A 44,697-nucleotide genomic window follows, 5' to 3' on the forward strand; every position below is an offset into this window, starting at 1 on the left:
ATCTTCACCGGCACCACCCAGAACGCCATCCAGCGATCCGACAACGCCGCCAATCGTGCCGCCAAGCGAACCACCCAGGCCGCCGTCTTCACCGGTACCGCCCAGAACGCCGTCCAAACCACCGACAACGCCACCGATCGTGCCGCCGAGCGAACCGCCCAGGCCACCGTCTTCTCCGGTGCCGCCCAGAACGCCATCCAACGATCCGACAACGCCACCGATCGTGCCGCCAAGCGAGCCGCCGATACCTCCGATGCCACCTGCGCCGCCGCCCAGTGCGCCACCGAGTGCACCGTCAAGGCCGCCAACAACACCACCGACAGCACCGCCAAGTGAGCCGCCGATACCTCCGACGCCACCTGCGCCGCCGCCCAGTGCACCACCGAGCGCACCATCAAGGCCGCCAACAACACCACCGACTGCACCGCCAAGCGAGCCGCCGATACCTCCGACGCCACCTGCGCCGCCGCCCAGTGCACCACCGAGCGCACCGTCAAGACCGCCAGCAACACCACCGACAGCACCGCCAAGTGAGCCGCCGATACCTCCGATGCCACCTGCGCCGCCGCCCAGTGCACCACCGAGTGCACCGTCAAGGCCGCCGACAACACCGCCAATTGCCGAACCGACGGAGCGACCCACGCCACCTGCAGATTTCCCGGCCGACTTGCCTGCTCCACCAGCCGATTTCCCAGCTGATTTACCAGCTGATTTACCAACGCCACCAATCGCCGAACCGACGGAGCGACCCACACCACCTACAGATTTGCCCGTCGACTTGCCTGTTCCACCAGCCGATTTCCCGGCTGACTTACCAACGCCGCCAATTGCCGAACCGACGGAGCGACCCACGCCACCTGCAGATTTCCCGGCCGACTTGCCTGCTCCACCAGCCGATTTCCCGGCTGACTTACCAACGCCACCAATCGCCGAACCGACGGAGCGACCCACGCCACCTGTAGATTTCCCCGCCGACTTGCCTGCTCCACCCGTCGATTTACCACCAGATCTGCCCGCACCGCCAAGGGATCCACCGAAGCCACCACCCAACGATGAGCCGGCCGATCTGCCGACACCACCTTCAGATTTGCCGCCTGATCTCCCCGATTTACCCCCGCCATTACTTGCACCTCCGGCTGCCGCTCCACCGGATTTCCCCGCACCACCCGCCGATTTACCTCCGCCATTACCTGCACCTCCGGCTGCAGCTCCACCGGATTTCCCTGCGCCGCCAACAGATGAACCTGCACTGCCTCCCCCCCCGAGGGACCCACCGAACCCACCGCCCAGCGATGAGCCAGCAGACCTACCGACACCACCTTCAGATTTACCGCCAGATCTCCCGGCACCCCCGAGATTTCCACCAAACCCACCGCCCAGCGATGAACCAGCAGACCTACCGACACCACCTTCAGATCTACCTGCCGAAGTTCCGGCACCGCCGAGCGAGCCCCCGAAACCTCCTAAACCTCCGCCTGTACGGCCTTCGCCCTGGGCCATTACTGTAGCCAGCAAAGCTATCGTCGCGGTAGAAAGAAATAGATAAGAATGCTTTCTCCTGAACATGACTATACTCCTACTGGTTTTGTTGAAATGCCACCGGCCACTTTTGACTACCAGCCAAGGCGAGGATTCGAGCATCGCCAGGTTTGAACCCGGGATTTCCCGACTATTGCTCCAACGATGCCGGCAGTTCGCAAAGCATCGTAACCGCCAATCGGAGGAGCTTGTCTCTATCCTCGATCAGCTTCGATATCTGCGGTAAATCTGAGGAGGTTTTATTTATTCAAAAAGCAAAATATCAAATTGTTTTTATAACCATTCAATATCTTACCTATGTAGATAACAAGATCCACGTATATCTGGCTACTTCCCGATCTATCCAGAAATATCAACTATTTCTCATAGCCAAAACCTCCTCAATCAGATCAGATTCATGGCGAACTGATCCAATTTCCCGTTGTTTAAACTTTGCCACAACATAATGGCGCCGTCTTTGTCTATTACATCGAAAGTATTGACCGAAACCGTCACTGAAGGTCGGTGATGCCGCGTAGCCCGTCAGCGGATTAACCGTTAACGACAAGCGTCGAAAAGTGCCTCATCTGATTTCCGCCAATCAATCGGGGCGTGACATGTCAGCCATTCGCTTGCCCTGCCCTCGCGCAATTTCATGCCATCGCCAGCATGAGCAACAAACAGGGCGTCCTGCGTAGGGCAGATGTTGTAGTGTGGTTGCGTGATGCGCGCCTGGTCCGCTGTCAGAGCCAGGTTGTACAGCCGGTGTACCGCCGACCAAGGAGGTAAAGGGGCGCGCCCGAAAACAAGAGAGAAATTCCGACCGGACGCTATGGCACGCCGGAGAAATGCGCGAGGTCATGACTTTCCTTGCCAGCGAGGCGGCGAGCTATGTCAATGGTTTCGCATTGCCAATTGATGGTGGCCTAAGCCGCTCGGTGGTCTGCTTCAATTGAACATTGTTCAACACACGGGTCGGTTGAACGTCCAGTCAAGATTTTCGGCGGCGACCGCTTCCCGACAACAATATAGCCCCTCGCCTTGAAAGGATATGAACCATCTGCCCCTGTCACAGGGCGATGCGCTGATTGCCAGTCAAGAAACCATGCTATTTGAGTCCCAACGTCCGAATTGCAGCCCGAAGCAGTTAATCCGGTTTCGAAGGTACAGAAGAAATAACTGCCATGGTGGTGGTAAATTTTCTGATGGCCACTGCTGATGTTCATCACTACTGGCGGTTCTGTCGCGAAATTTTCACTTCTGCTGCGCTACTGTCCCTTCGGAGCGAATAATTGAGTGAGGTGACAGGGTATGGCAATCGATTTCAAAGGGGCTCATTTTCCTAAAAGTGTCATCCTTTACGCCGTTTTCTTTTACGTGCGCTATCCCGGTTCCTATCGTGACCTGCAGGAAATTATGGCCGAACGTGGTGTGAACGTTGACCATGCAACATTGAACCGTTGGGTTGTCCGTTACGCGCCACAGATCGCAGATCAGGCACAGAAGCGTAGACGTCGAACGCTTGCGTCTTGGCGTGTTGACGAGACCTATTTAAAGGTCAAAGGACAATGGACGTATCTGTACCGGGCCGTTGACCGTGACGGACAAACGCTTGATTTCAGGCTCGCCGAACGCCGAAATCTCGGTGCTGCACGGCGTTTCTTCAAGAAAGCCATCGCAGCCAACGGTGTTCCAGACAAAATTGTCATTGATAAAAGCGGAGCCAATCTGGCCGGAGCACAAGCTGTAAACACAATCCTGAAAATCACCGGTCACAGCAAGATGATTGAAATCCTGCAGGTTAAATATCTCAACAACATCCTTGAGCAGGATCACCGGTTTATCAAGCGAATTACCAAACACATGTTGAGCTTCAAGGCATTTCATTCGGCCTCAGCGACAATCGCGGGCATCGAAGTAGCACATATGATCCGCAAGAAGCAGTTCGCAAATGACAACCGCTCGCCATTCGAGGTCTTTGCGGAGCTTGCAGCATAATTACGTCTGAAGATCAGGCCGCTTTTAACCTGATGAAAAATTTGCGACATAACCTGATGCAATTGGGATAACTTCTCCACAAAGTTAACGTTACAGTGCCGCCGTCTGCGCGCTCATCCCACGAGTGCTGGACACAGCGTTCAGCCAATGGACATCATCGCGCGCAGTCTTTCGCCTTCACGATCAAAGACGAAGACGCGTTGCGGATCGAAGGCGATGGCCGTAGACCCTTGCGCGTCAGTGTGACGCTTGCCATGAGTGAGCACCGTAACTTTGGCTGCATTCGGTAGTGAACCATACAAGCAGGTGCTATCGCCCAGCTCCTCTACGAAATCAATGACAAGCGGAAGCGCTCCGGCATCTGCCGCATCGCACAGCTTCACATGATCGGGACGAATCCCCAGCCAGATTTCCGACCCCGCGCCTTCGGGAACATTCTTTATAGGCAGTCGCAGTCGTCCGCCCGCACTTTCCGCAAGATATTCCGCCGTCGTGCCGCTGGCATCGGTTTCAATCACTTGCGCCTTTATGAAATTCATCCGCGGCGTGCCTACGAAGCCGGCGACGAACATGTTGTCGGGATCGTCGTAGAGTTCCAGAGGATGACCGACCTGCTGAACCCTGCCACCATTGAGGACGACCATCTTGTCGGCAAGCGTCATCGCCTCCACTTGGTCATGCGTGACGTAGATCATGGTATTGCCGAGGCGGCGGTGCAGTTGGGCCAGCTCTGCCCGCATCTGGACGCGGAGTTCCGCATCAAGATTAGAGAGTGGCTCGTCGAACAGAAACACTTTCGGCTCACGCACGATCGCCCGACCAATGGCCACGCGCTGCTTCTGGCCGCCGGAAAGCTGCGCCGGCTTGCGGTCCAGAAGCTTTTCGAGCTGCAATATGCGTGCCGCGTTGCGGACACGCTCCTGTGTCTGCGTTTTTGGCGCCTTGGTCAGGCGCATGCTGAAGCCCATATTTTCCGCGACCGTCATATGTGGATAGAGCGCATAGGACTGGAACACCATGGCCACGCCACGCTTTGCAGCATCGACGTCGTTGATACGTTTGCCATCGAGCCGGATTTCGCCGCCGGTGATTTCCTCCAAACCAGCAATGGTTCGCAGCAATGTCGATTTCCCGCACCCGGACGGCCCGACGAAGACGACGAATTCACCGGACGATACATCGAGGTTGATGTCTTTGAGGACTTCGATGGCCCCGTAATTCTTGGTGGCGTTGAGAATCTGTAGCGACGACATGATATGTTCCATTCAAGAGACGGCGAGACGGGCTATGGCTCAGCCCTTGGTTCCCGATGATGCGATGCCTTCCACGATCTGACGCTGGAAAATCAGGAAAAAGACGAGCGGTGGGATAGCGGCTAAGAGATTGGCGGTCATGACGACATCAACTGTCGTATGGGAAAGGGGCGCGTTGAACAGGCTGACCACCTGGCTCACCGTGAACATTTCCGGCCTCTGGCTGATGACGAGCGGCCAGATGAAGTTACCCCACGTCTTCATGAAGGTAAGGATAGCCAGCGTCACGAGCGCGGTTTTCGAAAGCGGCAACGCTATAAACCAGTAGAGCTGGAAATGCGTCGCACCGTCCAGCCGGGCCGCTTCCAGCATTTCCCGTGGAATGCTCTTCATGAACTGGGTCAGCATGAAGAGACCGAAGGCGGAAGCGAGGCCGGGTACGACCAGGCCCTGCATGGTGTTGAGCCAGCCGAGCTTCGCCACGAAAAGATAGGTCGGGATCAGGGTCGCCGCCGTGGGCACCATCAGGGAGAGCATGACGAGTGCAAAGAAGATGCGTTTGCCCGGAAAATCGAACAGGGCAAATTCGAACGCAGCCATTGAGCCGACCAGCAGAACGCCTGCGATTGTCAGCACGGTATAAGCGACGGAAATATAATAAGCGCGCATATAGCCCGTCTCACTGAGAACCCGACTTATGTTTTCGATGCCAGCGCTGAGAGAGGTGGGATAAAGACGCGGATTGAGGGATACGGGGATGCCTGGATCGGCGAAAACCACGTTGAACATCCACCAAATTGGAAATACCATGACGATAGCGATGCACAGGGCTGCCACCCATTTCGCTGCGGCCCATGGCGTGATGCGGGAAAGGCTGTGCGTCATGTCTGTGCATCCTTTTTCTGCAAGGCGAAGATCGCGGCAGTGATCACGACGATCACGAAGGTTAAGATGAATCCGTAGGCGGAAGCGAGACCGAAGCTCAGGCTGCCGAAGCCGCGTCCCATCATGTCCATCACGGGGAACAAAAGCGCCTTCTGGCGTCCGCCGTAGTCGAGGAAGGAGGAGCCGGTCAGAAGCCACGGCAGATCGAAGACCTGAAGTGCCGAGATGAAGCTATAGGTGATCACGAAGATCATTACCGGCTTGATCATCGGCAATGTCACGAACACGATCTCCTGCAATTTGGTCGCGCCGTCGAGACGTGCAGCCTCGTAATAATGACGTGGGATATTCTTCAGGCCGGCGAGCAAAATGACCATATTGAACCCCGCCGACACCCAGACATCGACCGCGATCATGGAGTAGAGCATCACATCGGGATCGTTGAGAAAGCGGATATTGCCCGCGCCCACCCAACCGGCCACCAGATTGAGCATTCCAAAATTGGGCGCGTAGAGCCAGCGCCAAATCGTAGCTGCAAGAAAGAGCGGCATAACAACCGGGACGAAATAGACGCTGCGGAAAAACCGGCCCCAGAAGCCCGAGAAATGATCGACGAGCAGTGCAAGGCCGAATGCCACCGTGATGCCCAACGGCACGGTAATGGCCACATAGGTTGCAAGATTTCCCGCCGCGATCCTGGAATTGCGCGAACCCAGCACGGATTCATAGTTTTTCAGGCCGACGAAGACCGGTTCTCGCACAGCATCCCAGTTGTAGAAACTATAGCTGAAGCCGCTCAATATCGGATAGAAGAAGAAGGCGCCGAACAGGATCATGAAGGGCGCCAGCATCAGATAATTCCAGAATGATTTCTGCATCACGTCAACAAGGCTCGCATTGGGGCCAGCCCGCCTGGTCAGGGCGCGCCGGCCAGTTTATAGTGTGCTATTCGGCCTCGATGAGTTCGTTGAGTTCACCGACAATCCGTTTGGCGCCGTCCTCAGGCGTTTCGTCGCCCTCGACGATGTCGGCCACGCCGTCCAGGAGCACCGACCAGTAGTCGGTCGGATAGGGTTTCACGAAGAAGGGCGGCCGGTTGAAGATCGCATGCTTGGAGGCCTCATTGGTGATGGCAAGAAGCGGATGGCCCGCGACCTGAGGATCGGCCAATGCCGCCTCGTTGCTGTTGAAGCGGCCGAGTGCTGATGCCCAGCGTATCATCTGCTTCTTTTCCGCGACATAGGCTGCGAACTCCCAGGCGAGCTTGGCGTTGGCCTTCGGGGCGATCGCGATGAATTCGAAACCCTTCACGCCGCCATACTGACCTTCCTTGGCGCCGGGCACCAGAACGCGGTCATATTTCAGACCCCTTTCCTTGGCGGCCTGCTCAAAAATCGGGTTGACCCAAGGACCGCTCACCACAAAAGCGAGCTGGTTGGTGCTGAACAGATCCTTCGTAACCTGGTCGTCTTCGGATGTGCCGGACGTGTAAGGCTTGATATCGAGCAGCATCTGCGCGGTTTCAGCTAGCTTGTCAGGGTTGATACGCGTCTTCTTGTTATCGAAATCGATGCCCCATTCCTCCGGCTGGGCCGTGCCAGAGTAGATATTGGCGAGCGACAGCCAGGTCTGCGACATGTCCGGAATGGCCTTTTTCCCCGTGGCGGCGACGTTCTCCATCTGGGCCTTCCAGTCGCTCCAGTCCTTGATCGGCTGCTTTGGATTTATGCCCGCCTCTTCCAGGAGCGTGAGGTTGCGATACATAAACGAGCCGTAGCCAGTATAAGGAAGACAATACATGACGCCCGGCTGAGGGGTGCACATCTTGATCAGGTCGGGACTGAACTGGGCCCGGAATTCCTCCGGCATGGCCATCCAGTCCTCGTAGATGTTCTTCAGGGCGCCTGCCTTCGCAAGAATTGCGCCGAGCGACGTCGAGTTCATAAAGACATCCGGTCCGGTGCCGCTTGATGCGCCCGCGATCTGGCCGGTGAGAAGGTCATCATCGCCGCGGCCCGAAATCGTGATTTTTACGCCAGGATGCTTGGCCGTGAACTCATCGATGAAAGTCTGCTGCAATTTCAGCGCTTCGCCCTGGGCGAAGTCGGAATATACCCAATAATCCAATTGCTGAGCCTGCACCGCACCTGAGGCCAGCGCCCCAGTCAGCGCCAGTGCGGCGACCGATCCAAAACCAATCCAACCCATGCATTCCTCCTTTTGAACGGCATGTTAAGACTTGCCCCTTCGGCGACCTCCAACGGCCGTCTTCGTTAGTTAGGCATATTAACAAATGAATTTTCTTTTTCCAATCATTTTTTATAGGCTAACAAAATTACCGAATTATTGGACAAAAATTGCTTGATTTTTTGTGTAATTCATTTGTAAGTCGAATTAACTATTGAAGAAAGATGCTTTTCATGAATGTTATCGCAGTCGGCATCGATATCGGCGGCACCAAGACGCATCTGCGTTCGTTCGCAGGCGGAAGAATGATGGGTGACGAGGTCGTTCCGACCGTGTCATGGCGCAGGCACGAGTGGGTGGCCGACGCGCAGACATTGACCGAAATGGCCCGTTCGCTGGTGGACGGCGCTCCCATCGGCGCGCTCGCCGTCGGCGCACATGGTTGTGACGACCAGCATGAATGTGATGCTTTCCAGAATGCGTTCGAAAGCTACACCCGGTTTCCGGTGCGCGTGGTCAACGATGCTGAACTAATTCCCGCGGCGATGGGCGTTTTCGACGGCATAGGAGTCGTCTCCGGCACAGGTTCGATTGCCGTAGCCCGGAATCCGGATGAAGAAATGTTCGTTGCTGGCGGATGGGGCTGGGTGATTGGGGACGAAGGCAGTGCAAGCGGGCTTGTCCGCGAGGCGGGCCGCATAGCGAGCCTTTATCTCGATTGCGGTGGGTCCACCGACGAGCCTCTCGTGCACCTGCTTTGCCAGAGCCTTGGCATCACCTCGCCGGTACGAATCGGGAGCAGCATTTCGGCAAGCGGCACCGGTGCACGTCTGGGACGACATGCGCCATCGGTGTTCAAGGCCGCCGAATTGGGTTCGGAACTGGCGAAGCGCACCCTGGACGAAGGCGCGGCGGCGCTGACTACGCTAGTTGCCCGTCTGATGGACCGTGGTGTGCAAGCCCGCGAGGTGGTTGCGGGGGGCGGCGTCATCACTGCTCAGCCGGATTTCGCGCAGGCATTTCTGCGTCATGTCGCATGCAGGTTCGAGGGCCGCGTTCAGGCACGTATCCTGGACAAGCCCCCCGTTATGGGCGCCTGCGCGCTGGCCAGACGCATGCTACGGGCACCCTCTACTGATTTATCAACGAAGGAGTAGAAAATGAGCTATCGTTCAACGATTGCACGGCAGCCGCAGCAGCTTGCGAGCAGTCTGTCCGTCATTGAAACCGAGCTGAAACAGCTCGATCTCGCGCTCTTGCGCAAAGGTGCACTCGCCGTCACCGGGATTGGTGCCAGCTATGAGGCGGCGGTGGTCACTGCAGGGGAATTGCAGCGACGCGGACGCCGCGCCATGGCGTGGCACGCCGTCGATCTCATGCAACCAGGTGACCCCGCCGATGCGATCATCGCACTTTCCGCGGGAGGCCGCAGCATTGAACCTGTGACCGCATTGCGCAATCATGCGGATGTCTTCTCTCTCGCAGTTACGAGCGAATCCGCCAATCCTCTGGCAGAAACCGCGCGCGGTGCGCTCTCGTTCAAGTCGGGCGCGGACGCCACACCGTCCAGCACGGGATATACCGCGACGTTGCTGGCCGCCGGCATGCTGTCTGACGCACTCCACGGCAACAGCGCCGACTGGGCGCGGATACCGCTACTGGCCGAGCAGATTCTAAACGAGACCGCAACCAAGATGCAGCGCGTCGGATCCATCTTCAAAGAACGGCGCGCCATCGACTGCGTCGGCGCGGTGTCGTCGCTCGGAACGGCGGGCGAGGCAGGCCTGCTTATCCGCGAGGCAGCGCGTATTCCCGCCAGCGCAACCGATACGCTCCATTATCTCCACGGCCCGATGGAACCAATGGACGCCATGACCGGCGTGGTGATTTTTGGAGACGGGCGTGAATTGAAGTTGGCACAGGATATGGCCGACCTCGGCTGCGCGGTGTTGCTGGTTACGGGCAATGCCGACATCACCGACGAAGGCAATCTCACGGTCGTCCGCGTGCCGGCCTTCGAAAATTACATCGCGCGGGCGATTCTTGATATTCTGCCGGCGCAGCTGCTCGCCGCCGAGCTTTCGGACGCCGCCGGACTGACCGATACGAAATTCCGCTATCGCCAGTCCGATACGAAGATCGACAAAGCCTAGTACTCCCGGCAAACGCAGAGTGGAGCGATCTACTCTGCGTTTTCCCCAATCAGTCGCTCTTCGGCACATCGGAGCGTCAGGCGCTGTATGCCCTTCAATGTAGCTTCCACCCCCAGCCCCGTGACCTCGATCTGGGTCGGTCCGGACAGATGATTCACCACATCGCGGACTTTCGGCAGGATCTGCGCATTGTGCCCGATACCGCCGCCGAGTATCACCAGACCCGGATCGAGAACCGAAACGCAGGCCGCTACCAGCCTCCCCACGTCGTCGGCATGCCGATCGACATGCGAGCGCGCAATGCCATGGCCATTCTGGGCCAGCGCGAACAGGGCAGGAGCATCCTTCGGAGGCGCTTCTCCGGCGGGCCATTCGTTCAAAACGCGCTGCATGAGACTTTCCGAGCCAAGATAGTCTTCCAGCGCTTCCTTGTTCGGAGCAATATCTGGCGACCAGGGGAAAGGAAGCGAGCTGATTTCACCCGCGCCCCCATTCCTGCCGCGAACCAGCTCGCCGCACAACACGATCCCCATCCCGATTTTGACGCCGACCTGAATGTAGACGAAGTCGGAAGCATGCGTCGCGTTGCCGAACGCGCCCTCCGCGATTGCTGCGCAATTGACGTTATTTTCAAGAATGACAGGAATGTTCAACGCCTCAATCGATCGGGATATGTGGGGGTAGAGCGCAGAAATTTCTTCCGAGGAAGCAATCTGATGCTCGACTTTTGTCGGCAATGCGATGCCGATCGATCGCAACGGCCCCCAACTATCCTGCGTTGCCTGGCGGACATCTCTCAGCCCCTGGGCTACGGCCTGCTCGAGTTCCGGCGTAAAGCGGCGCTGGTCGGCGCCGAGATGATAGCCGCCGCTGTACAGGATGCGGTTATCGAATGTCGATACGGTGAGGCGCACATTGGTGGAGCCAGCATCCACCGCAATAATATGGCCGACCTCTGGTCCAAGCCTGTACATAACGGCCTTACGGCCTGTACCGCGCTGGCGCACGCCTGTCATCTCGACATAACCTAGGCGCTCCAGATCCTCCATCGCGATGGACATGGTGGGCCGGGACAATCCCAGGCGTTCCGCCAATTCAGGTCGGGTGGCCGATCCGTTCCGGGCCAAGGTGCGAAACACAGCCCGGGCGCTTGCCGTCAGCTTGGGAACCTCGATCAGAGAAACATCTGCAAACTGCGCCAATGAAAAACCTGTTCAACAGTATATTGCCATAGAATTCCGCCCGTAGCGAACGGTGTGAATTCGCTTCCTGCTTTCATCGACGCAATATGTAAGAATGTCAAATGGAGTATGAATGAGGGCACTGTATCGCCGAAGCAGTGTGGTTGTATTTCCGGTTTCCGCTAAGCTTTCGCATGGTCGAAGACATGCTGGGTTACAGAGGGATCATCGTCACTCACAAGACGGTGCGCGAGTGGGCTGAAAAGTTTGGACGAGACTATGCCAATACAATCCGTCGCCGCACACCGTGCCTTGGTGATAAATGGCACCTCGATGAGGCTGTCGTGACAATCAATGGTGAGCGACATTTTCTGTGGCGCGCTGTTGATCAGGATGGCTTTGTGCTTGAAGTGCTGGTCCAGAAACGTCGCGATACCAGAGCTGCGAGGCGCTTCATTCGGAAGTTGCTGTCATGTCAGGGCACAGCTCCCCGCGTCATGGTCACGGATAAACTGGGATCTTATGGTGCTGCCAATCGGGAGATCAGCCTTACGGTCTGTGATCATCGCCAACATAAAGGTTTGAACAATCGGGCCGAGAATTCTCATCAACCCATAAGACGGAAAGAGCGGTGCATGAAGCGCTTCAAATCAGCACGACACTTGCAGCGTTTCGCATCCATTCACGACCCGATCTACAACCTTCACCATTTCCCCCGCGACCGCTTCACCTCTGCCATTCACCGCGAACTGCGCCAAGCCGCTAACACCATCTGGCGCGATATCGCTGGCCTGTAATCCGCTTACAAACAATGCATAAAGTCCGAGATATGTCCGTAGGCAGGTTAACGTAACGATGCCTTTCTGGCACCGTAAGCTCATCCGTTACTCTGAGTTGCGCCAACGGATCGTGGTCTGTCTGAAGGCTGGCTGGCGCCCGGAACAGATTGCCGGACGGATGTGGTTCGAGGGTGCGACGCCACGCGCGAGCCAGGAGACGATCTACCAGTTCGTCTATTCCGAGGAGGGTCGCGCGGCGGAGCTTTGGCGGCACCTCGCCTCAGGCCGTCGCAAACGTCATGGCTATCGCCACCGCAAGCGACCACCGCCGAAATTTGCGCCTGAACTCAGCATTCTGTTCCGGCCCGATGTCGTCGCAGGGCGCAGAGAGTTCGGCCACTGATGGTGTGGATACCCCTTCCCCCATCATGTCACAGATTGCCGCGGCACTGCGCCCCCTGCCCGCAACCGCGCGCCGATCGGTCACCTTCGATCGCGGCTCGGAGTTCATCGACTGGCCCCACCTGCAGGCCGAGCTAGGCGCTCGCACGTGGTTCTGCGATCCACAATCCCCATGGCAGAAAGGCAGCATCGAAAATGCGAACAAACGGCTCAGGCGCTTTATATGCCGCGACACCGATCCCGAAACCTTTACGCAAGACGACCTGCGTGTCCTCTGCGCAGGTCTTAACGCGACCTCAAGAAAATGCCTCGGCCTCGGCTATCGAACGCCTGCCGAGGTCTTCCGCGCCAATGTTATCGGACACGGATACAGAACCGAGAATCTGTCACGCCGACCAAAGTCGCATTTGACCTAGCGCGTCCACAACTCAGGCGACCTGAAAAATCAGCCTGCTTCACAGCCCTGGCCAAAGCCCACCGTCGAGCCTCAGGTTTGAGCCAGTGATATAACCTGCGCGTGGACTGGCAAGAAAAGCAACCTTGCGAAATGCTGCTTCCAGGCTGGTGCTGTGGATGGTGCCCGGAGATACGGTATTCGCAGTAATCCCGTCTGCCGCGACATCTTTTGCCAGTGATGCTGTCATCGCTAGCATCGCCGCTTTCGCTGCCCCGTAGTCGGGCCGGCCTGCTGGAGGCATCATACCTGCAAGGCTGGAAATATTGATCACACGCCCCCACCTCGCGACGCGCATCGCCGGCAGCACACGCGACGTCACCCTCACCGCGGCAACAACGTTCCGCTCATACCCGTCTATCCATGTGCGAGACTGCGTCGTCGCCCAGTCCTCTTGCTCCCCCGAGCCTCCGGCGTTGTTAACGAGGATATCGACAGGCCTGATAAAGGCCTGCGCTTTTTCAACCAGACGCTGGACGTCGTCTTCACAGGTCAAGTCACCGATGACGACGTGCGAGCGCCCGCCCTCGAGGCAGATCGCGTTCGCGACCTCTTCTGCTTTTGCTTTATCGCGACCGTGGACGATGACGATTACACCTTCGCGCGCTAACCCGCGAGCTATCCCCTCGCCGATCCCCTTGCTACTGCCCGTAACCAGTGCGATCTTTCCGTCGAGTTTCAAATTCATTATGATCACTCCGATACTCAATCAGGAACCGACAAAAAAGGAAGTTGATGACTGAGGCAATTACGCACTTAAAAGTGCCCGTAAGCGAACATTCCGCGTGTCTCGGGCCAGATGGCTCCGTCGCCCATGTCAGTCGCATTCTGGCAATGCTGAGCGGAAGATGGAAGCTGCAGATTCTGTTTCGCCTGTTCGCTAGCCCATCGATGCGTAGTTCCCAGTTTCTGCGGGAAATGTACGGCATCTCGCAGAAGGTACTCACACAGCACCTGCGGGATCTTGAAGCCGACGGTCTCGTCGAGCGACGAGACTTCCATGAGCAGCCTCCACATGTTGAATACCGGCTGACCCGTGCGGGCCATGAGCTCATGCCGGTCCTGCTGGCGATGAGGGAGTATTCGCGAGATCATCCGGCTGTCGGCCAGGGGTGACTTTCGCCCTTCTGCGTCTATGGGCCCCCACGATCGGCCTTAATCTCATTCCGTGCATTTACGTTCCGCTAAGGGGTCATGATGATCCGGCCAAGTGGCTTCGCTTTCTCGGCAAAATCGTGCGCATCTCGCGCCTGCGAAAGGGGAAATGTCTTTTCAATCATGACCCGAATCTCACCCCTTCCGAGAGCGGTCAACAGGTCGTCAATTGTTGAACTGACCTGATATCGTTCGAGAAGCGGCCCCATGAACACGCCGTGTAAGGTCTGGTTCGATTGCATGGCGGGCCAGAGATCCAAGGAGAGACCGCCGCCGCCCGCGTTGCCGACAAAGACGAGACGGCCTTCGTGGGCCATGGTCGCAAGCGATATGGCCAAGGTGGCACCGACAGGATCAATCACCAGGTCAACGCCTTTTCCTTCCGTAATCTGCTGTACCGCATCAACCACATCGCCGGAGGAACGATCAATGACGTAGTCCGCACCGAGAGATGAAATTTTCTCCAGCCGTCGCTCGCCGCTGGAAACGGCGATCACCCTTGCTCCGGTTCGAGCAGCGAGTTGCACAGCTGCGAGCCCGACACCTCCGGCCGCTCCCTGTATGAGAACTGTCTCCCTGGAACGAAGGCTGCCTTTGGCAAAAAGGCAATGGTGAGCGGTACCAAACGAGATAGGCACGACTGCAGCAGAAGCTGCATCCACGTTTGCTGGCACGATCCATGAGTGGTTTGCAGGTACCCCCCAAAGTTCGGCGTGCGACCCCTGCATGTTGAAGGCCGTGACCTCGTCCCCGACTTTGCGGTTGCGGACGTTGGCACCGACCTCCACGACCCGTCCCGAGGCCGCGTATCCGACAATCCACGACGAGTAAGCAGGAGGATTCGAGCGGCGATTGATCAAGTCACCGCCTTCGATCGAAATTGCAGTCGTAGCAATCAGAACATCGCCTGGACCAATTTTGGGGTCGGCAACATCCCGGTATTGCAATACGTCAGGAGTCCCCGCCTCGTCGTAAACAGCTGCCTTCACGGTCTTTATCCCTCAACGAAACTTAGTTGTCTCACGATGAAGCTGGCTTTGCCCTGCTTCACCACCAGACGTTCAAGGGGAGGATAGACGCCCAGCCGGATATCGATAAACTGCCATTTTTCGAAAGAACCTAGAGATGAGATCGATAAATGGACCGGATGATCCTTCGCGATTTGGCTGTTTTCGAAGTGGTGGCACGCTGTCGAAGCTTCACACAGGCCGCCTCCGAACTCGGAATAAAACAATCTACCCTTAGCTATACGATCAGCCAGTTAGAGAAGAAGATAGGGGTTCCGCTGCTCGCGAGAACAACTCGAAGCGTCGCCCCGACCGACCCTGGGCGGCGTTTGCTGGAAATCCTTGGCCCAGCGATGCGTGATCTGGCAGAGGAATTGAAGACCTTACAAGAGGAAAGGACGACTGTGACAGGCGGTATTCGCGTGACAACGATCCCCGTCGCGTTTGAGAGCATTATCCGTCCGGCGCTGTCGAGCTTCTGTCAGCGCTACCCTCATGTCGTTATTGATATCTCCACCAATGAAGGACTGGATGATGTGGTGGCGCAGGGGTTCGATGGCGGAATCCGCTTTGGCACCCTTATCGACAAGGACATGGTGGCGCTTCCTTTGACCGCAACAACCCCTGTCGTGATCGCCGGCGCGCCGTCCTACTTCGAGAAATACCCCGTGCCGATTAGTCCGGAAGATCTAATCGATCACCGCACCGTATCATATCGATATGTCAGCTCATCGCAACTCCTGCGCTGGCCGTTGGCAAAAGAGCATCAGAAGCTGGACTACAAAGTTGTTCCCTCTCTCATCTTTGACGACGGCGAGGCGATCAGAAAGGCCGTTATAGACGGGCTGGGTCTTGGCGTTCTGCTCCGCTCCCAAGTGGCCGCCGATCTCGAAACCGGCGAGTTGGTGCAAGTCCTTGACGACTGGGTCGACGATTTGCCCGGCTTCAGCCTGTTTTACCCGAGCCGACGAAGAATCTCGCCCGCGTTCCGCGCATTCATCGACCATTTGAAGGAGACCGGCAAAGCGAGAAATTCGGCAGTGGATCGTTGAAATTATCAAGCCTTGCTGAACCAACGCGAAACGGCTTCAACAAAGCCTTGGTCGTCATCTGCCGCGACCCACGCCACACAGCCATCTGGTCGCACAAGAACGGACGAAACACCAAGTGTCTTCCAGAAAGGCAGCATAAAAGTTCCGTAAAGAACTTATGCGATTCAAAATACACAACGAGCCGGAAGTTATCGCGCGTCGGGAGAAGGCGTCGGCGCGTATGGAAGCGGCAGAATAATCGTCCCCTTTGGGCCCCATTGCGGATATCCATGCCAGGTTGGTCGCAATGAAGTGCCTGCGCATATACGCCTCGACGGACGGGGAATCTCATTTCGATGAGATTGATTTGCCGACTACCATGCGGTCAGTGCATCCGGAAGCGGTTCCCTTTGATGTGACCGCCAGCTACCCAGCCTCTCGCGTGCGCATCACTCACATCCCAGCGGGATGCGAGAAGTGGCGTGGCATAAATAAGGTGCCGGAACCAGTTCTGACTGTTAGACTTGATGGCTCAGTTAAATACGAAACGAGTGACGGCTAAATACGACATGTCTCGGCTGGCAGCTTTGTGTTAGTCACTGATACACATGGTAAAGGATCGTCACGGCACTCTACGGAAGTGCAAACGGTAATCTGGATTTCATTACCCGACGGCCTTGAATTACCTCCCTCGCAATGATCCGCATTAGCGTAATGTCGACGTGCCGCACAGTCGCCTGTTAGTGAGGAATTTAAAGCCGAAGAGGTGCGTACTCACCCGCTCCCGATCTGGCCTTGCAACTCCAACCAGTCGGCCAGATCGGGAGCTGGACCACCGTGCCTATCATCGACCACCTGTCACATTTCTATTTTGCTGGAGACGTCGCAACTTTAACTTGCTAAAACACGGCATGTAGCCTGGTGGGTTCTGGCTAGCTTGAAGTGCGACTTCCAAGCGATAACAATGGTTCCGTTGCAAAAATTCGTTCATCACGGAGCATGCCCTGGCTGCAGACGCAATTATGCTGCGAGGGCTGTGAACTGTTGTTTGAGTGAAAGCGGTGTCGCTGCGGCGAAGAAGCCCTGCTGCTTTCTCATCATGTGAATGAGTTCGATACCAGCCAAAGTGGTGTTGGCTGAGGTTGTGCATTTGAACCCTAGCATGGATCTTATCCGGCGCTTGATACGCCGGTGATCCTGTTCAATGTGGTTATTCATGTACTTGGAGGATTGAATAGCAATCGGGTTTCCATCTCGCTTTAGTCGATCTTCGGCGTCACACTGGATGATTGCTGTTCGGTTTGTCTGACTGCCATCAATCGTGATGCGGTTCGGGCTACCATCGCGTGCTAAAGCCTTGCGCATAAAGCGTTTGGCAGCCCTTAAGTCACGCTCTTCACTAAACCAGAACTCAACCGTATCACCATTACTATCAATGGCACGGTAGAAATACATCCATTGGCCTTTGACGCGAACATAGGTTTCATCGACGTTCCATTTTCGAGTGACTTGGCGTTTCTTGCGGTTGAAGCGCTCAAGCAATATCGGACTGAAATACTGCGTCCAACGGTGGACTGTTGAATGGTCGAGATCGATACCGCGTTCAGCCATAATTTCCTTCAAATTGCGCAAGCTCAGATTGTAGGAAAGGTACCATCGCACACAAAGTAAGATTACTGACTTATCGAAATGACGGCCCTTGAACATCACATAATCCCGGCTCGCTTGAAAACCAGATCATACACCCGATCATTGACGGAAAGTTTGCAACAGTTCCAGTATTTTTTCCCCTTGATTGTCACCACCATCTCATCGAGTTGCCACTTGTCGGCAAACTAACCTCGTGAGCGGCGCCGGAGCTGACGAGCGAACTTCAAGCCGAATTTAGCTGCCCATTCCGCGACGGTCTGAAACGAGACGGCGATACCGCGCTCGGCTAACAGATCTTCGACATCGCGCAAGCTGAACGGAAATCGATAGTAGAGCCACACGGCGTGAGCAATGATCTCAGCGGGAAAGCGATGGCGTTTGAAATGGGAGTGCGGGGCTTCGGTCATGGCAACCCCAATATCAAGCCCATCCCAACCAGACAGCTAAGGCGACGCCACCGCCCCGAAAGTACCGTGCGGCGGCATGTAGATCTGAGTGGCTGACAGTGAATAGCGTGTCATGTCGATCTAAGTTTCTGTAATTAAGAGCAAAGCAGTCAGACTGCAGCTCTGATTGCCAGTCAAGAACCCTTGCTCCATCAATTCTGACGTCTGGAATAACGTCCGAGGCGGCCATTCGGCTTTTTTGCTGTGAATTGGAACAACTGCCGTCAGGATGTAACGCCGCCAGCCCCAAATTCATAAAATCTCGCCTGGGTTTTCAGGCGGGGTTGTGATTTGCGACTGGAGGGGTAATGGTCGGCTCCCGCCCTCTAGCCTGTTTGGCCTGTGACGGCCCTGGTACAGGCGAGCACCATATCTTGCGCCCGTTCCTAGGCTTTTATTCGCGGTTAACTTGTTATAAGGTTTTGGCAGAAACTTATAACGTTGCTAACGGTAAGATTGGTTATAAGGTTTTTGGCGGGAACTTATAACGACATAGTTCAACTCGCCGCCGGTACGACCAACTCATTCGAAAAGGCCAAGGATGAAAGAGATCGACATCAGCTATAGAACGATGTTCGCGGAGTTGGCGCAGCGGACAATGGATGCACAATTCGTAGCAGACTTCCCTTTAGAAGGATGGTTTGTGACCGTAACCGTCAAAGATCGCAATTATTGGTATTTCGATCTCCCCACCCCCGAGGGCAAAGACAAACGAAGCTACGTCGGCCCCGCGAGTGACGAAGCCATCACTAAGCGGGTAAGAGCCCACAAAGAGATCAAGGACAACATCCGAGAGCGTAGACGCATGGTTAGCACGCTGCGACGCGCCGGCCTTCCCGGTCCTGATCCCTTCGCTGGGGACGTCACGAAAGCCTTAGCCGACGCTGGGTTGTTCCGGCTGCGCGCCATCTTGATTGGGTCGGTGGCATTCAGCACCTATGCTGGAATGCTCGGTGTCCGGCTGCCCTCTGCCGCGCTGCAGACAGGCGACGCAGACTTCGCTCAGGACTTCGCAATATCGGCGAGTGTCCAAGATAGTCTCCCGCCAATCCTCGAAATCCTCCAGTCAGTAGACCCTGAATTCCGAGCGATTCCGCACCAGGCCGATAAGGCTAAGGTGGTCGCCTTCGTGAACGCCAAAGGCTATCGGGTGGAGTTCTTAACCGGAAATCGAGGATCAGAAGAATACACTGGCAAGCCGTCGCCCATGCCCGCCCTCGGCGGCGCGTCGGCGGAGAATCTGCGGTTCCTTGATTACCTGATCTACGAGCCTATCCGCACAGTGCTTCTTTTCCGCGAAGGCATAAACGTTCTCGTTCCTGCTCCCGAGAGGTATGCCGTACACAAGCTGATTGTGTCGTCGCGAAGACTCACTGACACGTTGGGGCGTTTGAAGGCTGACAAAGATCTAACGCAAGCCGCTTTGCTCTTCGAAGCTCTCGTGGAAACGCGCCACGGCAATGAGTTAGGCGATGCTTGGGAGGAAGCATGGGAGCGCGGTGATGCGTGGAAAGAGAGCATCGTCAGTGGCTTATCCAGACTACCCAAAAACGGAGTGAAAGCGTTAAGAGAGGCACTCGGTTCCGATGTTGTGGAAGGCTTACTGAAAAGGTGATTGACAGATTTCGCAAGAAACGAAAGACGACGACACGCCAGTCTATGATTGCCAGACAACAACATCGATAAGATGGATATCAAAGCCCGTGACGGCAAAAGTGAGGCCCGGAGAGGGACGTGCCGGGCCCCGTTTCGGAAAGGTGTGTGGGGTGATTGCCTTTCCGAACTTGCCGGAGAAGCCTGAATGGCTATCCGGGATGGCACCTACTCTGCCGCAAGTGCTGATGGCGCAATGCTGCATTGGCGACCACTCTGGCTGAACGAGGCCGCACTAAGGGAACAGCGGACCGCATTGCGATACCTGTGTCCGGTTATGAGCCAGTTGCAAAGGCTATTATCATGAAGCCCGTCGAAGAAACCGGTTTCGATGTAGTCAACGCCGGGCTTTTATCAGATTCCTGGAGACAACAGCCCGGAACACCCGCTATTGTACGGAGCTTGCGGAAGGCGAATTGATAGAAGCACTGGAATCGGCTGACAGACACAAATCACCAGTTAATCGGGATCGTCTGATCCAAGAGTTCATGCAGTCTCAAAGCGTCGTCACAGCCCGTAGTTTGATTTTCACACTGCCAGCTAAGAATGTGTGCCAACCGTGCGCATTAAATGTAATTCTGAATGAGTATTATCTGTTATTATCCACGCTAAATTCTTAAGAGCGACCCGGACTATATTTCGTTGTATTTAAGATATTAGCGCTGGTTCGCGCTGAATTCGTTGTGAAAATCCTTGGTGACCAAATAGTGATCACCGGGCAATCACTATGCTTTTTTTATGTCGGCCCGTTTGAGAAGCTGTTACCAGTTGCGGGTTGAACTCGAAACTGGATAGCTGAATGACCCTCGAACGACTTCGGATCGTTCTCTTTTTTAATGGAGTTTTCGTCCTTGCTGTGTCGATTGCCATGCTGGTTCCGGCGGTCATCGATATTTCGTTTTCGAACTTCCGTGACGCCGCAGTATTTCTGCGATCTGCTATGATGAATGGTGCGGTGGCCTTGTTGCTGATAGTGGGCTTTCGTCCGGAATTACAGAAGCTTGGTGACCGCAGAACTGGTCTTCTTATCACTGTGAGCGCATGGCTTTCGGTTTCTGCAGTCGGCGCGGTTCCGTTATATAGCTCGTTCCTCGGTATAGGCTGGACGGACGCTGTTTTCGAATCCACGTCTGCACTCACTACGACAGGATCAACCATCCTGACCGGGCTTGACGATATGCCCAAGGGGATATTGTTATGGCGTTCGATCCTGCAATGGATCGGCGGCATCGGTATTATTGTTATGGCACTTAGCGTACTTCCGGCTCTGGGCGTCGGTGGAATGCAGCTTTTTCGCTCTGAATCGTCAGACGTTTCCGAAAAGCCCTTTCCAAAGGTGCGGCAGCTAGCACGCAACATCCTTATTGTCTACCTGACGCTGACGCTTGCATGCGCGCTGGCTCTTGGGGCGGCGGGCATGTCAATCTTCGATGCAGTCAATCACGCCATGACGACAATCGCGACCGGCGGCCTTTCAACAAAGGACGCCTCGATTGGATTCTATAACTCATTACCCATCGAACTCGTCACCATAGTCTTTATGACAGCTGGAGCTCTGCCGCTGGCGTTCTATGCAGTAGTTTTGATGAGCCGGGGTCAGCGTCGAACCTTGGAAGGCCAGGTTGGGCCTTTCCTTGCAATTCTTGCTTCAGCAATCTTTGCCTGCATGTTGTGGAATGTGTCACAAGGAATGGAAGCGGGCGAAGCATTGAGAAAATCTGCGTTCAACGTCACCTCGGTTCTGACCGATACCGGTTTTGCCACAGACGATTTTTCTGCCTGGGGAAGCTTCGCAACCGGCTTGTTTTTCATGCTGTTTCTCATTGGCGGTTGCGCCGGTTCGACCGCAGGAGCGATAAAGATTTTCCGGTGGCAGGTACTGTTCAGCAGTGCAAACCGCTCACTCAAGCTCGTGCTTTATCCAAACGTGGCGGCACCTGTTCGTCTTAACCGGAAACCAGTCAGCGATACCGCTATAAGCAACGTTCGAAACTTCTTCTTTCTTTACCTTATGACCCTGCTGGTCATGTCGCTTCTGGTTTCTGCGACCGGACTTGATTATCTTTCGTCGGTCTCTTCTGTGGCCCAGGCAATGGCGAATGCCGGCCCCGGTCTTGGACCTGTCGTTGGACCTGCAACCAATTTTTCAGCTATTCCCGATACTGCTAAATGGCTGATATCCCTATCTATGATAATGGGACGGCTTGAACTGGTAACGTTCTTTATCGTGCTTCAGCCATGGTTCTGGCAAAGATAGATATCTTTTCTGTTTGCCGAGACAGAACCGCAGACGTTGACTTGTATTCAAAATTATACATCCCGCCAGAAATTTCACTATTGTTCCGTCGGCAGTTTCAGTGAACCTAATTGTCGTTGATTAACGGCGTGATTGTAAATCACCAGTGAGGTCAGATTTGCGAATTGCAATTGGAACGCTCGGCACAAGAGGTGACGTCCAGCCTTATCTGGCGTTAGCACGCGCCCTTTCAAAACTGGGGCACCAGGTTCAACTAAAAGCACCGCAACAATTTTCGAAACTCGCCGCCCTGTATGGAGTTGAATTCGCGCCATTGCCAGGAGACTTTCTGACTCTCCTCAACTCACCCGAAGGGCAAAATGCGGTCGCCAAGGGCAGAGGGTTCAGTGCCGGCTTCAGGCTACTGAAGCACGTAAAGCCCATAATGGAGAGCCTGCTTGAAGCAGAATGGAACTTTGTACGCGATTTCAGGCCCGACCTGATTGTTTATCATCCGAAGTCTCTGGCTTCGCTCCATATGGCAGAGGCTCTTCGTATACCCGCGATTTTGGCCTCACCTATTCCCGGATTTACACCCACGAGCGAATTTCCAAGCCCGTTGCTGCCTTTTCGGTCGTTGGGCCCGTTGAACAAAATGAGCCATCGACTTGCGATACGGGGTGCCGACATTTTATTCGCGCGGCCTTTAAGGGAATGGCGGGCGAGTTCACTTGGACTTGTGGGTGGGCACATCAAGCTGACGCCGGATGCGACCGTTTATGGCTACAGTCGACACGTAGTGCCGGTGCCAGATGACTGGAATGGATCCACTTTTGTATCAGGTTTCTGGTTTCTGGATGGAGGTGAGCAATGGCAGATGCCAGACCCGCTTGCAGCCTTCCTGCGTGCAGGTGAAAAGCCGTTCTATGTTGGCTTTGGGAGTATGCCGCCATCTGAACCAGACAGGTTGACAGCTATCATTACGGAAGGCCTCAGGAAGGCAGGCAAACGAGGTATATTATTGACTGGCAACGGTGCTCTCGGTTCAAACGCAGCCGCAGATCATGTCATCTGCCTCCCCTCCGCGCCACATGACGCGCTGTTCCAGCATGTTGCTGCCGCTCTGCATCACGGTGGTGCCGGCACGACAGGTGCATCACTACGGGCTGGTTTACCGACCGCCATCATGCCGTTCTTTGGCGACCAACCCTTTTGGGCCCGTCGTGTTAAGGAACTCGGCGTCGGCCCCTCCCCTATAGACCGGAAGGCAGTGACATCAGATCATCTGGCCCGGATATTCCGCGAGCTTGACGATCAAAACATGCAACAAAGGGCCGGTGATCTGGCGAAAAAAATCCATCACGAGGGTGGGGTTGAGGCCGCAGCACGTTTTATCGATGTTCACGCACGGTATCTGCGACTTGCCTGAGAGAAATTTTGGGGCTGCTTCGTTTCCAACTATCGATACTCGAAAATGAGAATTGAATACTGCACTTCCCTCACGGTGCAACCGGCTCGGGCGCAGAATTTTATTTTGCTCTGCAAGCTGACGCAAGGAGACTATCGAGCCCATTGGCAAGAGCGCCGGTGAATTGGCGCGCTTAATACTCGAACGCCTGCAGATTCCAGCGCCTGTCGAACACGGATGCTCAGCTGAAAATGCGTATAAACAGATAACTAGATCAGCGCCGACGGTTCGGTTTAATCAAGAATGCTAGGTACACATTCCGCACCACACCCCTTCTGGGAACATTGCAAATAGTGTATAATTTATGACTACGGCCTGATATGGCCAGTCAGCTTGGGTGGGTCCAATAACCGAGAAATACGGTTTGGGAGGGCGCCATGATCGAGTGGAGAATCGACGTTCCGGCGCATAGCAGCTGCAATTGCGCGTACACTCCCCTTGCCAATTCGGACTGGGTTCCACCCTCGGCAGCTGCCATTGTTCCGAGATGGACCGGCATGAGCGCGGCGACCTCGGTGAAATTAATCTCGACGGCTTCATTGGCGGGGCTCTACGAATGGCAGGGAGCTATCTTCGCGCGGTCGATTGTGTGTTCGGCGGCGGAAGAGCCGCATCGCATTCGCATCGTTCTTCCGGCAGGGATAGAGTTCACCGCTACGGAAATCGCCAGCGCTTCGACGAAGGTGTCCAATCCTATCGTGTTGGATTTCAAAGACACATATGGCCAGTTCAACGCCATACACCACGCCGACAGTGGCGCGGTTCACCATGACATATAAATCTGGAAAAGGAGGAGACAATGTCCGAGATAAAATGGGCCATCAAAGGTCGAGAATTCATTCACTGCAACTGTGCATATGGGTGTCCGTGTCAGTTCAATGCCCGCCCCACCAAAGGTGGCTGCGACGCTGTCGGCTTTGTGGCTATCGAAGAAGGATATCACGGAGATACGAAACTCGGCGGACTGACGATCGGCATAATCGCCTCCTGGCCGGGCGCTATTCACGAGGGCAGAGGGCAGGTGGTGCCGATCGTCGACGAGCGTGCATCGCCCGAACAGCGTGAATCGCTGTTGCGCATCATGAGCGGTCTGGACACTGAGCCCGGTGCCACGTTTTTCCAGGTCTTCGCGACGACTTTTGACAAGGTACACGAACCGGTTTTCGCGAAGATCGATTTCGAGATCGACGTCGATGGCCGTACCGCGAGCGTATCCGTTCCAGGCTGGGTCGAGGCGCGCGGAGAACCGATCCGCAATCCTGTCACCGGTGAAGCGCATCGTGCGCGAATCAACCTGCCGCAGGGCTTCGAGTACGATGTTTGCGAGGTTGGGCGAGGCTGGGGCGAGACACAGGGAGTCATAGCGCTTTCGCTGAATGACTCGCACGCGCACTTCTCCCGGCTGAACATGACCGAAAGCGGCGTCGTCCATTGAACAAGACAACGGATACACCGCTTGAGGCCGTGCTGCGGCGCGATGGACTGATTGTCGCAACGTCCATCGCAGCCCTTACCATGCTTGCATGGGCCTATGTTCTGCGGCTTGCCGCCGGCATGAACATGGGCGGGATGGACATGATGGGCTATCGCATGATCCCGAACGGCTTTGAGATGGCGATGGCGCCAGCGCAGCAGGCGTGGACGGTTGGCGATTTCGTTTTGATGTTCGTCATGTGGACGGTGATGATGATCGGCATGATGACGCCGTCGGCGGCGCCGATGATCCTCATCTACGCACGAACGGGAAGAATGGCTGCCGCGTCTGCCAGGCCCTTTGCCGCAACTGGTTGGTTCGTGACCGGATATCTGGCGGTTTGGAGCGGGTTTGCTCTCGCGGCAACGACGGCCCAATGGGCGCTTGAAAGGCTGGCCCTGCTTAATCCTGACATGGCGAGCACGAACAACGTTCTGGGAGGCGCGATCCTGATTGCGGCCGGGCTTTATCAGTGGCTGCCGCTGAAGCACGCCTGTCTGTCGCAATGCCAATCGCCGCTCCTGTTCATTCAACGTTTCGGCGGCTTTCACCGCGACGCGACCGGAGCCTGCAAGATGGGGGCCATGCACGGGGTCTACTGCCTCGGCTGCTGCTGGGCGCTGATGGCCCTCCTTTTCGTAGGCGGCGTGATGAATGTTCTCTGGATCGCTGCGCTCGCCATCTTCACCCTTACGGAAAAGCTCATATCAACCGGACGCCTGCTCTCCCGCGTGGCGGGGATCGGCTTGCTGGCTGCGGGGCTGCGCCTGCTCGTGACATAAACCGACATCATTCGCCGACAACTGATCGTTCATGGAGTACACAGATCCGCCAGTCGGATTTCCATGGGCTACGCTCCACCCTGTCTTGGGAACCGTAGCGGCATAATTCCGAATGGCCAATCGAGCGTGTTGTCACTTTATAACCGTCAGATTATATTCCAGATCTGGTAATGGAGAATGCCGGGCTTCGGGGTCATCTGTAAGATCATCGCCATCGTGCGGAACGAAGCAGGTGAAACTTGCCTGAGCGGGCCAGCAACCGCTTAAACGGTTCCTCTCGAAAGGCGTGATGCATGCCCTTCACGGAAAAGAGATCCTTATCTGCAATTGAATACCCGGTGAAAACCAACCCCTGGCCCGTCCTGATAACCTTGTGCGCCTCCGTCGTGTTCTCCATGACAACATGGTTTTCTGCCACTGCCGTCACCCCTGAGTTAAAAGCCGCCTGGCAGCTTTCCGACTCAGTCGTCGCCTGGTTGACGAACGGTGTGCAAATGGGTTTCGTAACGGGCGCACTACTGGCAAGTCTGATTAATTTACCCGATATCGTTCGGCTCAACCGCCTCATGGCAGTTGCCTCCATAATGGCGGCAGGCCTGAACCTGTTGTTGTTGTTGGAGCCTGGTCCCGCTGGAGCTATCGCGTGTCGTTTTGCGACCGGAATGGCACTTGCTGCCGTCTACCCTCCAGCTATGAAACTGGTCTCGACATGGTTCGTGCGCAACAGAGGCCTTGCGCTTGGTGCTGTTGTGGGCGCCTTAACTCTCGGCTCGTCGATGCCTCATCTTTTCCGTACGATTACAGAGTATGTCGACTGGCGCCTTGTCATTAGCATGTCGAGTGCCGCCTCTCTGATTGCCGGTATTTCCTTCTTGCTGTTTGCGCGCGAGGGCCCCTATCCCTTTGGCAGGGCGGTATTCAATCCTCGGCAAATTGGCCGCGTTCTTCGTGATCGCAATCTGTTCCTTGTGAATGTCGGCTATCTCGGACACATGTGGGAACTCTACGCAATGTGGGCGTGGCTCTTGATTTTCTTACGTAAATCGACCGAAGACACACTCCCACCCAATATGACTTCGCTCATAACCTTTATCGCCATTGCAGCGGGTCTCGTTGGCTGCGTAGCCGGCGGTTTCTTGTCAGACAGATTCGGGCGCACTGCCACAACGGCAGGCTTGATGATCGTATCCGGCCTGTGTGCTCTACTTATCGGACTTGCTTTTTCGGGACCTATCTGGTTGATCGCTCTCATAGCGATTGTATGGGGCATCGCCATTGTTGGGGATTCTCCACTCTTTTCTGCAGCGGTAACCGAGCTCGCCGATCGGGACTTTGTTGGTACGGCGCTATCGCTGCAGATGGGGCTTGGTTTTGCGCTCACGGTATTTGTTATCTGGCTGGTGCCCGAGATCGCCGCTTGGCTCGGCAGCTGGAGATGGTCTTTCATTATCCTGGCACCCGGTCCCTTTATTGGGGCATCGGCGATGCTGGCGCTTCGCCGCTCACCCGAAGCCATCAAGCTTGCAAACGGTCGTCGCTAGTGACCGCCTCTCCGTCGGCCCCATCAATAGCCATTTTGGACTTGTGCGGCCCAGCGGAGAGCTTCTCACACAATTTTTAGTTCAACGTTTCGAATTGAATCGGTGAATTTTATCCAACGGCAGGATGTCTGCCTACGGCGAGCGTGGCCAGCAATCAATTGATCATATGGGTGCGTAAATTGGGGTATGCCAACGGGATACGTAATGGAACCCAGCCAAACGAACGATCAATTTGGCTATAAGTAACTTAAGGCTACTGGCCGTGAAAAGCGGCATCGCGTCAGCCACATACAGCCAACTCCGTGCTCAGATTTCCAGTCAGGAATTTTCCCTCTCGCTTGGACCCACGCACGATCTTTCATCTCGCTTGATAATGTTGGGCCCCTTCACAAAAGCAGTCGAGTAGAATTCAAGCGCTGATCACCGCGCTTCAAATGATTTTGCTGCCAATTCAGTCATTGGTGATTAAAAATTAATCAATAGGTATAATGATTATTATATAGACACATAACGGTTGCCAACGCAGGCGCTATGCTCCATCAATGCAGTATGAAGACACAGGACCTCACCATCCTCATTATCGATGAGAACGCCATCCGCTCCTCAATCATTGAGGAAGGATTGCGCGAGGCAGGCCACGGTAAAGTCGTCGTTATGAATGAGATGCACGGTATCGCACGCATGATAGAGACGCTCAACCCCGATGTTATCGTGATCGACATCGAGAACCCCAACCGCGACATGATGGAGCATCTTTTTCAACTGACCCGAACTCTCAGTCGCCCGATTGCCATGTTTGTGGATCGTTCCGACACGGCGTCGATCGAAGCAGCGGTAGAGGCAGGGGTTTCCGCCTATATTGTCGACGGACTAAAGAAAGAACGCGTAAAACCTATCCTAGATATGGCTGTCAGCCGGTTCAATGCATTCAGTCGTTTGCAGCGCGAACTGGCGGACGCCAGGTCGGCGCTGGAGGAACGCAAGACGGTAGAACGTGCCAAAGGCATTCTCATGAAAATGCGCAGCCTGTCCGAAGAAGACGCTTTTGCACTGTTGCGACAGTCCGCGATGAACGAGAAGAAAAAAATATCAGACATCGCACAAAGTATAGTTACGGCAGCCGGACTGCTAGTGAAATGATTCCTCTTTCAAGAACCGGGGCGAAACATTCCGGGAGTGCGTGCAAATGAACATGCCGACCAGATTTACCGAGACAGGCAGCAGTCTTGCCACGCCTGCGGGCATTACGGCGAGAGAAATCAGGACGCTGCGCGCCGGTTTCATTCCGCTTGTCGATGCGTCCGTACTAATCGCCGCTGCTGAATTCGGTTTCGCAAGAGCCGAAGGCCTGCGGCTCGATCTTGTAAAGGATGTCTCCTGGGCAAATGTCCGCGATCGTCTCGCTTTCCGGCAATTCGATATTGCACATATGCTGTCGCCCATGCCCGTAGCGTCCATGCTGGGACTGGGCTCCAATCCGTCGCCGACAATAACGCCTTTTTCACTGGGGCGTGGCGGTAATGCCATCACCTTGTCGGCGCGGCTTTATGAGCGCATGCGTGCAACCGCCGCTCTGGCCGAGACGGCGGATGCGCTGGAAAATGCGCAGGCTTTGGCTTCGGTGGTGCGCGACATGAAGGCGCGCGGTGAGCCGCTTTTGACACTCGCGATGACCTATCCTTTCTCGTCGCATAATTATGAATTTCGCTACTGGCTGGCCGCTGGAGGCATCGACCCCGACTGCGATGTGAAGCTGGTCGTCGTGCCGCCGCCGCTCACCTCGGATGCTTTGGCCACGGGTGCCATCGACGGCTTCTGCGTCGGTGCACCATGGAACATGGTGGCTTCCGAGCGCGGCACAGGGCGCATCGTTGCGGCCAAGCAGGATATCTGGCCGGCTGCGCCGGAAAAGGTCATCGGCATGCGTCCGGAATGGGCCGAAACCCATCCCGAAACCGTGTCCCGCCTGATCGTTGCCCTCGACAAGGCAGCACGCTGGTGTGACAACACCGGAAATCACGATGCGCTGGCCGAGATCCTGGCCGATGGCCGCTATCTTGGTGTGTCGCAGCATATCGTTCGCAATGTGCTGGCCGGAACATTCAATCTCGATGCGCAGGGCAGTCACCGCGTCATCGAGCATTACTTCAGCTTCCATGCCGGGCTTGCCAATTGTCCACGCCCCAATGATGCGATGTGGATCTATAGCCAGATGGTGCGCTGGGGCCAGATCGGGGCGACGCAGGCGGCTCAGCAAAGGGCGGCCCAGTCCTATAGGCCGGACCTCTATTGCGCGGCGCTCGGCATTGCCCATCCGCCTTTCGAGCCGGGTGCGGTCGAAGGTGCGCATGCCGGGGATCGCTTCATGGATGGTCGAATTTTCGATCCGTCGGATGTCGAATCCTATGTGCACGGTTTTGATGTGCGTCGCGATGTATTGGCAAGCTCAAGCGCAGCGGAAGATTGAGCCTCGATGCCCAATTTGATTGCACATCAGGCGGGATGATTGAACGAAAACGCCTAAAATACAGCCATGTTCGCACGGGTTCGGATGGGTCGCTGACTATTTTCTCATCCCTTTAAATTTATTATTTTCAAACACTTGCAAAGATGTTAAAATTCTGGCACGCTTCTTGCTTGTTAGATTTATGCACCGGTCAACGGCGACCGATGCAGCAAGCGAGCCATATACCGCTCCTGTCACGACACCGACGTCGCAAGGAATTGCAGCCCGAACCTTTGTTCGAAGGCGCGATCTCCAAGCGGCGTTTTTTTGTGCCCATTTTCAAGCCAGCCCAATTCAAAGCAAGCAAGGGGAAGCCAGCTGATGACAATGCATAAGAAGGCAGAAACGACGACCGGCATCACCCGGCGCAGCATTCTGAAAACCGGTGCTGCCGCTGCGCTCTTCACTGCCGTTCGCTCGGCCTTTCCCGGTGGCGCGTTCGCGGCTGGCAGCGGGCCGGAAGTCAGTGGCGCGAAGCTTGGCTTCATCGCGCTGACCGATGCGGCGCCGCTGATCGTCGCCAAGGAAAAGGGCCTGTTCGAAAAGCACGGCCTGCCGGATGTCGAGGTCGCCAAGCAGGCGTCATGGGGTGCCACACGCGACAATCTTGTGCTGGGCGGTGCGTCGAACGGGATCGATGGCGCGCATATCCTCTCGCCGCTCCCCTATCTGATCCATGCCGGCAAGTTGACGCAGAACAACCAGCCGGTGCCGATGGCCCTGCTGGCGCGCCTGAACTATGACAGTCAGGCCATTTCGGTCGCCAAGGACTATGCCGACACCGGCGTCCAGCTCGATTCCTCCAAGCTCAAGGCCGCCTTCGAGAAGAAGAAGGCCGAGGGCAAGGAGGTGAAGGCCGCCATGACTTTCCCCGGTGGCACGCACGATCTGTGGCTCCGCTACTGGCTCGCCGCCGGCGGCATCGATCCAGACAAGGATGTTTCGACTATCGTTGTCCCGCCGCCACAAATGGTCGCCAATATGAAGGTCGGCAATATGGACCTGTTCTGCGTGGGCGAGCCGTGGAACGAGCAGCTTGTCAATCAGAACATCGGCTTCACGGCTGCGACGACAGGTGAAATCTGGAAGCACCACCCGGAAAAGGCACTCGGCATGCGCGCGGACTGGATCGAGAAGAATCCGAATGCCGCCAAGGCGTTGCTCATGGCTGTGATGGAAGCACAGCAATGGTGCGAAAGCATGGACAACAAGGCCGAAATGGCCGGGATACTGGGCAAGCGCCAGTGGTTCAACGTGCCGCCGAAGGATGTGCTGGGCCGTCTCAAGGGCGACATCAATTACGGCAATGGCCGTGTCGTGCAAGGTACCGACCTGCAAATGAAATTCTGGGCGAACGGGGCGTCTTATCCGTTCAAGAGCCACGACACATGGTTCATTGCGGAAAACATCCGCTGGGGCAAATTCGCGCCTGATACCGATATCAAGGCGCTGGTCGATCAGGTCAACCGCGAGGATATCTGGCGCGAAGCCGCCAAGGATCTGGGCATTGCCGCAGCCGATGTTCCGGCTTCGACTTCGCGGGGCAAGGAAACCTTCTTTGACGGTAAGGTCTTCGATCCCGAAAACCCCTCGGCCTATCTCGACAGTCTCGCGATCAAGGCTGCGTCCTGAGCCAACTTCGGGCGCGCGATCGGTGCGTCTCTCCTCTGTCCCTTTGTTTTTACGCATTTCCGAACGCAAAGCCGCTTCACACTTTTGCCGGAAATGCTCAAGGAGCGTTGAATGTCCGCCCTGCTGAAAGATCCAAATGTCGTCACGTCGCTGACGACCAAGGCGCCGAAGGCGCCAACTGCCGCCGGGAACGTCGTCCGGCTGGCCAAGCAGCCCAAATCCGTCTTCGATTTCGGCGTGCTGGCGCGCAGTGCCGCACGTAACATCGTGCCGCCGCTGGTGGTGCTCGCCATCCTGCTGGGGATCTGGCAGATATTGTGCGCGGCCCCTGACTCATCGTTGCCTGCGCCGTCCAAGGTCTGGGAAGACAGCTACGATCTGATCGCCTATCCCTTCTTCAACTACGGATCGCAGGATATCGGACTTGGCTGGCGCGTGCTCGTCTCGCTGGAACGCGTTGCCTACGGCTTCGGCCTGGCGGCCATTGCAGGCATCGTGATCGGTGCCGTTATCGGTCAGTCGGTCTGGGCCATGCGCGGCCTCGATCCGATCTTTCAGGTATTGCGCACCGTGCCGCCGCTGGCCTGGCTGCCATTGTCGCTTGCGGCCTTCCAAAATGCCAATCCGTCGGCGATTTTCGTGATTTTCATCACCTCGATCTGGCCGATCATCATCAACACCGCAGTCGGCGTGCGCAATATTCCGCAGGATTATCGCAACGTCGCCAAGGTGCTGCGGCTCAACCAGTTCGAGTTCTTCTTCAAGATCATGCTGCCCTCGGCGGCGCCCTACATCTTCACGGGTCTGCGGATCGGCGTCGGCCTCTCCTGGCTTGCCATCGTAGCCGCCGAAATGCTGACCGGTGGTGTCGGCATTGGCTTCTTCATCTGGGACGCGTGGAACTCGTCACGTCTGTCCGACATCATCGTCGCTCTCGCCTATATCGGCCTCGTCGGTTTTGCGCTCGACAAGCTGGTTGCGGCCATCGGGCGGCTTTTCACCCGCAGCGCTTCTGCAAGCTGAGGAGAACAGTCATGAGCGCCTATCTCAAACTTGACCATATCGACAAGCATTTCGACCGCTCCGAAGTCCTGAATGACATCAATCTTTCGATCTCCAAGGGCGAGTTCGTTTCCATCATCGGCCATTCCGGCTGCGGAAAATCCACGCTTTTGAACCTGATTGCCGGGCTGACGCCGGTTTCGTCCGGCGCGGTCCTGCTGGAAAACAAGGAAGTCAACGCGCCGGGACCGGAGCGGGCGGTGGTTTTCCAGAACCATTCGCTGTTGTCCTGGCTGTCGGTTTACGAAAACGTCAATCTTGCCGTGACCAAGGTTTTCCGCTCCAGTAAAAGCAAGGCCGAACGGCATGACTGGGTCATGACCAATCTTGACCTCGTCCAGATGGCGCATGCAAAAGACAAGCGCCCGTCGGAAATTTCCGGCGGCATGAAGCAGCGTGTCGGTATTGCCCGTGCGCTGGCCATGGAGCCGAAAATCCTGCTGCTCGACGAGCCATTCGGCGCGCTGGATGCGCTGACCCGTGCGCATCTTCAAGATGCCGTGATGGAAATCCACGCCCGGCTTGGCAATACGATGGTGATGATCACCCACGATGTCGATGAGGCGGTGCTGCTTTCCGACCGCATCGTGATGATGACCAACGGTCCGGCGGCGAAGATCGGCGAGGTGCTGGACGTCGCTATTGCGCGCCCGCGCAACCGTATCGAGCTGGCCTCCGATCGCACCTATCTGAAATGCCGTGAGGCTGTTCTGAAGTTCCTCTACGAGCGTCATCGCTTCGTGGAAGCTGCGGAGTAAATTCTATGGCTGAGAAACTCGTTATCGTCGGCAATGGGATGGCGCCGGGCCGCATGCTGGAACATCTGTTCGAGCAGGCGCCGGGCCAGTATGAAGTCACCATTTTCAACGCCGAACCGCGCGTCAATTACGATCGCATCATGCTGTCGCCGGTCCTCTCCGGCGAGAAGACCTATGAGCAGATCGTCATTCATGGCGACGGCTGGTACATCAAGCACGGCATCACGCTCTATAAGGGTCATAAGGTCGTCGCCATCGACCGCGACGCCAGGACCGTTACCTCGGATCACGGCGTTACGGAAAGCTATGACAAGCTGGTGATTGCCACCGGCTCGGTACCTTTCATCATTCCCGTTCCGGGCAAGGATCTGCCCGGTGTCATCAGCTATCGCGATCTAGACGATGTGGATGCGATGCTGGTCGCCGCGCAATCGCGCGAGAAGGCCATCGTCATCGGCGGCGGTCTGCTGGGCCTGGAAGCCGCAGCCGGTCTGGCCCAGCGCGGCATGGATGTGACGGTGTTGCATGTCATGCCGACGCTGATGGAGCGCCAGCTCGACCCCGCCGCAGGCTATCTGCTGCAACGGGCGGTCGAGGAGCGTGGCATCAAGGTCATCTGCAAGGCCAACACCAAGGCCGTTATCGGCAATGGCAAGGTTGAAGGTGTCGAGCTTGACGATGGTACGGTCATTCCCGCCACGCTGGTGGTGATGGCTGTCGGCATTCGTCCGAATGTCGGGCTGGCCAAGGAAGCGGGTCTGGCGGTCAATCGCGGCATTGTCGTCGATGCGGGCATGCGAACCTCGGATGCCAATATTCTCTCGCTCGGCGAATGCGCGGAAGTGGGCGGCACGGTCTATGGTCTGGTCGCGCCGCTTTACGAAATGGCGCGTGTGGCGGCCTCGCATCTGGCAGGCGATACGACCCCCGCCTTCACCCATTCCGACACGCCGACCAAGCTGAAGGTGACGGGCATCGATCTGTTCTCGCTTGGCGATTTTGCCGACGGTGCGGACCGTGAGGAGATCGTCCTGCGCGATGCGACAGCTGGTATCTACAAGCGGCTTGTGATCAAGGAAAACCGGATCATCGGCACGGTTCTCTATGGCGAGACGGCTGATGGTGCCTGGTTCAACGATCTGAAGAAAAAGGCGGCCGATATTTCGGCCATGCGCGATACGCTGATCTTCGGTCAGGCCTATCAGGGAGGGACCCCGCTGGACCCTATGGCGGCCGTTGCAGCCTTGCCGGATGATGCGGAAATCTGCGGCTGCAACGGCGTTTGCAAGAGTAAAATCGTCTCCACCATGACGGAAAAGGGCCTGACTTCGCTCGACGATGTGCGAGAGCATACGAAGGCGTCGGCGTCCTGCGGCTCCTGCACGGGGCTGGTCGAGCAGCTCATGGCGCTGACGCTCGGCGACAGCTACAATCCCAAGGCTGTGCAGCCCATGTGCGGTTGCACCGATCTCGGCCATGACGATGTGCGCAGGCTCATCAAGGCCAAGAAGCTGAAGACCATTCCCGCCGTCATGCAGGAACTGGAGTGGAAGACCTCCTGCGGCTGCGCCAAATGCCGCCCGGCGCTCAACTATTACCTCGTCTGCGACTGGCCGGACGAATATGTCGACGACTACCAGTCGCGTTTCATCAATGAGCGCGTGCACGCCAATATCCAGAAGGATGGCACTTATTCCGTCGTGCCGCGCATGTGGGGCGGCGTGACCAATTCCAGGGAACTGCGCGCCATCGCCGATGTGGTGGACAAGTTCGCCATTCCGATGGTCAAGGTCACGGGCGGTCAGCGCATCGATCTTCTGGGCATCGAAAAGGAACAACTGCCAGCGGTCTGGTCCGATCTCGGTAAGGCGGGCTTCATTTCCGGTCAGGCTTACGCCAAGGGATTGCGCACGGTGAAAACCTGCGTCGGTTCGGACTGGTGCCGGTTCGGCACGCAGGATTCCACCGGTCTCGGCATTCGCATCGAAAAATTCATGTGGGGTTCCTGGACCCCGGCCAAGCTGAAAATGGCGGTCTCGGGTTGTCCGCGCAATTGCGCGGAGGCGACCTGCAAGGATATCGGCGTGATCTGCGTCGATTCCGGCTTCGAAATCCACTTCGCCGGTGCCGCCGGTCTCGACATCAAGGGCACGGAAGTTCTGGGACTGGTGAAGACCGAAGACGAAGCGCTGGAGCATATTGTGGCGCTGACGCAGATGTATCGCGAACAGGCCCGCTATCTGGAGCGCATCTATAAATGGGCGAAGCGCATCGGTCTCGATGAAATCCGCCGTCAGATCATGGACGATCAGGACAAGCGCGAAGCCTATTACGACCGCTTCGTCTTTTCGCAGAAATTTGCGCAGGTCGATCCCTGGTCCGAGCGCGCTTCCGGCAAGGACAAGCACGAGTTCCAGCCTATGGCCGTCTTGAATGCGGAGGCTGCGGAATGAACGAGATGGCCAGGAACTGGATTGCCATCGGCACGCTGGACGACATTCCACGTCAGGGATCGCGCTGTGTGAAAAACGGACCAACGACGATTGCCGTCTTCCGCACTTTCGACGACCGCCTGTTCGCCATCGAGGATCGCTGCCCGCACAAGAACGGGCCGCTCAGTCAGGGCATCGTCCATGACGGTTGCGTGACCTGCCCGCTGCACAACTGGGTTATCAATCTTGCGACCGGCAAGGCGCAGGGTGCCGACGAAGGCGTGACGCGGACGTTTCCAGTCAAGCAGGAAGGCGACACCGTCTATCTCGCGCTGGCCTTCTGACGAACCGACACTAGCGAAATCAACCAACTAGAGGAGATGGCATGCTGAGCAAAAGTGACGTCACCGATCTAATCTATGAGAAAAAGCGACTCGCCGGTCAGACCTGGGCCTCAATTGCCGAAGGCATTGGTATGAGTGAAGTGTTCGTCACCTCGGCCTGTCTTGGCATGAATGCCCTGCCACGCGACAAGGCGGACAAGCTGGCGATCAATCTCGGCTTGCCGCAGGAAGCAGGTGTGGTGCTGGCGGAATATCCGACCAAGGAATGGGATCGCGCTATCCCGACCGACCCCTGTATCTATCGCTTCTACGAAATTGTCGGGATTTACGGTCCGACGCTGAAAGAACTCATTCAGGAAAAGAGCGGCAACGGGATCATGAGCGCCATCGATTTCGAGATGAGCGTGGACAAGGTGCCGAACCAGAAGGGCGAACGCATCGAGATCCGGATGAGTGGCAAGTTCCTCTCCTACAACAGCTGGTAAGACAGGCACGCGCCAAGCTTGCGGTTTCGATATGAGGTCCGAAATGGCGACGATCACCGAAACAAAAACCACCTGCCCCTATTGTGGCGTCGGCTGCGGCGTAATCGCCAAGGTGGATGAAGCCGGCTCAGTATCAGTTAGAGGCGATCCCGATCACCCGGCGAATTTCGGACGATTGTGTTCGAAAGGTTCGGCTCTTGCAGAGACCATCGATCTCGATGGTCGGCTACTCTTTCCTGAAATCGACGGCCAGCGTGCAGAGTGGAACCGGGCGCTCGATCTTGTGGCCCGGAGATTTTCGGAGACGATAGCTGAACATGGGCCAGATTCTGTAGCCTTCTACGTGTCGGGCCAATTGCTGACCGAAGATTATTACGTCGCAAACAAGCTGATGAAGGGCTTTATAGGGTCAGCAAACATAGACACGAACTCGCGCCTTTGCATGTCCTCGTCCGTGGCAGGGCATCGCCGCGCTTTCGGTTCCGATACGGTGCCCGGCACCTATGAGGATATTGAACTTGCCGATCTGGTAGTGTTGACTGGTTCCAATCTCGCCTGGTGCCATCCAGTGCTTTATCAAAGGCTTGCCGCAGCAAAGGCAACCCGACCGCAGATGAAGATTGTCGTCATTGATCCGCGTCGAACGATGACCTGTGACATTGCCGATCTGCATCTGGCAATCCGCCCGGATGGCGATGTGGCGCTTTTCATGGGGCTTTTCGCCCATCTGGTGAAGAGTCCAGCGCTCAATATGAACTATGTCAATGCGTATACATCCGGCCTGGGGCTAGCCGTCGAAGCATCAGCAGCGATTGATAGGGAAATGCTGGTCGAGCGCACGGGTCTGTCGTCAGCCAAGCTTGGAGAATTCTTCCAGATGTTTGAGGCCACCGAAAATACGGTGACCTGCTACAGTCAGGGCGTCAATCAGTCGTCCTCGGGAACCGACAAGGTCAATGCCATCATCAATTGTCATCTGGCGACTGGCAGGATCGGGCGACCTGGAATGGGGCCCTTTTCACTAACCGGACAGCCCAATGCCATGGGTGGTCGTGAAGTGGGTGGTCTCGCCAATATGCTCGCAGCCCATATGGCTATCGAGAATCCAGACGACCGCGACCGCGTGCAGCGTTTCTGGTCCTCGCCCGCCATTGCCAAAAAGCCCGGACTGAAAGCCGTCGACATGTTCCGTGCGGTGACGGACGGACGCATCAAAGCGCTGTGGATCATGGCCACCAATCCGGTTGTATCCATGCCGAATGCCGATGCAGTTGAAGCTGCAATAGCGGCCTGCCCTTTTGTTGTCGTCTCTGACATCGTTCACGACACCGACACAACGCGCCACGCTCATGTATTGTTGCCATCGCTCGGCTGGGGCGAGAAAGACGGCACCGTCACCAATTCCGAACGGCGCATCTCCCGGCAGCGGGCATTTCTGGCCGCTCCGGGCGAGGCCAAGCCGGACTGGTGGCAGCTTGCCGAAGTGGCGCGCCGTATGAATCATGCCGCTCCGTTCGACTATAGGAGCCCGTCTGCGATCTTTGCCGAACACGCGGCATTGTCGGCTTTTGAGAATAACGGCAGCCGCGATTTCGATATCGGTGCGGTTCAGTACATCGCTCCCACCGCATACGATGCCATGATGCCTTTCCAGTGGCCGAAGGCATCCGGCGCCGCAGAGACCGCATCGCGCTACTTCGAAAAAGGCGGCTATTTCCATCCCGACCGGCGCGCCCGCTTTGTCGTCACTGCTGTGCCGGAGAGAGACCGCGTCAGCAGCGTTTTTCCGTTCACGCTCAATACGGGCCGCATCCGCGACCAATGGCATACGATGACGCGAACCGGCAAAAGCACGCGGCTTTCTGCTCATATCGCCGAACCGTTTGCCGAGCTTCATCCGCGTGATGCGACGGCGCTGGGTATAGGCAGCGCCGGGCTGGTGGAAATTGAAAGCCCCCACGGCAAGGCCATCGTGCGCGCTCTTGTAACGGCGCGGCAGGCGCGGGGCAGTGTCTTCGTGCCGATGCACTGGAACGATCAGTTTTCCGCTCGTGCCCGTATCGACGCGCTGGTTGCGCCGGTAGTCGATCCGGTGTCCGGTCAGCCCGCCTCCAAAAACGTGGCCGTAACTGTGAGGCCGTTTCAGGCTCGCAGCTACGGCTTTGCCGTTTCGATTGCAAAACCCTCCGCTATCGACTGCGATTATTGGGCGCTGGCTCGCGCCGAGGGTGGCTGGCGGCTGGAATTGGCTTCGCTTGGCGATATCGGTGATTGGGTGGAATGGTGTTATGTGCATCTCGCCATTCCCGAAGAGATCGATCCTATCGGCTATACCGACACTGCGACCGGCGAAACGCGGCTCGCCTTCTTTGCGGGTTCGCGATTGCTTGCGGCGCTGTTCATCGCGCCGCAACCGGTCGCCGTCGCTCGTAACTGGGCCATCCAGCAATTGATTGTCACCCATGACGATTTGCGCAAGCGCTTTGCAATCGTTGCAGGTCGACCCGGTATGGACAAGCCGGATCCCGGCGCAACAGTTTGCTCGTGCTTCGGTGTAGGCATCAATCAGATTGCCGCTGCCATTCACTCCGGTTGCCATAGTGTAGAGGCCATCGGCAAGCAACTCAACGCTGGAACCAATTGCGGCTCGTGCCGCGCCGAAATCAGGGGGATCATCAATGGGTGTCTCGCGACCGCAGCAGAGTGAAGCCTTTACTCGCATCGAACCCCTAGCAAAACTTCCGGTGTTTTGGGCGCTGGAGGGAAGACGCTGTATTATCTCTGGCGGTTCCGATGCCGCCGCATGGAAGGCAGAATTGCTGGCCGCCTGCGGGGCTCGTGTCGAGGTCTATGCTGATGCGCCCGACGACATGATGCGTGCATTGGCCGTCCGTCCGGTGGTCCATGCGGAAGCGTGCATATCGCTGGTTACCAGGCCATTGCAAGATGCGGATTTGCCAGGTGCGGCTATGGCAATTGCCGATTGCCGCGACGAAGGCGAAGCCGCAGCCTTCCTTGCCACCTGCAAACGAGCCGGTGTTCCCGTCAATGTCATCGATAAACCACAATATTGCCAATTCCAGTTTGGGTCGATCGTCAATCGTTCACCGGTTATCGTGGCTATCTCGACAGATGGCGGGGCGCCTGTTCTGGCGCAAACCATCCGCCGTAAGATCGAAGCGCTTTTGCCAGCTTCGCTGAAAGACTGGGCACGGCTTGCCCAAAACCTACGCACCCGTGTCGGTTCCATGGTGACGACAGCAGCGGCGCGTCGCCATTTTTGGGATATATTTGCTGACAAAGCCTTCTCGGAACCGTGGACCAGCAGCTCGGAAACCGATCTTCTCGCGGTTGCTTCACAGGAGGTATCTGATGCAGGGAGTGTGAAAGTCTTTACCGTCAATCCCGTAGACCCCGAGCTGATGACGCTCAAAGCCATTCGCGCACTGCAAGCCGCAGACGTTATCTATTTCAACAAGGACATTGTTCCAGCAATATTGGAATTCGGACGACGTGAAGCTAAGCGCTATCGAATAGAAGATATTTTCGGTCAGATATCCAAGCTAAATCAATGCCGTATTGTTTGTCTGATATCGAACAAAAACACTTCGGATAATGCATTTCGGTAACAATAATGTGCAAACCAAGGAACAATTCGCCTTTCTCATACGATGTGCTCGCCAAACCGAAGATAGGCGATCAACGCCCCTGCGGACATGGCTACCGGTATTGCCGGGAAGATCACATCCCTGATTAACGCTGAGAATAGCCACCCGGCAGTTACAACCAACCCACTGTAGAACAAACCAAAATCTGAAACGGAGAGCGCCATGGCGGTAATGCAGATCGGACTTGCGGTCATCATCAACGCCAAACCTGATTTTCTGTAGTAAACGCGCTGAGAAAAGATCGATGCAAACCAGGGCCAGCTGAGACCGAAAGAGGCACTTAATAGGCCGAGCAGGAAGACTGTATAAGACACAAGAAGCACCCGTTATTGTTTTGTCTTAAACAAGCAGGTTTCATGCCAGATTATTGGCATCATTTATGATGATCGCCAGTCATGATAATTTCGGCGACAAAGAACTGAAGCTGTCGCAAAAGGCAGCCCAGCCGCGACATTCGATCCATCAATTTCTTGACCCAGCGCACGATCTGATGTCCAAGAGCGAGAACTGATTGGTCAGCGCAACGGCAAATCTTAACGAGGATTCTGACATGGGAAAACCGACCTGGACGGAGATCGTGGAAACCAATGTCGGCAAGTATGGCGACCTAGTCGTAGGCATAGATCCCTCTTTGTCCGATATCCCACAATTCTTCGAGAGGGAAGATGGCTGCTGGATGGATCGGTACGTCAATCTCATTCTTGATTCAATCGAGGGGAAAGTTGGGTTTGTAAAATTCCAGGCCGCCTATTTCGAAGCCGGCGGGCTTGCCGGCCTCGCGGCCCTCTCCGCTGGAATGAGGCGAGCCAGGGATGCCGGAATTGGTGTCATTCTCGATGCCAAACGCGGGGATATTGGTGCGACAGCCGCTGCATATGCCCGTGCATATCTCACGCCCCTTGCAGACGGTGGCAGCGGGGATTTCGAGGCAGACTGCCTGACGATTAACCCACTTATGGGCCCCGACACACTTGCACCTTTCGTAGAATGTTCGAAGCGGTATGGAAAAGGTTTGTTTGTCCTGTGTCGAACATCCAATCCAGGCGCTGGCTGGATCCAGGACAAGTTAACTGGAAACAGGCTGATATCGGACCGGGTCGCAGATTTGATTGGCAGCTTTTCACCTGGCCGAACGTCCCTGTCTCCTATCGGAGCGGTGATCGGCGCCACTGTTCCTCAGGAAGGTCGGCGCTTGCGACATCTTCTTCCACACTCAATCATCCTTGCACCTGGACTTGGCGCTCAGGGAGGTGATGTAACAAGTATACATTCACTTCGTGGTTCACACCCAGGAGATCTGCTGGTGCCTGTATCACGCGGGCTGACACGGGTCGACGATCGAACGATGTCACCTGAGGCATACCGCGAAATGCTTCTGGAAAAAATCAGTCAGTTCAAGGCCGCAATAGGCTACGACTATGCAGGAAAACACGCAGTCTCGGGATGAGTTTAGCATCCATCGGCTGGATAGTTCAGGCGATGAGAAGGCACCGTAACCTTAACCTGTACCCGGATGCGTGTTGATCTATGATGTCGTGATTGGGCAGATTACACGCCAGCGATATCGCGCCAGATTGTGTTGGCGTAGTCTCGTCAGAACTTTTCAGCCCACTCGCGCGCTGTCTTGAGGTTAACGACAATTCCTCGGTATGCCAGTATGTCTTTGACCATACGAAAACTCAACGGAAACCGGATATACAGCCACACTACTTTGGCAATAATCTCAGGCGGAAAGCAACGGCGGTGATAAAGCGAGGAGCGACTGTCGTGCATGCCCTCTGTTCCACCGCTAAGCTTTACAACAAAATTAAGGTTACGGTGCCACCGGCCAACCTCCCCTTGACAAAACGTATCCGAATGGATACAATAAACCATGAATCAATTCAAGAAATCCGACGAATTTGAAGCGTGGTTCAAAGCGCTAAAGGATTTGAGGGCGAAGACCCGCATTCTGGCGCGCATTGTCTCCGCCGAGAAGGGTAACTTCGGTGACACTGAGCCGGTAGGACACGGTGTTTCCGAAATGCGCATTCATTACGGGCGGGATACCGGCTCTATTACACCCGGCAAGGGGACGTTGTGTACCTGCTGCTGATCGGTGGAGACAAGAGCACACAAAAGCGTGACATCAAAAAGGCTATCGAAATGGCCGCAACGCTTGGAAAGGATCGACCATGACTAACTTCACCGATTTCGATGTGTCGGACTATCTGGATAGCGACGAGATGATTGCAGAGTTCCTTGCCGCGGCCATGGAAGACGATCCAGAGGTTTTCATTGCCGCTCTCGGGCACATTGCCAAGGCAAAGGGAATGTCCGAGATTGCCAGGGAATCCGGCCTCGGGCGGGAAAGCCTCTACAAAGCTCTAAAGACTGGCTCCAAGTTGCGGTATGATACGGTGCAAAAGGTTCTGTCCGCTCTCGGAGTAAGATTAACTGTGGCTCCCCGCGCGGCGTAAGCTCACCTCGTGATCTCAGTTCCCTGATGCCAGGGAACTGGACGCCCGCGCCATCGAGCTTTGCGACATACCGTCGGCAATACAGGCCACAACACCTTCACTCCATGCGGCCAATAGAGCCGCCGCGGGCTGAATTTGGCAGACTGCATACATTACGCGTCCGCAAAATATTATCGTGTGCCGGTCCTGGCGACAGATAACGAGTTTCGCGAAACGGACCTTGAAACAGTTCCGTAGCAGGTCGAGGTTTTGTCCTTACCTACCTGCCTGATGCCGCAGATAGCGGCTATTCACGTTCGCTTTGATCGCCAGTCAAAAATCGCCGTGGCAGCTTTGTTCCTTCGATTAGTCACATGAACATTCTGATCGCCTGGATAGTTCAGGCGATCAGAAAATTTTTCAGGTGAATCAACGAACGTTTTGCAGTTCCGGCAGGATCGTAAAGAGATCGCCGACGAGGCCGTAATCGGCCACCTGGAAGATCGGCGCTTCCTCGTCCTTGTTGATCGCCACGATCACACGACTGTCTTTCATACCGGCCAGATGCTGGATCGCACCAGAGATTCCGACGGCGATGTAGAGATCCGGGGCAACCACCTTGCCGGTCTGGCCAACCTGCCAGTCGTTCGGCGCGTAGCCCGCATCGACTGCGGCACGGCTTGCGCCGACCGCTGCACCGAGCTTGTCAGCAACCGGCAGGATCACTTCCTGGAACTTTTCGGCAGAACCGAGCGCACGACCGCCGGAGATGATGATCTTAGCCGAGGTCAGTTCCGGACGGTCCGAATCCGACAATGCATTGCCGACGAAGCTCGACAGCGCCGGATCGGCTGCTGCATTGACGCTTTCAACTGCAGCCGAACCACCTTCGCCCGTTGCCTGGAACGACGCGGTACGCACGGTGATAACCTTCTTTGCATCGGTCGACTGGACCGTCTGGATCGCATTGCCCGCATAGATCGGACGCTTGAACGTATCAGCCGACACGACTTCCATGATTTCGGACAACTGCATCACATCGAGAAGCGCTGCAACGCGCGGCAGGATGTTCTTAGCCGAGGTCGTTGCCGGAGCAATGATCGTGTCGTAATTGCCTGCCAGTTCCACGATGAGAGCGGCCGTTGGCTCGGCCAGACGGTTTTCCAGTCCATCGCTTTCAGCAAGCAGAACCTTGCGCACGCCCTTCAGCTTGGCTGCGGCATCGGCAGCAGCCTTCGCGCCCTTGCCTGCAACCAGAACATCCACGTCGCCGCCGATCTGGGCAGCGGCCGTCAGCGCTTTCGCCGTCTGGTCGGAAAGGGTTGCATTGTCATGTTCGGCAATAAGAAGAATAGCCATTTATATCGTCCCTTCCGATTTCTTTAGAGTACGCCGTCGGCCTTGAGCTTCTCGACCAGTTCAGAGACTGAACCGACCTTCACGCCAGCCTTGCGGCCACCCGGCTCTTCAGTCTTCAGGACCTTGAGACGCGGCGCAATGTCGGCACCGAAATCAGCGGGCGACTTTTCGTCAAGCGGCTTCTTCTTGGCCTTCATGATGTTCGGCAGCGACGCATAACGCGGCTGGTTCAAACGAAGATCGACCGTGACAATCGCCGGAAGCTTCACGTCGATGGTCTGGAGACCACCATCAACTTCGCGCGTTACCTTGGCCGAACCGTCACCCAACTCCACCTTCGAGGCGAACGTCGCCTGGCTCCAGTTGAGAAGGGCCGAAAGCATCTGGCCGGTCTGGTTGGAATCATCGTCGATTGCCTGCTTGCCGAGGAAGACGAGATCCGGCTTTTCCGCATCGACCACGCCCTTGAGAACCTTGGCAACGCCAAGCGGCTCAACCGTTTCGTCCGACTTCACCAGGATCGCACGATCGGCGCCCATGGCAAGTGCGGTACGCAGCGTTTCCTGTGCCTGTGCCGGGCCGACCGAAACCGCGACGATTTCCGTCACCTTGCCCGCTTCCTTCAGACGGATCGCTTCTTCAACCGCGATCTCATCGAAAGGGTTCATCGACATCTTGACGTTCGCAAGCTCAACGCCCGAACCGTCTCCCTTTACACGGATCTTTACGTTGTAATCGACAACCCGTTTCACTGCGACAA

The 44,697-nt window shown here is 56.2% G+C and carries 41 protein-coding genes and 3 pseudogenes; 29 read left to right on the plus strand and 15 right to left on the minus strand.

What is annotated here, in order from left to right; genetic code table 11:
* A pseudogene (locus AAE521_RS24815) lies at positions 1–1,566 on the minus strand (PE family protein); the annotation flags it as partial.
* A gap of 1,263 nt (positions 1,567–2,829) precedes the next feature.
* Here AAE521_RS24815 and AAE521_RS24820 point away from each other — a divergent pair.
* Positions 2,830–3,516 carry an IS6 family transposase gene (locus AAE521_RS24820; RefSeq protein WP_342062820.1) on the plus strand — a complete coding sequence of 229 codons (687 nt, stop codon included), beginning with the start codon at positions 2,830–2,832 and terminating at the stop codon, positions 3,514–3,516.
* A gap of 140 nt (positions 3,517–3,656) precedes the next feature.
* Here AAE521_RS24820 and AAE521_RS24825 read toward each other — a convergent pair whose 3' ends face one another.
* The 4 genes from AAE521_RS24825 to AAE521_RS24840 all read right to left on the minus strand — a co-directional run bounded on the left by AAE521_RS24825 (position 3,657) and on the right by AAE521_RS24840 (position 7,862).
* A complete protein-coding gene (locus tag AAE521_RS24825; protein ID WP_342062821.1) occupies positions 3,657–4,769 on the minus strand; it encodes an ABC transporter ATP-binding protein in 1,113 nt (370 codons plus the stop codon).
* A 39-nt stretch (positions 4,770–4,808) separates the two neighbouring features.
* A complete protein-coding gene (locus AAE521_RS24830; RefSeq protein ID WP_342062822.1) occupies positions 4,809–5,654 on the minus strand; it encodes a carbohydrate ABC transporter permease in 846 nt (281 codons plus the stop codon).
* A complete protein-coding gene (locus tag AAE521_RS24835; RefSeq protein ID WP_342062852.1) occupies positions 5,651–6,532 on the minus strand; it encodes a carbohydrate ABC transporter permease in 882 nt (293 codons plus the stop codon). Before AAE521_RS24835 ends, AAE521_RS24830 begins: the two co-directional genes overlap by 4 nt.
* A gap of 67 nt (positions 6,533–6,599) precedes the next feature.
* Positions 6,600–7,862 (minus strand): extracellular solute-binding protein, encoded by a 1,263-nt coding sequence (locus AAE521_RS24840; protein WP_342062823.1) that lies wholly within the window; start codon positions 7,860–7,862, stop codon positions 6,600–6,602.
* Between the two features lie 212 nt (positions 7,863–8,074).
* Between AAE521_RS24840 and AAE521_RS24845 the strand changes: the two genes are divergently transcribed.
* Together AAE521_RS24845 and AAE521_RS24850 are read left to right on the plus strand one after the other, a co-directional pair.
* Positions 8,075–8,998 (plus strand): N-acetylglucosamine kinase, encoded by a 924-nt coding sequence (locus AAE521_RS24845; protein WP_342062824.1) that lies wholly within the window; start codon positions 8,075–8,077, stop codon positions 8,996–8,998.
* Between the two features lie 3 nt (positions 8,999–9,001).
* Entirely contained in the window at positions 9,002–9,994 is a 993-nt protein-coding gene (locus tag AAE521_RS24850) for an SIS domain-containing protein (RefSeq protein WP_342062825.1), read from the plus strand.
* Between the two features lie 29 nt (positions 9,995–10,023).
* On the opposite strand, the gene AAE521_RS24855 is transcribed toward AAE521_RS24850, so the two are convergent.
* Positions 10,024–11,196 (minus strand): ROK family transcriptional regulator, encoded by a 1,173-nt coding sequence (locus tag AAE521_RS24855; protein ID WP_342062826.1) that lies wholly within the window; start codon positions 11,194–11,196, stop codon positions 10,024–10,026.
* A gap of 125 nt (positions 11,197–11,321) precedes the next feature.
* Here AAE521_RS24855 and AAE521_RS24860 point away from each other — a divergent pair, with 125 nt between their 5' ends.
* From AAE521_RS24860 to AAE521_RS24870, 3 genes are read left to right on the plus strand one after another with little or no spacing between them, the layout of a single operon-like run.
* On the plus strand, positions 11,322–11,972 hold the full coding sequence (locus AAE521_RS24860; protein ID WP_342062853.1) for an IS6 family transposase: 651 nt from the start codon (positions 11,322–11,324) through the stop codon (positions 11,970–11,972).
* A gap of 58 nt (positions 11,973–12,030) precedes the next feature.
* Positions 12,031–12,357, plus strand: a complete 327-nt coding sequence (locus AAE521_RS24865; protein WP_342062827.1) for a hypothetical protein — start codon at positions 12,031–12,033, stop codon at positions 12,355–12,357.
* A gap of 25 nt (positions 12,358–12,382) precedes the next feature.
* Entirely contained in the window at positions 12,383–12,772 is a 390-nt protein-coding gene (locus AAE521_RS24870; protein WP_342062828.1) for an IS30 family transposase, read from the plus strand.
* 39 nt (positions 12,773–12,811) lie between these two features.
* On the opposite strand, the gene AAE521_RS24875 is transcribed toward AAE521_RS24870, so the two are convergent.
* The gene (locus AAE521_RS24875) at positions 12,812–13,498 is read right to left on the minus strand and encodes an SDR family NAD(P)-dependent oxidoreductase (RefSeq protein WP_342062829.1); all 687 of its coding nucleotides are present in this window, start codon (positions 13,496–13,498) and stop codon (positions 12,812–12,814) included.
* 47 nt (positions 13,499–13,545) lie between these two features.
* Between AAE521_RS24875 and AAE521_RS24880 the strand changes: the two genes are divergently transcribed.
* Entirely contained in the window at positions 13,546–13,926 is a 381-nt protein-coding gene (locus AAE521_RS24880; RefSeq protein ID WP_342062830.1) for a winged helix-turn-helix transcriptional regulator, read from the plus strand.
* A gap of 68 nt (positions 13,927–13,994) precedes the next feature.
* On the opposite strand, the gene AAE521_RS24885 is transcribed toward AAE521_RS24880, so the two are convergent.
* Complete coding sequence (locus AAE521_RS24885) at positions 13,995–14,954, minus strand: quinone oxidoreductase family protein (protein ID WP_342062831.1); 960 nt, start codon at positions 14,952–14,954, stop codon at positions 13,995–13,997.
* 149 nt (positions 14,955–15,103) lie between these two features.
* Here AAE521_RS24885 and AAE521_RS24890 point away from each other — a divergent pair, with 149 nt between their 5' ends.
* Positions 15,104–16,024 carry a LysR family transcriptional regulator gene (locus AAE521_RS24890; RefSeq protein WP_342062832.1) on the plus strand — a complete coding sequence of 307 codons (921 nt, stop codon included), beginning with the start codon at positions 15,104–15,106 and terminating at the stop codon, positions 16,022–16,024.
* Positions 16,025–16,029: 5 nt separating this feature from the next.
* On the opposite strand, the gene AAE521_RS24895 is transcribed toward AAE521_RS24890, so the two are convergent.
* The 3 genes and pseudogenes from AAE521_RS24895 to AAE521_RS24905 form a co-directional block, all read right to left on the minus strand.
* Entirely contained in the window at positions 16,030–16,161 is a 132-nt protein-coding gene (locus AAE521_RS24895) for an aromatic-ring hydroxylase C-terminal domain-containing protein (RefSeq protein ID WP_342062833.1), read from the minus strand.
* 862 nt (positions 16,162–17,023) lie between these two features.
* Entirely contained in the window at positions 17,024–17,710 is a 687-nt protein-coding gene (locus AAE521_RS24900; RefSeq protein ID WP_342062834.1) for an IS6 family transposase, read from the minus strand.
* Positions 17,711–17,727: 17 nt separating this feature from the next.
* A pseudogene (locus AAE521_RS24905) lies at positions 17,728–18,060 on the minus strand (IS6 family transposase); the annotation flags it as partial.
* 580 nt (positions 18,061–18,640) lie between these two features.
* Here AAE521_RS24905 and AAE521_RS24910 point away from each other — a divergent pair.
* The 17 genes from AAE521_RS24910 to AAE521_RS24990 all read left to right on the plus strand — a co-directional run bounded on the left by AAE521_RS24910 (position 18,641) and on the right by AAE521_RS24990 (position 40,101).
* Positions 18,641–19,714, plus strand: a complete 1,074-nt coding sequence (locus AAE521_RS24910; RefSeq protein ID WP_342062835.1) for a nucleotidyltransferase family protein — start codon at positions 18,641–18,643, stop codon at positions 19,712–19,714.
* A gap of 837 nt (positions 19,715–20,551) precedes the next feature.
* Positions 20,552–22,009, plus strand: a complete 1,458-nt coding sequence (locus AAE521_RS24915) for a TrkH family potassium uptake protein (protein ID WP_342062836.1) — start codon at positions 20,552–20,554, stop codon at positions 22,007–22,009.
* Positions 22,010–22,166: 157 nt separating this feature from the next.
* Positions 22,167–23,417 (plus strand): glycosyltransferase, encoded by a 1,251-nt coding sequence (locus AAE521_RS24920; protein WP_342062837.1) that lies wholly within the window; start codon positions 22,167–22,169, stop codon positions 23,415–23,417.
* A 416-nt stretch (positions 23,418–23,833) separates the two neighbouring features.
* Complete coding sequence (locus tag AAE521_RS24925) at positions 23,834–24,235, plus strand: hypothetical protein (protein WP_342062838.1); 402 nt, start codon at positions 23,834–23,836, stop codon at positions 24,233–24,235.
* A gap of 20 nt (positions 24,236–24,255) precedes the next feature.
* Positions 24,256–24,891, plus strand: coding sequence for a DUF1326 domain-containing protein (locus AAE521_RS24930; RefSeq protein ID WP_342062839.1), 636 nt, complete (start codon positions 24,256–24,258; stop codon positions 24,889–24,891).
* Positions 24,888–25,712 (plus strand): DUF2182 domain-containing protein, encoded by an 825-nt coding sequence (locus tag AAE521_RS24935; RefSeq protein ID WP_235817753.1) that lies wholly within the window; start codon positions 24,888–24,890, stop codon positions 25,710–25,712. Before AAE521_RS24930 ends, AAE521_RS24935 begins: the two co-directional genes overlap by 4 nt.
* Before the next feature lie 338 nt (positions 25,713–26,050).
* Entirely contained in the window at positions 26,051–27,253 is a 1,203-nt protein-coding gene (locus AAE521_RS24940; protein WP_342062840.1) for an MFS transporter, read from the plus strand.
* A gap of 549 nt (positions 27,254–27,802) precedes the next feature.
* Positions 27,803–28,393: an ANTAR domain-containing response regulator gene (locus AAE521_RS24945; RefSeq protein ID WP_342062841.1), complete on the plus strand. Its 591-nt coding sequence runs from the start codon at positions 27,803–27,805 to the stop codon at positions 28,391–28,393.
* A 46-nt stretch (positions 28,394–28,439) separates the two neighbouring features.
* Positions 28,440–29,720 (plus strand): CmpA/NrtA family ABC transporter substrate-binding protein, encoded by a 1,281-nt coding sequence (locus AAE521_RS24950; protein WP_342062842.1) that lies wholly within the window; start codon positions 28,440–28,442, stop codon positions 29,718–29,720.
* 360 nt (positions 29,721–30,080) lie between these two features.
* Positions 30,081–31,391, plus strand: a complete 1,311-nt coding sequence (locus tag AAE521_RS24955) for a CmpA/NrtA family ABC transporter substrate-binding protein (protein WP_374865174.1) — start codon at positions 30,081–30,083, stop codon at positions 31,389–31,391.
* Between the two features lie 111 nt (positions 31,392–31,502).
* The gene (gene ntrB, locus AAE521_RS24960) at positions 31,503–32,414 is read left to right on the plus strand and encodes a nitrate ABC transporter permease (protein ID WP_342062843.1); all 912 of its coding nucleotides are present in this window, start codon (positions 31,503–31,505) and stop codon (positions 32,412–32,414) included.
* An 11-nt stretch (positions 32,415–32,425) separates the two neighbouring features.
* A complete protein-coding gene (locus AAE521_RS24965) occupies positions 32,426–33,211 on the plus strand; it encodes an ABC transporter ATP-binding protein (RefSeq protein ID WP_342062844.1) in 786 nt (261 codons plus the stop codon).
* A 5-nt stretch (positions 33,212–33,216) separates the two neighbouring features.
* Positions 33,217–35,664: a nitrite reductase large subunit NirB gene (gene nirB, locus AAE521_RS24970; protein ID WP_342062845.1), complete on the plus strand. Its 2,448-nt coding sequence runs from the start codon at positions 33,217–33,219 to the stop codon at positions 35,662–35,664.
* Positions 35,661–35,987, plus strand: coding sequence for a nitrite reductase small subunit NirD (gene nirD, locus AAE521_RS24975; protein ID WP_084094465.1), 327 nt, complete (start codon positions 35,661–35,663; stop codon positions 35,985–35,987). Before nirB ends, nirD begins: the two co-directional genes overlap by 4 nt.
* A gap of 41 nt (positions 35,988–36,028) precedes the next feature.
* Positions 36,029–36,472, plus strand: a complete 444-nt coding sequence (gene cynS, locus AAE521_RS24980) for a cyanase (RefSeq protein ID WP_071634433.1) — start codon at positions 36,029–36,031, stop codon at positions 36,470–36,472.
* A 43-nt stretch (positions 36,473–36,515) separates the two neighbouring features.
* Positions 36,516–39,179 carry a nitrate reductase gene (locus AAE521_RS24985; RefSeq protein ID WP_342062846.1) on the plus strand — a complete coding sequence of 888 codons (2,664 nt, stop codon included), beginning with the start codon at positions 36,516–36,518 and terminating at the stop codon, positions 39,177–39,179.
* On the plus strand, positions 39,151–40,101 hold the full coding sequence (locus AAE521_RS24990; RefSeq protein ID WP_342062847.1) for a precorrin-2 dehydrogenase/sirohydrochlorin ferrochelatase family protein: 951 nt from the start codon (positions 39,151–39,153) through the stop codon (positions 40,099–40,101). The genes AAE521_RS24985 and AAE521_RS24990 overlap by 29 nt, the downstream gene beginning before the upstream one ends.
* A gap of 35 nt (positions 40,102–40,136) precedes the next feature.
* On the opposite strand, the gene AAE521_RS24995 is transcribed toward AAE521_RS24990, so the two are convergent.
* Positions 40,137–40,454, minus strand: a complete 318-nt coding sequence (locus AAE521_RS24995; protein ID WP_143132878.1) for a hypothetical protein — start codon at positions 40,452–40,454, stop codon at positions 40,137–40,139.
* A 236-nt stretch (positions 40,455–40,690) separates the two neighbouring features.
* Between AAE521_RS24995 and pyrF the strand changes: the two genes are divergently transcribed.
* On the plus strand, positions 40,691–41,587 hold the full coding sequence (pyrF, locus tag AAE521_RS25000; RefSeq protein ID WP_342062848.1) for an orotidine-5'-phosphate decarboxylase: 897 nt from the start codon (positions 40,691–40,693) through the stop codon (positions 41,585–41,587).
* Positions 41,588–41,736: 149 nt separating this feature from the next.
* On the opposite strand, the pseudogene AAE521_RS25005 reads toward pyrF, so the two are convergent.
* A pseudogene (locus AAE521_RS25005) lies at positions 41,737–41,913 on the minus strand (IS6 family transposase); the annotation flags it as partial.
* Between the two features lie 100 nt (positions 41,914–42,013).
* Between AAE521_RS25005 and AAE521_RS25010 the strand changes: the two are divergent.
* The 3 genes from AAE521_RS25010 to AAE521_RS25020 all read left to right on the plus strand — a co-directional run bounded on the left by AAE521_RS25010 (position 42,014) and on the right by AAE521_RS25020 (position 42,836).
* On the plus strand, positions 42,014–42,235 hold the full coding sequence (locus AAE521_RS25010; RefSeq protein ID WP_342062849.1) for a type II toxin-antitoxin system RelE/ParE family toxin: 222 nt from the start codon (positions 42,014–42,016) through the stop codon (positions 42,233–42,235).
* Between the two features lie 79 nt (positions 42,236–42,314).
* Complete coding sequence (locus AAE521_RS25015) at positions 42,315–42,599, plus strand: addiction module antidote protein (RefSeq protein WP_342062850.1); 285 nt, start codon at positions 42,315–42,317, stop codon at positions 42,597–42,599.
* Between the two features lie 135 nt (positions 42,600–42,734).
* Positions 42,735–42,836 carry a type II toxin-antitoxin system VapC family toxin gene (locus AAE521_RS25020; protein WP_235817752.1) on the plus strand — a complete coding sequence of 34 codons (102 nt, stop codon included), beginning with the start codon at positions 42,735–42,737 and terminating at the stop codon, positions 42,834–42,836.
* 171 nt (positions 42,837–43,007) lie between these two features.
* On the opposite strand, the gene AAE521_RS25025 is transcribed toward AAE521_RS25020, so the two are convergent.
* Together AAE521_RS25025 and AAE521_RS25030 are read right to left on the minus strand one after the other, a co-directional pair.
* A complete protein-coding gene (locus AAE521_RS25025) occupies positions 43,008–43,937 on the minus strand; it encodes an electron transfer flavoprotein subunit alpha/FixB family protein (protein WP_342062851.1) in 930 nt (309 codons plus the stop codon).
* Positions 43,938–43,960: 23 nt separating this feature from the next.
* Positions 43,961–44,697 (minus strand): electron transfer flavoprotein subunit beta/FixA family protein (locus tag AAE521_RS25030; RefSeq protein WP_342062796.1); only part of this gene is annotated, 737 nt, incomplete at its 5' end.

This window comes from Brucella cytisi, from assembly GCF_038433355.1.
GTDB lineage: Bacteria > Pseudomonadota > Alphaproteobacteria > Rhizobiales > Rhizobiaceae > Brucella > Brucella cytisi.

Coding starts and splice junctions, on each gene's coding strand:
- AAE521_RS24820 (WP_342062820.1), top strand. CDS start 2,830: ATGGCAATCGATTTCAAAGGGGCTCATTTTCCTAAAAGTGTCATCCTT.
- AAE521_RS24825 (WP_342062821.1), bottom strand. CDS start 4,769: ATGTCGTCGCTACAGATTCTCAACGCCACCAAGAATTACGGGGCCATC.
- AAE521_RS24830 (WP_342062822.1), bottom strand. CDS start 5,654: ATGACGCACAGCCTTTCCCGCATCACGCCATGGGCCGCAGCGAAATGG.
- AAE521_RS24835 (WP_342062852.1), bottom strand. CDS start 6,532: ATGCAGAAATCATTCTGGAATTATCTGATGCTGGCGCCCTTCATGATC.
- AAE521_RS24840 (WP_342062823.1), bottom strand. CDS start 7,862: ATGGGTTGGATTGGTTTTGGATCGGTCGCCGCACTGGCGCTGACTGGG.
- AAE521_RS24845 (WP_342062824.1), top strand. CDS start 8,075: ATGAATGTTATCGCAGTCGGCATCGATATCGGCGGCACCAAGACGCAT.
- AAE521_RS24850 (WP_342062825.1), top strand. CDS start 9,002: ATGAGCTATCGTTCAACGATTGCACGGCAGCCGCAGCAGCTTGCGAGC.
- AAE521_RS24865 (WP_342062827.1), top strand. CDS start 12,031: ATGCCTTTCTGGCACCGTAAGCTCATCCGTTACTCTGAGTTGCGCCAA.
- AAE521_RS24870 (WP_342062828.1), top strand. CDS start 12,383: ATGTCACAGATTGCCGCGGCACTGCGCCCCCTGCCCGCAACCGCGCGC.
- AAE521_RS24875 (WP_342062829.1), bottom strand. CDS start 13,498: ATGAATTTGAAACTCGACGGAAAGATCGCACTGGTTACGGGCAGTAGC.
- AAE521_RS24880 (WP_342062830.1), top strand. CDS start 13,546: ATGACTGAGGCAATTACGCACTTAAAAGTGCCCGTAAGCGAACATTCC.
- AAE521_RS24890 (WP_342062832.1), top strand. CDS start 15,104: ATGGACCGGATGATCCTTCGCGATTTGGCTGTTTTCGAAGTGGTGGCA.
- AAE521_RS24895 (WP_342062833.1), bottom strand. CDS start 16,161: ATGCTGCCTTTCTGGAAGACACTTGGTGTTTCGTCCGTTCTTGTGCGA.
- AAE521_RS24900 (WP_342062834.1), bottom strand. CDS start 17,710: ATGTTCAAGGGCCGTCATTTCGATAAGTCAGTAATCTTACTTTGTGTG.
- AAE521_RS24910 (WP_342062835.1), top strand. CDS start 18,641: ATGAAAGAGATCGACATCAGCTATAGAACGATGTTCGCGGAGTTGGCG.
- AAE521_RS24915 (WP_342062836.1), top strand. CDS start 20,552: ATGACCCTCGAACGACTTCGGATCGTTCTCTTTTTTAATGGAGTTTTC.
- AAE521_RS24925 (WP_342062838.1), top strand. CDS start 23,834: ATGATCGAGTGGAGAATCGACGTTCCGGCGCATAGCAGCTGCAATTGC.
- AAE521_RS24930 (WP_342062839.1), top strand. CDS start 24,256: ATGTCCGAGATAAAATGGGCCATCAAAGGTCGAGAATTCATTCACTGC.
- AAE521_RS24945 (WP_342062841.1), top strand. CDS start 27,803: ATGAAGACACAGGACCTCACCATCCTCATTATCGATGAGAACGCCATC.
- AAE521_RS24950 (WP_342062842.1), top strand. CDS start 28,440: ATGAACATGCCGACCAGATTTACCGAGACAGGCAGCAGTCTTGCCACG.
- AAE521_RS24955 (WP_374865174.1), top strand. CDS start 30,081: ATGACAATGCATAAGAAGGCAGAAACGACGACCGGCATCACCCGGCGC.
- ntrB (WP_342062843.1), top strand. CDS start 31,503: ATGTCCGCCCTGCTGAAAGATCCAAATGTCGTCACGTCGCTGACGACC.
- AAE521_RS24965 (WP_342062844.1), top strand. CDS start 32,426: ATGAGCGCCTATCTCAAACTTGACCATATCGACAAGCATTTCGACCGC.
- nirB (WP_342062845.1), top strand. CDS start 33,217: ATGGCTGAGAAACTCGTTATCGTCGGCAATGGGATGGCGCCGGGCCGC.
- nirD (WP_084094465.1), top strand. CDS start 35,661: ATGAACGAGATGGCCAGGAACTGGATTGCCATCGGCACGCTGGACGAC.
- cynS (WP_071634433.1), top strand. CDS start 36,029: ATGCTGAGCAAAAGTGACGTCACCGATCTAATCTATGAGAAAAAGCGA.
- AAE521_RS24985 (WP_342062846.1), top strand. CDS start 36,516: ATGGCGACGATCACCGAAACAAAAACCACCTGCCCCTATTGTGGCGTC.
- AAE521_RS24990 (WP_342062847.1), top strand. CDS start 39,151: ATGGGTGTCTCGCGACCGCAGCAGAGTGAAGCCTTTACTCGCATCGAA.
- pyrF (WP_342062848.1), top strand. CDS start 40,691: ATGGGAAAACCGACCTGGACGGAGATCGTGGAAACCAATGTCGGCAAG.
- AAE521_RS25010 (WP_342062849.1), top strand. CDS start 42,014: ATGAATCAATTCAAGAAATCCGACGAATTTGAAGCGTGGTTCAAAGCG.
- AAE521_RS25015 (WP_342062850.1), top strand. CDS start 42,315: ATGACTAACTTCACCGATTTCGATGTGTCGGACTATCTGGATAGCGAC.
- AAE521_RS25025 (WP_342062851.1), bottom strand. CDS start 43,937: ATGGCTATTCTTCTTATTGCCGAACATGACAATGCAACCCTTTCCGAC.